Consider the following 57,671-nt stretch of genomic DNA (forward strand, 5'->3'; position numbering starts at 1 on the left):
ATGCGCGGCTGCGGCGCCGGCCGCGCCCACCCCGGCGCCCGCTGCCGCCGCGCCGGCGGCCGAAGCGCCTGCCGCGCCGCAGCCGCGCATCATCTCCGTGGGCCCCGGCGGCTTCCTGCGTCAGGGTCCGGGCGACCAGCAGGCGCCGATCCCCCCAGCCCCGCCGCGCCGCCTGGTCCCCGCAAAGCCCAGCCCGGAAATCGCCGGCAAGACCACGCTGCTCGACCTGACGGAACGCATCTGCAAATGGCCGATGGGCCATCCGGGCGAGCCGGACTTCCATTTCTGCGGCGAAGCGGTGAACCCCGGCTTCCCCTATTGCGTCGAACATTGCGGACGCGCCTATCAGGCGCAGTTGCCGCGCGGCACTCGCCGTCCGCCGCCGCCCCTGCCCTTCGGTGGTCCGCGAGTTCGCTGATCGCCAGAGCAGACCGGGATGGAAAAGGGCCGCTCCATTTGGAAGCGGCCCTTTTTATTGGCTGTGGCGCGTCAGGCGATGGTCAGCCCGACATCGACATTGTTGCGCGTGGCGTTGGAATAGGGGCAAATCTGGTGCGCCGCGGCGACCAGCCTTTCCGCGTCGGCCCGCTCCACGCCAGGCAGGCTGATCTCCAGATCGGCGGTGATGCCGAACCCGCCCGCCGCGCGCGGACCTATGCCGACGGTCGCAGTGACGGCTACATCCTGCGGCACACGGATCTTCAACTGACCGCCTGCAACCTTGAGAGCGCCGATGAAGCAGGCCGAATAGCCCGCGGCGAAAAGCTGCTCGGGATTGCTGCCATCGCCGCCGGGACCGCCCAGTTCCTTCGGGGTCGACAGCTTTACGGCGAAGCGGCCGTCTTCCGAACGGGCTTCCCCATCGCGGCCTCCAGTGGCGGTGGCGCGGGTACGATATTTCACATCGACGGACATGGCCTTTTTCCCTTCATATTTCACGATAATCATTATCGCGATAATGTTTAGATAGATATGGCGCGGCCCTTTGTCCAGCATTTTATTTATCACGATATATATTTTCGTGCTATGGAACCTGCAAAGGAGACCGCCCATGCCCGCCGCCCTGCCGCTCGACGATCAACTCTGCTTCTCGCTCTATGCCGCCAGCATGGCGATCGGCCGCGCCTACAAGCCAATGCTCGACCGACTGGGCATCACCTACCCGCAATATCTGGTGCTGCATGCCCTATGGGAACAGGACGGCCGCACCATCGGCCAGATCGCGGAGCGTCTGTCGCTCGAATCCAGCACGGTGACGCCGCTGGTCAAGCGGCTGGAAGCGGCAGGCTTCCTCACCCGCGCCCGCAGCACGGCCGACGAACGGCGCGTCGACGTGCGCCTGACGGAGCGCGGCGCGGCGATGCGGGAGGAATGCGGCTGCCTGGGCGAAACCCTGCTCGAACGGTCCGGCATGGACGGGATGCAACTGGCCGACCTCAATGAGCGGGTAAAGCAGTTGTGGGCCGCGTTGCGCGATCCGCTGCCCTGAACAACGCGCGCTTGCGCCTGCCATCCGCCGGCTTATAGCTTGTGCCCATGTCCGAAGACCTGTTCGCCGCCAATCCCTCCGCCACCCCGCAATATGACGCCTCCGCCATCGAAGTGCTGGAAGGGCTGGAGCCGGTGCGCCGCCGCCCCGGCATGTATATCGGCGGCACGGACGAGCGCGCGCTGCACCATCTTGCCAGCGAAGTGCTGGACAACAGCATGGATGAGGCGGTGGCGGGCCACGCCACCCGGATCGAGGTGCTGCTGGAGCCAGGCAACAGGCTGACCATCACCGACAATGGCCGGGGCATCCCGGTCGATCCGCACCCCAAATTTCCGGGCAAGTCGGCGCTGGAGGTGATCCTGACCACGCTGCATTCGGGCGGCAAGTTCACCGACAAGGCCTATGCGACGTCGGGCGGTCTGCACGGCGTTGGCATCAGCGTGGTCAATGCGCTGTCGGTCGTCACGGTGATCGAAGTGGCGCGCAACAAGGAACTGTTCCGCCAGAGCTTTGCCCAGGGCCTGCCCACCAGTGGGCTGGAGAAGGTCGGCGCGGCGCCCAATCGGCGCGGCACATCGGTCAGCTTCATTCCCGACACGGAGATTTTCGGGGAGCAGAAGTTCAAGCCATCCCGTCTTTATCGCCTTGCACGGTCCAAGGCCTATCTTTTCGCGGGCGTGGAAATCCGCTGGAAATGCGCGCCGGAACTCATCACCGACGATACGCCGGCCGAGGCGGTGTTCCAGTTCCCCGGCGGACTGGCCGATCATCTGAAGGAACAGGTGGGCGACCGTGAATGCGCGACCAGCGCCTTCTTTTCGGGGAGTCAGGATTTTCCGGACTCGGCCGGGCGCGTGGAATGGGCGGTTGCTTGGCCGCTCTGGTCCGATGGTAGCTACTCCTGGTATTGCAACACCATTCCGACGCCCGATGGCGGCACGCATGAGACCGGCCTGCGCGCCGCGTTGGTGAAGGGCATCCGCGCCTTCGGCGAACTGGTGGGGCAGAAGAAGGCGAAGGACATCACCGCCGACGACATCGTGACTTCTTCGGAGATCATGCTGTCGGTCTTCATCCGCGATCCGCAGTTCCAGAGCCAGACCAAGGACAGGCTCACCAGCCCGGAGGCGGCGCGGCTGGTCGAAAATGCGGTGCGCGACCATTTCGACCATTATCTTTCCGACCATATGGAGCGCGGCAAGGCGCTGCTCGCCTATGTGCTCGACCGGATGGACGAGCGCCTGAAACGCAAGCAGGAGAAGGAGGTCAAGCGCAAAACCGCCACCAGCGCGCGCAAGTTGCGGCTGCCGGGCAAGCTGACCGACTGTTCGAACGATGATCCGGAGGGAGCGGAGATTTTCCTGGTCGAAGGGGACTCGGCAGGCGGTTCGGCCAAGCAGGCGCGTGACCGCAAGACGCAGGCGATCCTGCCCCTGCGCGGCAAGATATTGAACGTCGCCTCCGCCAATACCGCCAAGATCCTCGCCAATCAGGAGATTGCCGACATGATCCTGGCGCTGGGCTGCGGCACGCGCAAGGACTGCAATCCCGACAATCTGCGTTACGAGCGCATCGTCATCATGACCGACGCGGACGTGGACGGGGCGCATATCGCGACGCTGCTGATGACATTCTTCTTTCAGGAGATGCCGGAACTGGTGCGGCGGGGCCATCTCTATCTGGCGCAGCCGCCGCTTTACCGCCTGACAGCAGGGGGCAAGAGCCTCTATGCCAAGGACGACGCCCATCGGGAGCAAATCCTGGCCAAGGAGTTCAAGGGAAAGAAGGTCGACGTCAGCCGCTTCAAGGGCCTGGGCGAGATGAACCCGGCGCAGCTTCGCGAAACGACGATGGACCCCAAGACCCGCAGCCTGATCCGCGTCACCCTGCCCGACGACATAGAGGACCGGCAGCAGGTCCGTGAACTGGTCGACCGGCTGATGGGCACCAATCCGGCTCATCGCTTTGCCTTCATCCAGGAGAATGCGGCAACGGTCGATGAGGAGACAATCGATGCCTGAGAAGCGATTTTCTTCTCGATTGCGGCAAAGCGGATTTTTGCGATTGCCTGAAAACTGCCGGGCAAAAATCTGCCGGCAATTTTTTGCCTACCGCCGCGTTAACCAGCGCGGGGCACCGGATGTTCAATTTTCGGCGGGATACGGGCAAGCATGTCAGGCTTCGTCCCGCCCATTCCCTCATCGGCTCTGCGTCGCTTCGCGCTTCGCGCCAGCGCCACCCTGCTGCTGGCGGCGAGCGGCCATGCTCTGGCGCAGGCGCCGCTGGGGGCTATTCCCGACATCTTCACGCAGAGCCGGCCGGCCTATACGCCCGCCGAACGCGTCGCCGCCAATCTTCTCGCGGGCGGCATGAGCCGTCTGGCAGCGATCAGTGCGCAGCAAGGCGGCACGGCCAGTCCAGCGCCCTGGGTGGGGCAACCGCCTGTCCCGGAAGCGATGATCATCAATGATCGGCGCATCAACGACTTCAGCGGCAAATTGCCCGGTTGGCGGTTGCAAGGGGTCCAGCTTTCCGTACTGAGCTATCGCCAGCCGGTGCTGGTGCCCGGCTTCATGCAGGGATTTTTGCCAGAACCGACGGCTGCCGTAATGCCACGGGCCAGCGCGTTCGTCATGCCGGCCCGCCCGGTTCCGGCGCTTTCGGGCCAGATCATGCCGCGCAATGGGCAACCCGATGTTTTCGGATCGGTCGCCATGCCGATTTCCCGGACGCTGCTCGACAGCAAATGGGCTTCCGTTTCGGCGGCGCTGCCCGGCAAAGGGGTCTGGAGCGGTGTCCTGAACGCGGCTCGCGGATCGACGGCGCAGCAGCAGGTCGAGATGATCAATGGCTGGGTCAATCGCCGGCTGCATTTCGTCGATGACCGGCAGGGCGGCGACAACTGGGCTTCGGCGGCGCGGACGCTACAGAGCGGCGCTGGCGATTGCGAGGATTATGCCATCGCCAAGATGAAGCTGCTGGAGGCGGCGGGTTTCGACCGCCGCGCCATGTTCCTGGTCATCGCCCGCGACCTGGTGCGGCAGGCGGACCATGCCGTGCTGGCGGTGCGGATCAGGGACGAGTTGATGATCCTGGACAACATGACCGACCGGGTGCTGCCTTCGTCCAGCGTCAGCGACTATCGGCCGATCATGAGCTTCAATGCCTTTGGGCGCTGGACTCATGGCTATCGGGTGACGCCGCCGCAGCCGGTGCAGTTTGCGGCGCGGTGATCGCGCCCCCTTGGTGCATCGTCCTTCGCATTGTTGAGGACAGGCTTACCGCTCCCGCAGCGCTTCCGACCGCGCCTTCATGATCGGCTTCAACAGATAGGCCAGCACCGACTTGCGGCCGGTCAGGATTTCCACATCGCACACCATGCCCGGCGTGATCGGCAGCTTGTGCGCGCCTGAACCGAGCCAGGCGCGGTCCGTCTCCACGACCACGGTGAAATAGGCTTCTCGTGTCGCTTCGTCATAGACGCTGTCGGCGGAGACCTGCTGCACCGTGCCCGTCAGCCCGCCATAGATCGAGAAGTCATAGGCCGTCACCTTCACCACGGCCCGGTCGCCGGTCTTGATGAAGGCGATGTCGTTCGGCTTCACCCGCGCCTCGACCAGCAGCTTTTCGCCCACCGGGACGATCTGCATGATCTTCTGACCGGGACTGACATAGCCGCCGATGGTCGTCACCTGCACGTCATTGACCACGCCATCGACGGGCGAGCGGATCTCCGCCCGCTGCGCCCGTCCCTTTGCGCCCCGAAGGGACTCGCTGTTGACGGCGATCTTCGCCTCCAACTGGCTACGCTCATTGAGCGCGTCCTGACGGAACTGGTAATTGGCTTCCGAAAGCTGCGCCTGCGCCTCGCGGATCGCGGCGGACGCACGCGAAGCCTGCTGCTGCGCGGCGTTCAGCCGCCCCTGCGCGTCCACCAGTTCGCGGCGGGCGTCGAGCAATTCGGTCTGGGGAATGATCGATTTCGCCGCGAGCGGTTCCAGCATCGCCACCCGCTGGCGCGCAAGCTGGACGCTGCCGCCCAGGCTGTCGATGGTCGCCTGCGCCTCGCCCAGTTCGCGGCGGCGCTGGTCGACCTGGGCCGCAAGCGCGTCCTGCTTGCTGCGAAGCGCCGACTGGCGGACGGCGGCGAGCGCCTGTTCCTGCTGGCATTCCGGCCCGCCGGTCGTGCAGGCCGCGCCTTCGCCCGTGCCTTCCCGCTCCAGACGCCCGGCGCGCGCGGTCAAGGAGCGGGTCTCCGCCTGCAACTGCCCAAGTTCGGACGCCAGCATCGCATCGTCCAGCCGCACCAGAAGCTGGCCCTTGCTGACCTTCTGACCGGAGCGGACCAGTATTTCCTCGATGGTGGTCGGTTCGGCGGACTGGATGACCTGCGCCTTGCTGGACGGGATCACCCTGCCCTGTCCATGCGTCACCTCGTCCACCGGCGCCAGGCTGGCCCACATCAGGAAGACCAGCATGCCGCCGCCGCTGTAGAGAATGACCTGCTTGTTGCCCGGTTGCCCCCGCAGCCAGCGTACCCAGCGCGAAATCATGGTTGCACCCCTTGGATATGATGGTCGTCCGCCGCCAGAGTGACCGGCGCGGCTTTTTGCTGGCGGACGAGCATCTCGCTCAGCGCGCCGCCGCCTGTCGAAGGATCGGGGATGGAAAGTTTCCAGCCCTTGGTCGGGTCCATCCGGCCGCCGACATCGTTGGCCGCCCGCCGTTCGGGCAGGGCCGCGACGGGCGGATAATCGATGGCCGGTTCGGCCGCTATGGCGAAGCGCGACGGGTCGAAGGCGGGAATATGCTCGCCGCCCGCATAACGGCCGGTGAACGCGGCGGGCAGGCCCCAGCCGCCCGGCCAGCGATAGAAGATATGCGCGCCGATCTGCGCCAGCTTCGCCAGATGCGGCGCCCAGCGGGGGAAGACATAATCGGCGTGATAATGGGTCGCGGTGCCCACTTCCTTCTCGACCCGGCCGGTCAGCGCATCGGCGGCGATCCGCTTCGCCCGGTTCCAGAGGTCGGGCAGCGGACGGCGCGCCAGCGAACCGTCGCAGACGAAGCTGAACTGGCAGACCGAGGCGTCGAAGCGCTGGTAGACGACGCCGCACACCGTCTTGGCGAAGGCGGGGTGGCGGACGCGGTTCAGCACCACCTGCGCGACGGCGCGCTGGCCGCTTTCGGGCTCCCGGGCGGCTTCATAATAGACGGCCTGGGTCAGGCATTGGAGGGCGCGGTCATGGTCCTCGCCCGCCGTGGCGAGGGCACGGAAGGGCTTGGCGGCGCTGATCGTGCCGGAGAAGCCGAGACGCTGGTTTTCCTCGCGGGCCTTATCGCCTTCCACAGTCGGGTCGGTTTGCCCGGTCATCTGAACCAATGCCAGATATTGGCGGGGGATGGCGGGAGCGGCTTCCACGATCTTGGCTTGCATCGTGGGCTGGGGCTGGTCGTGGTGCCACAGCACCGCCACGGCGAAGGCTGCCGTCGTAGCAAGTCCCGCACCAAGGATAAAAGCGCTCCGTGTTGAATGGGCAGGCTGTACCGCGCTCATTGCCCTGCCCCCCGCTGGAGCTGGCCGATGATCTCGTCACGCGGGCCGTCGGCCAGCACCACGCCCTGATCGATGACGATCAGCCGGTCTACGATCCGCAGCAGCGCATGGCGGTGGGTCGACACGATCAGCGTCTGGTCCGGCTCCAGCGCCCTTTCCAGATGGTCGATGAACAGATTCTCGGTCTGGTTGTCCATTGCGCCGGTCGGCTCGTCGAGGAAAAGGAGCTTGGCCGGTTCCACCAAGGCGCGCGCCATGACCAGAAAGCTGCGCTGTCCGCCGGAAAGGCGGCTTCCACGCTCCCCGATATGCAGGTCGAACCCCGCCGCATCGCGTCCGAAGAAACGCGCCGCGCCCGAACGTTCCAGCGCCTCCAGCAGCTTTTCGTCGCTGGCTTCCCGCGCCCCCAGCAGCAGATTTTCCCGCACCGAACCGCTGAACAGTTCGGCATCCTGCCCGACATAGCGGAAGGCGGAGCGCAGCTCATGCGGATGATATTGGCGGCTGTCCACCTCATCGATGGTCAGCAGGCCGCCGATGGGCGGATAAAGGCCACAGATCACCCGGCCCAGCGTCGACTTTCCCGACGCCACGCGGCCGATCAGGCCGATGCGCTCGCCCGGTTCGATGCGCAGGTCGATGCCGCGCAGGCTCGGTTGGCTGGCGCCGGGATAGGCGAACTCCAGACCCTGCGCGACGATGGCGCCCTTGCGGATCTTCGGAATGATGCCGCGGGCCCCGTCCAGCCGTTCGTCGGGCTGATCGATCAGCGTTTGCAGGCTGTCCAGTGTCGTCATGGCCTGACGCCCGCGCACGATGACGAAGGCAAGCTGCCCCACCGGAGCGAGCGAGCGCCCGGCCAGCATGACGATGGCGATGATCGCGCCCATCGAGATGTTGCCCGCCGCGAACATGTAGAAGCCGCCGATGACCAGCGCGATGCTCGTCACCTGCTGGCAGAGGGCGGCCAGCGTGACGCTCTTGGAGGAAAGCCGCCGCAGCTTTTCCTGCGTGGCCGCGCTCATCCGGGCGTAGCGGCGCCAGCGCTCCAGCATCCGTCCTTCGGCGCGGCAGGCCTTCAGCGTCTCTATGCCGCCGATGGCTTCGACCAGCGCCGCGCTTTGCAGGCTGGAGTCCGCCTGGGCATCGCGTGACAGGCGGGCCATCGACCGTTGCAGGACCCAGCCTGCGCTCGCCATGATCCCCATCATGACGACCGGTACGATGGCCAGCCAGCCCCCCAGAAGCGCGATGATGCCGACGAAGAAGAAGAGGAAGGCGATGTCCACCACCAGGACCACGGTGGTCGAGGTGAAGAATTCGCGCACGGATTCAAATTCGGACACGCGCCGCGCCAGCGCCCCGGTGCTGCCCGAACGGCTTGCCAGCGGCGTGTTCAGCACCTTTTCGAACAGGCGTTGCGAAAGGCGCTCATCGATCTCCCGCCCCGCCTCGTCCACCAGTCTCGCGCGGGCAATGCGCAGCGCGAAATCGAGGCTGAAGGCCAGCATGACGCCGACGCCCAGCACCCAGAGGCTGGAAGCCGCCTTGTTCGGGATGATCCGGTCGTAGACGTTCATCGTGAACAGCGGCAGCGCGAAGGCAAGCAGGTTGATGATCGCCGCGGCCAGCATCACATAGCCGAAACCGCTACGGGCGCGCCAGACTTCGCGCCAGAACCAGTGCTGGCGCGCGCGTTCGTCCCAGGGGCGTTCCTCGGCGCGTTCGCGGCCATGGTCGGCCATGACCACCAGCGCCTCGCCGGTGAAATAGCCTTCCAGATCGCTGAGCGGCGCCCAGACTGCTTCGTCCGCATGCGGAAGCTGGACCAGCGCGTCACCGGCCTTGATGTCCAGCAGCAGCAGGAAACGCCCGCCACGCAGCGGCAGAATGGCGGGCAGGTTGCCCGGCCGCCATTTGTCCAGCCGGCCCCGGACATGATCGCTCAAAAGACCGATCTGATCGAGCGCGGATTCCGCCTGATGAAAGGGCAAGCGCCCGGATTCATCGACGGCAAGACCCGCGCGGAGGCTGACGACCCCCGGCGAGCGGTCGAAATGCCGCGCCGCATGGGCGATGCTCTCGACCAGCTCGTCGCTAGGCGTGCCTTGATGGTCCAGCCATTCGGCCAGACTGAGTGTGCTTCGTTCCAACATTGTTTACCCCGCGCCATCCCGGCTTGCGCCGGGATGACCCCCAATAATGAAACTCAGCCCGGATAGCGCCGCCGCTGCAACTCAGCGGGCGGCAGATCGGGGACATTATAGGTCTTCCGCGCATCGGCCTTGGCGTCCGAAGGCGCGGCAAGGCCCAGCGTATCCAGCAGCGTGTTGGTGGCCGCCAGAATCTGATATTGCGCGAAAATCTCCGAGAAGCGGGCCGTTTCCGTCCGCACCTGCGTATTGAAGCGGGTGTTCTGGCTGTCCAGAACGTCCAGCAGCGAACGCCGCCCGACATTGAACTGCTCGCGATAGGACACCAGCAGTCCATCGGACACCGTGCCCTGCCGCGACAGGTCGGTGACGCGCTTCTTTTCCGTATCCCAGCGGTTCCAGGCGGTGCGGACATCCTCCTCCGCCTCGCGCTGTCGCTGGCTGAGGCGGAAGCGCGCCTCGCTCGCCCGGCGGGTCATCTCCTGGACCTTGGCCCGGTTGATGCCGCCATTGAAGAGCTGCCAGCGCAGGACGACGCGGCCCTGAATGTCATTGGTATTGCCCTTGAAGCCGTCGACATCCTGACCGACGCGGCCGGTTCCTTCGACGGAGACCGTCGGCCCCAGTTCCGACTTGGCCTCATCCACCACGGCATGCGCCGCCTGGATGTCGGCTTCCGCCTCGCGGACCAGCGGATTGTGGGTGCGCGCGGCGGCGATTGCTTCGTCCAGCGTCGGCGGCACGGCGCTCGTCACCGGATCGGGCATGGTGACCTGATCGATGGAAAGGCCGGTCAGCGTGCGGAACTGGATAGCCGCATTGGTCATGTCCTGCTCCGCCTCGCTCTTGCGGACGAGGGCGGCTTGCAGCCTTTCCTCCGCCTGCTGCTGATCGGCGATGCTGATCGACCCCTTGGTCACGCCTTCGCCCAAATCGCCCAGCAGCTTGCGGTGGAAGGCGATATTGTCCTCAGCCGCCGCCACGACCCGCTGCTGGAGCATATAGTCGAGATATTGGCGGGTGACGTTCAGCGCCACGAACTGCGAACGCTCCCCAACGCGCAGGGCCGCGCCGTCGGTGCGGGCGGTCTGCCGGCGCTTTTCCGCGCTGCGATAGCCGGAGTCCCAGACGGTTTCCTCGGCCCGCACGCTGGCTTCCAGCGGCCAGAGCGTCTGGTTATCGAGGTTGAGGGCGCGCCGGGTGGCGTTTTCCAGACGGCGGACGCCCGCCGATCCCTCAACGCTGACGCGGGGCAGATAAAGCCCCTGCGCCTGTTCGCGCTCGAATTCGATGGCTTCCTTGTTCTGGATCGCCTGGTTGATTTCCGGATGGCTGTCGATCGCCGCGGCGATCGCGCTCTTGAGATCGGTGGTCTGGGCCCAGCCCGTCGAAACCATGGCCGCCGCACAAAGGGCGATCAGGCTGCCGCATGTCTTGCGCATGATAGTCATGCCTTCCTCCCCTTAATTCGCGCTGGCGGTGATTTCGACCCGACGGTTCATCGGTTCGCGCACACCATCGGCGGTTTCGATCTTGAGCTGGGTCTCGCCCAGGCCATTGACGGTCATGGCGTCCGTCGCGATGCCTCCCTGGCTCAGCAGGCTGGCGACATTCTGCGCGCGGCGCAGCGACAGGCCGTCATTATAGCGGGTCGTGCCCGACGTGTCGGTGTAGCCGGTGACGCCGAAGCGCTTCCAGCCGCACTGCGCCGCCGTCTGCGTCAGCGTGCTGATGGTATTGACGCCTTCGGGAAGCGGCGTGTCCATGTTCCAGTCGAAGAAGATGGACACCGCCGGTGCCGTACAGTCCAGCGCGGGTGGGGCTGAAGCTGCCGACACCGGCGGCGGTGGCGGCGCCGAGAGGCGTGCCACAAAGTCGTCGCACTTGTTGATGCTCTCCGCATCCTTCGTGCCGGATTTAATGAAACCGATGGCGATGCCGCACTGGTTCTTCGCCTCGACCGCGTAGGTCCAGCGACTGTCCTGGGCCGCGCGCACGCTGGCGTCGCCCACGGCCTTGACCGCCGTGTCGTAACGGCTGGTGAGCGCATCCCTCAGTTCGGACTTGCCCAGTTGCAGCAAGGGCGAAGCAGACGCCGCCCAGGCCGCAGTCGTCGTCAGCATGGCGGTTACCAGCCCGACAGCCGCCGCCCTTCCAACTGCATTTCGCATATTCACTCTCCCCAAAATTCCCCGCGAGAAAATCGAATTGTCAGCCATGGGCGACCGCCATCGCTTCATGCGCGGCCATCGCCGCTTCGAAGATGGCGGTGGCCGCGGCCATGTGCCCTGCGTCCGCCACTTCGACGGCAGCCGGGCTCAGCAAGGCCGGCGCCGCCGGATGCTCGCCACCCGGCAGGGCAGCCAGCAGCGCGTCGATATGCGGCGCGTCATGGGTGCCCAGCGCTTCCTTCACGACTTCGGCCGCATTGGCCGCCGAAACCCCTGGCTGCGCCGCCTGCTGCGCCGCCAGAACCGCCGCCACGTTGCCGTCGAAGGCAGGCGGCAGGTCGATCGACTGGGCCAGCAGGCCCTGATGGCCGCTGAGGTCGGGCTGCGGAGCCTGGGCCGTATCGGCTGTCGCCGCATGCGCTTCGCCGCCGCCGGACAGGGTGGCATGCTCCGGCGCAGCCTCCTCGCTGGCATGGCCGGTGGACGTAGTGGGCTGCTCATGCGTCGCCTGATCGTCCGTCGTGGCGAGCGAAGTCGGCTGGCTCTCCTGCGAAGGCGCCGGTTCGGTCGTGGTCGTGGCAGCCGGTGCGGTCTCCGTAACGGGCGGAGCGGTTTCCGCCGGAGCGGGTGCAGGCTGCTGCTCGGCCACATGCTCGGCCGCACCCGCCGCCGCGACCAGGCTGGCGGCTACCAGCGCCTGGTTGAAGCCGCTGGCCGTGCTATCCGTCTTGCTCGTATCGCTTGCCTTGGCGCCGGTCGCGAACATGACGTCCCCGACCGTCCCCTTGGTGCCGTCGGTGCGGACGAAGCTCGCCTCGCCCAGCACGGTGACGTCGCCATTGGCGGCGGTATAGTTCTTGCCGTCCGCGGTCAGATTGATCGCGGCGATGCCCATAGCGGTGAGCGACTTGAACTCGCCCGCGTCGACCACGCCGTTGCCGTTCGCATCCTGCCAGACGCCGAAATCAGCGAAGGCCGCGTCCTTGGCATCGAATACGCCGTCGCCGTTGCTGTCATAGGCAAGGCGCAGGCCCTCCAGATCGCTCGCGGCGCCGGGCGCATCGTCGGCAAAGACGATGTCGTAACCGCCGCCCGTCGCATGGGCGAGCAGCCCATCGTCGGAGGAAACCCAGGCGGTCGCAACCGCGCCATGGCCATAGTCGTGGGTGACGCCCGCCGACAGACCGACAAATTCCAGCCCGTCGCCGTCCAGGTCGATGGCGACCGGTGGCGCCGCAGGCGCGGTGGCGGAGATGGCCAGCGTGCCGCCCGAAGCCGTGTCGCCGTCACCGTCCACGATCGTGACCGGGACAGTGAAGTTGACCGGATTGGTCGACTGAATGGCCGCACCGAAATCACCGATCTTGAAAGTCTGGCCGGAGACATAGTGGAATTCGAGGCTATTATAGCCGGTCGGCGTGAAGGCGGCGATGCGCGTCCCTTCCGCGACACCGCCCACCGTCGCTTGACCGCTGGCGAAAGCCACGGTGAAGCTGTGCCCGCCTACCGAATAAGTGCCATTCGCCGTGATCTGGGTCGTCACGCCATTATAGCTGATCGCGATGCCGTTGATATTGTCCTGATTGCCGTCACCGACATCATTGTCGTTATCGACATCGTCCCTTGCCACCACGCGAACGGTCGAATTGCTGGTCGACGTGAACAGCGCCGACGCGCCATTGGCGGTATAATGCGCCTCGAACGCGTGGGTCTGGTTCGCGAGCACACCATAATCCTGCCCGCTGGCCGGTGATCCGGTGAGGTCGACGACGAAGTCGATCCGGACCGCTTCACCGCTGCCGACGCTATTGCCGCCGCTGACGCCGCCTTCATTGGCATTGGTGTTCATCGTGCCGCCATCGGCGCCGTTGGTCATCGGCGTCAGCAACAGGTCCTTGCTGTTGTCGTTGGCCATCGTATTGAAACCGGCCCAGGCACCGTTGCCGCCGACAAAATTATAGCCGCCATTGTTGAAGTCGATATTGGTGGTCGAGTCGAGCGGCTGGGCCATGGTCACGACATATTTGTCAGCGAAGCCAGCGGGCTGGAGATCGATCGTGAACACCACCGATGCATCGGGCTTGATCGCGGTCAGCGTCAGGCCGTCGGCGGAAATCTGATAGCTGAGCGCCTGCAATCCCGATGTCAGGGCCTGCGATTCCAGAGCCGCGATGGAGGCCGCGGTGAAGATATGCGCGCCGCCATCCGCGCCATAATTATTGTGTGCATTGAGATCAGCGTCGAGGAACGCGCTGCTGGTGGCGCCCGCCTGATTTGTTAGGCTGAGCGACAGCGGCGCGGTGGCGCTGGGCATGTCGTCGTTGAACGAGATGTTGAGCTGCCCGATGGCCGAGGATGTCGGGTTGGTCGTCGCGTTATAGTCGCTGTCCGTCACGAGGAAATTGAGGCTGACCGAGGCGTCATTCTCATTCCCGCCGGCCGCGTGCAGCACATTGTCGAGCAACGTCACCGTATAGGCGCCGGTCGTCGGATTGACGACGACCTGGAACAGCGGCGTGCCGCGACCGCCGACCGTCGTGATGGTCGCGGTCAGCGTGTTGGTCGTGCCGTTCCAGCTATAGGATACGGTGTCCGTACCAACCGTGCCGGTCGTGCCGTTCAGATTGGCGAAGCTCACGCTGCCGCCGCCGTCGGCGCCGAAGGTGAAGGGCAAGGTGCCGCTGAAGCTGGCCTCGCTGGGCCCAGCCGCGCCGGTGTCGCCCACATTGGCGTCGACGTCGCCGGTCGTGCTGGCCGCGTTGCCGCCGGTCAGGCCGTCATCGTCCAGCTTGGCGGCGGTGTTGTCCGCCGTCGGCTTGTTCGCGTCGCCCTGGAAGGTGAACTTCAGCGTCGCGCTGGCCGTGTCATTGTCGGCGTCGCGCATCACATAGGTGAAGCTGTCGAACGATCCCGAAGGCACCGACGCCTTGGGCGTGTAGGTATAGCTGCCGTCGGAGAATAGCTGCAACGTGCCATAGGCGCCGACGATCGTCTGGCTGCCGCCCAGGGCGATGGCGTTGCCGCCGACCGATACGACGGCGCCGGGCGTGTCCGCGCCGACATGGTCGTTGGTGAGGACATTGCCGGTGGAGGCAGCCGCCTTTTCGATGGTCGTCACATTGTCGTCGACGGCGATCGGGCTGTCATCCTCGATCGTGACGGCGATGCTGGTGGCGACCGTGGCGGTGCCGTCGCTGACGTTCACGGGGACCAGGAAGTTCTTCACATCCTCGACATTGATGCCGCTGTGATCGACCGATTGCAGCAGCGTCACCGTATAGGCGCCGCCATTGGTGATAGTGATCGTGATCACCGGCACCGCGCCGACCGAACCGGTCAGCGTCTGCGTGCCGACGCCGCTCCAGGTGACGGGCAGGCCGTCGGCGGTCAGCACCGCGCCCGGATTGCCCAGCGTCATGCTGATGCTGTCGCCGTCGACGTCGCTCGCGGTGATCGTGCCGGTGGCGACCGTCGCGTTGGTGGTGTCGTTCGGCAGGCCGGGCGCGGTGTCGGCATTGGCGCCGGTCAGCCCCTCTTCCGAAACGACCGCGATGCCGCTGCCGACCTGCGGCGCGTCATTGGTGCCCTGGATGGTGATGCGCAGCACGGCAGTCGTGCTGTCGCCGTCGCCATCCGTGATCGTATAGGTGAAGCTGTCCGTCAGCGTCTGGCCGTCGTCCAGATGCTGGACCGCCGCCAGGCCGTTGTTCAGCGTATAGGTATAGCCGCCCGAAGCGTTGAGGACGAGCGTGCCATAGTTGCCGGTCGCGTTGCCGCCGACCGTGCCGCCAGTGACCGCGGTCACCGCGCCGCCCGCCGCCGGACCGTCGGCCCCCAGCGAGTCCGCGCCTGCCGGATTGCCGTCGCTGCCCGCGCCGGTCAGCACATTGCCGCTGGCCGTCAGCGTGACGTCTTCCTTGACGACGTCGGTATCGTCGGCCGCGACCGGCGTGTCGTCGTCGACATTGATCGTCAGCGTGCCGGTGGCCGTATCATTGTCGGCGTCCGTGACCCGATAGGCGATGTCGAAGCTGACATTGTTCTCGTCACTGCCAAGCGGGTGGACGATCGCGGCATTCTGCGCCACCGAATAGGTGCCGGCGACCGGATCGGTCAGCGTCACGGTCAACACGGTCGTGCTGCCCTGCTTCACCAGCAGCACGCTGCCGGTGCTTTCATAGGTGAAGCCGGCGGGCGCGCCGGTGGCGAGCAGAGTGATGCCGCCCGCGCCGTCCGCGCGATAATCATGCCCCAGCGCGCCGGTGGCGTTAAGGCTGTTGGCATCGTCACCCGTGCCGTTCGGATTGCCACCCAGCGCGTCGTCATCCAGTTGCACGACCGGATTGGCGCTGACCACGGGCAGGTCGTCGGACACGGTGACCGAGACGGTGCCGGTGGCGGTGTCGCCATCGGTATCCTGCGCGATCACCTGCACGGAGCCGAGCGCGACCAGATCGTCCACATTGACGCCCGGATGCGTGTCATAATTGTCGTTGAGCGTGGCGGTCACGGTCGCGACATTGCCGGTGACCGACAGGTCCAGCGTCACGACGACGCCGCGCTCGTCCGAACCGGTGATCTTGGTGTCGGACACCCGCAACCAGGTCAGGTCGCCGGTCAGGCCGCCAATGCCACCGAACACGATCGAGGTGATCGCGTCCGAACCGGGCGTGAAGGTGATGGTGCCGCTGGTCGAGTCCGGATTGCCGGAGCTGGTGCCGCCCGCCAGATTCTGGTCGTCCAACCCCAGGGTGATCGGGCCGCTCGCGCCGGGTTCCGCGCCGTCCGTGACGGTGATCTGCTGCACGGCGGTCGACTGGTCCCCGTCGCCATCGGTGATGACATAGGAGAAGCCCGCGCTGACCCCGCTCGCATTGTTGAGGTTGGTCGACGGGTTGAAGGTCCACGCCCCCGCCGCCGTGAAGGTATAGGCGCCGAAGCTGGTGCTGACATTGGTCGTGCCCTCGGCGTTGACCGCCGTCGTGACGCCGCCGATCGTGACCGAGGTCAGGGTGGCGCCATCCGCTCCCTGCGTGTCGTTGGTCAGGACATTGCCGCTGATGTCGGCGCCATCCTCCGCCACGGTGCGGGCAGTGTCGTCCGCCGCCGTCGGAACATCGTCCACCACGTCGATGGTGATGGTGCCGTTGGCGATATTGCCGGAGCCGTCGAGCGCCTGATAAGTGAAGATCTCTGCACCCCCAAAGGTCTGCGGCCCGTCATTGGCGGTCGGGCCATCGACCGGCGAGGTCAGCGTGTAGGTGTAGCTGCCGTCGCTGTTGAGCAGGATCTGGCCATGGCTGCCGGTCGCGGAGCTGGTCAGCGTGTAACTGACTGCGCCCACGACGTTGAGCTGGCCGGTCGCGGTTTCGGTGGGCTCGCCCGGCGTGCTGCCGGTGACGCTGCCCGCCGCGATGTCGTCGCCGGTGATGCCGGTGTCCAGCGCCGCCTCGAAGACCGTCTTCGTCTGGTTGTCCGCCGCCAGCGCGACATTGGCGACGTTGATGGTCAGCGTCGTTGTCGCCAGGTCGCCGTCCCCGTCGCGGATGGTGTAGACGAACACATCCTGCTTGTCGGCGGAGATGGCGTTGGGAGTCGCGTCATAGCGGTAGCTGCCGTCCGCGAAGAGCGTCAGCGTGCCGTAATCGCCCGCGACCGCCGTGCCGACCTGGCCGCTGACGGGGCTGGACGGATCGCTGCCCTTCGCCACGCCGACCACGCCCGGCGCATAGCCGTCCGCGCCCGGCTGGTCATTGTGCAGCACGCCGTCGGCCGTGGCGACGATCAGCGAGTCACCCTCGCTCACCGAACCGCTGTCGGCCGTGGCGGCCGGCGCGTCGTCCAGCACGGTCACGTTGATCGTGTCGGCCGGCGAGACGTCGCCGTCGCTGTCGGTCACGCGCACCGCGAAGGCGTCGCCCGCCTTGGGGTCGGCCGCGCCGCTGATGCCGTCGCCGTCGCTGGTGACATTGTCCGGATGGGCCGGGTCGTTGACCGCCAGCGTGTAGCTGTAGCTGTAATGCCCCGCCCCATCGGAGGTCACGGTCAGCGCACCCGCCGCGCCCGCGACCACCACCGGCGTTCCCGCCGTCGCCGCGGTCACATCGACCCAGGCGCCGTTCTTGTCCTGCACCTCGACCCTGGTCAGCGTGTCGCCGCCGGTCGCGATGGTCATGGCGCCGGTCGCCGTCTCGCTGTTCCCCACCTCCTGCGTGCCGCCGGGCAGGCCGGCTTCGGACACGGTCATGTCGGTCACGCTAACGGTCGGCGTCGAATCCTGGAGCAGGTTGATCGTCACCGTGGCGGTCGACTTGTCGCCGTCGCCGTCGGTGATGGTGTAGGTGAAGCTGTCGCTGCCCTCCGCGCCCGCATTGGGGGTGTAAAGGAACACGCCGTTGCCCTGATAGACCACCGTGCCCTTGGCCGCACCGGTCTCCAGCGCCACGCCGCTGGCGAGGTTGACGCCGTCCGCACCGGCCACGTCATTGGCGAAGACGTCGATCGTGACCGCCGCATCTTCGGTGAGCTGGCCCGCGACGTCGTCCACCGCAGTCGGCACATCGTCGACCACGCGGATGTCCAGGCTGGCGCTGTCGGTCGACCCATCGGTGTCGGTGACGACGACCGAGAAGCTGTCCGTCAGGCTACCGTCATTGGCGCCCGTGTGCAGCAGCGTATTGTCGGTGAGGACATAGCTGTAGCTGACGGTTCCGCCGATCACGTCGCCGTCCGCGCCCACGGTCGGCGTGAAGCCGGTGATGCTGAGCGTGCCATAGGCGTTGGACAAGGTGACGCCGCTGATGAAGCCGTTCGCGCCGAAGATCGGCTGGCCGCCGACCGTGATGGCCGCCACGCCGTCCAGCGCGGACAGGGTGAAGCTGCCCGTCTGGGTCAACGCCGCCGCATCTTCGGAGCTGCCGCCCGGCAGGTCGTTTTCGAAGACGGTTTCTTCCGCGCCCTCGCCGTCAAGGCCGCTGATGGTCACGCCATCGTCGCTGCCCTGGATGGTGATGGTGATGGTCGCGCTGCTGTTATCGCCGTCCCCGTCGGTCAGCGTGTAGGTGAAGGTCTCCGTCAGCGTCTGGTTCTTGTCCAGGCCCTGGACCACGCCATTCTCATTGTTCAGCGTATAGGCATAGCTGCCGTCCGACTGGATCAGGAGCGATCCGTACAGCCCGGCCAGCGGCGCGCCGACGGTGCCGGCAGTCTCGCCAAAGACGATGGCGCTGACATGCGCGCCGTCGGCGCCCTGCACATCGGCATTGCCGTCGGTCGCGTTGGCGTCCGCGCCGCCCGAACCGGCGATGACGTTGCCATCGGCCACCAGCGGGCCATCCTCGCGCACCGAGTCCGCATCGTTTACGGCGGTCGGCACATCATCGATGATGGTGATGGTCAGCGTGTCGGTCGCCTGGTCACCGTCCACATCGGTGACGGTGACGACGAAGCTGTCGGTCACATCGTCGCCAGCCGTGTTGGTGGTCAGCGTATAGCTATAGTCGATGGCGCCTTCGCTGAGGCCGGTGATCGTCAATATGCCCTTGTCGGTGACGATTTCCTGCCCGACGCCGGTGATCGGAATATTGTTGATGATGACGCTCGCCGGGCCGTCCGGCGCGGTATAGGTGATCGTGCCGTCCGTCGTGTCGACGCCGCTGCCCGCATTGGAACCCATCGGATTCGTCAGGCCGGATTCGTCGACGATCGTGCCGTCGCCCACCTTTGGGATCGAAATGATCATGACGTCACTGTTGGCGATGTCGATCCGCAACGTCGCGGTGGAGGTGTCGCCGTCGCCGTCGCGCAGCGTGTAGCTGAAGCTGTCGCTCACCCCGCCCGGCGTGCCAGCCGCGCGGACATAGCTGTAGCTGCCGTCGGCGTTCAGCGTCAGCGTGCCGTAAGTGCCCTCGAACGTGCCGGTGGTCGTCACGACGGCGCCGTCCGCGCCCTTGACGTCGGCGCCCGCCGCGCCGGAGACGGTGCCCGCCCCGGTGATGACATTGCCGGTTTCCGGACCATAGGTGCCGGCGGCGACGCCATCGACATCATTGTTGGCGGTCGGCACGTCGTCGACGATCTGCACGTCGACCGTCGCATTGGCGGTCGACCCGTTGCGGTCGGTGGCGACGACGGCGAAGCTCTGCAGGATGCTGTCCGCGCCCGCCGCGCCATGGCCCAGGCTGTTGTCGGTCAGCACGAAGCTGTAGGTGAAGGTTCCGCCCGTCGGCACCCCGCCCTGCGTGGCGGTCGCGGTGAAGCTGGTGATGGTCAGCGTGCCGACCGGCGTCGTCACCACCTGCCCGGCGACGAAGGCGCCATTGGCCAGCACCGACACGCCGCCGACCGTGACGCCCGACAGCCCGTCAGCGCCGCTGACGCCGAAGGAGCCGGTCTTGGTGAGGCCCGCCGCGTCGGGCGAACTGCCGTCCGCCAGGTCGTTTTCCAGCAGGACGACTTCCGCGCCCTCGATCCCCGGCGCGCCATTGAGGCCGGTGATGGTGATGCCATCGTCCGCGCCGTTGATGGTGATGGTCAGCGTCGCCGTGGAGGTGTCGCCATCGGCATCGGTGATCGTGTAGCTGAAGCTGTCGGTCAGCGTCTGGCCGGGGACCAGGAACTGCACCGCCGCATTGCCGTTGGCCAGCGTATAGCTGTATGCGCCCGACGCATTCAGCGTCAGCGTGCCATATGTGCCCTGGAAGGTGCCGGTGGTCGACACGACCGCCCCATCCGCGCCCTGGATGTCGGCAACGCCATCGGTGGCGTTCGCGTCGCTGCCGCCGCTGCCGGTCAGGACATTGCCGTCCGCGACCAGCGGGCCGTCTTCGGTCACGCTGTCGGCATCGTTGACGGCGGTCGGTGCGTCGTCCGCGATGGAGATGGTCAGCGTCGCGCTCGCCTGGTCGCCGTCGCTGTCGGTTACGACCACGGTGAAGACTTCGGCGGGCGGCGTGCCGACCACATTGTCGGTCAGCACATAGCTGTAGCCGATCGAACCGTCCGCGATGGAGGTGATCGTGAGCACGCCCAGCGAAGTCGTGACCGTCTGCCCGACCGCCGTGATCGCGACGCCGTTGATGGTGACGCCCGCCAGGCCGTCGCTGGCGGTGATCGCGATGGTGCCCGTGGTGCGCTCGCCATCCCCTGCCGCAGCCGAACCGGCCGGCTCGTTGCCGCGCGCGGGAAGCCCAGCCTCGCTCACACCCGCGGTCGCGGCAGTCGCGCCAGCGGGTTGATCGGGGGTGATGATGGTGACTTCCGGCTCCTCATTGGGCGCGATGGGCAGGATCTCGCGCTCCTCGGGCTGGGTAAACAGCAATTCCGTCGGCGGCAGCAGGTCGCCCAGGCCATGCGGATCGCCCACATCGCCGTCGGGGCCGGTGAAATTGCCGCCGGAGCTGCGCGGCGGACCGGCTGCGGGCTGCGGCTCCTCCCCGATCAGCAAGGCCGCCAGGTTGACCGAGGGAATTTCGACATCGCCCACGACCAGGCGCGGCATGACCACCGCGCCGTCCAGGATCACCAGATCGGTGCCGTCCGGCAGGTGGACGATCAGATTGCGTCCGGAAACCTCGATCCCATTGATGTCGGTGCCAGCCGGCAGGACGACGGTGCCGTCGGGATTGGGTTCGACCGTGCGGACAACCTCCGCCCGATGCATCTTGCCGGGATGGACCGCCTTGCCCCTTGCGGCCAGAGCAGCCGCTTCCGGATGAAGGGCCTGCTGATGGTCAGCGGCGTCTTTGCTATCCCAATCGCGCTCGAAATCCATTGTCCATCCCACCTGTCGCCATGGGGCATGGAAGGAGCGCGCAAGAGGCCTGGCCCAGAATGCACAGTGCATACGGAGCTGACATCTTTTCCCGACATTGCGGCAATCAGCGGATCAGCTATTGCCCCTAGTCAACGTTCTCCCGCCGGCAGGACCCTTTTGCCAAGTCGACCGCCGCCCCGGATTAACCTTCTGCATCTGTATTTTTACTGACCCGATGGCCGATCTTATTCTCCGCCTGCAAAATGAGTCACGAAGATTCCAGTTTTGTTAACCATTTAAACGCGATACGGCGGAAAAAATAACTTATGCTCTATTACGAACGATATAGGTGGAATTTCATACTTATATCCTTCAGCCTATGCTGAACTTGGATTTGGTTAACAAACAAGGCTTACGACATATGCGACTCGGGCGAGTCGATCCTGCTCCATTCGTTCAATGGCTGCCGCGACAGGGCTTCCCGACCGCCCCTATCGGATTGGAAGTTGCAAGGAAGGAATGAAAACGGGCGACCGGCTTGTGCAGCCGGCCGCCCGTCCAAAATGCGACCCATAGACTTATCGTGCGGAGCCGTGCGTTCCTTTCCGCGGCTTCGTCCAGTCGGCCTGTGACTGGCGATAAGCTATGGAAAATCAACCCCCCTCCGACAGGAATCAGGAATAGCGGCTATGGCGGTTTTAACAATTAACCCGATGACTTATATCCAAGGATAATTTCTCAAGACACGATGAAGAAAGACAAGGACATTCGTCCTCAAGGACCGGATTCTCTTGTTGCCTCCAACCCCTCGGACGGAGCTTTTTCCACATCATTTTCATGCGTGGCTGCCGGAGACATTGAGGTTACTGGTCCGTCCGTGCCGTTCATCGCACCGTTCGCGACGATCCCGGACGGTTGCGTGGGCGCGGCGGCGGCGATGGGCGGCGCGGGTCTGGGCATGGCGGCCAGTATCTGTTCCATCCGTCGGCTGCGCGCGCTGCCTGATCCGGTCGTCCGCCGAAAGCTGGCCATCGCATAATCGGCCAATGGCTCCGCCGCATCATAGCGTTTGCGCGCGATGTAGAAATCGACGAGATTTTCCACGGCAAGCTGGGTATTGGGATCGTCCTCTCCCCGCGTTCGCAAATAGCTGTCGAACACGCGCCGGTAGAGGCCTTCCGCCTCGCGATAGCGACCGGTCGACTCCAGTTGCAGCGCGAGATCGTTGGCGGAGATAAGCGTGCGCGGATCGTCCGCGCCGAACAACTCATCGGCGAGCGCCAGCCCCCTGCGCGCGGGATCGACGCCGTCGGCCGGATTGCCGGACGCATAGGCCGCCTGGGATGCGGCCACCAGCTTGCGCCACTCCTTTTCGCGCGCCTCGGTAACATCGGGGACATAGGGGGCCTGCGCATGCAGCTGCGGCGCGAGGCAGAGCAGCAAGGCGCCCCGCAATATCCAGCCCCTTTTGCCGCCGGTCATGGCCATCCTCCCCGCGCTAAGCCTTCCCTAGATCAGGCTATGCGCGACAGGATTAAGAAAGTGCAAGCGCGACGTGCAGCCCGCCCGCCTAAGGCGCGAGAAGAAATCTACGCCGAAGCCAGTTCGGCATGACGGATGAGCACTTACCCCGTCAGCGCCTCGACCAAAGCCTTGACCTTCTTCTGCCGCCATTGCGGCAAGGGCGCGATCAGCCAGTAGGCGAGCGGGGACGGCGCAGCGTCGCCCACCTGCCGGATGCGTCCTGCGTCAATATCCGCCTGCGCCAGCAGGAACGGCACGCAGGCATGGCCGAAGCCATGGGCCGCCGCTTCGATCGCCAGCCCCGCATCGGCCACGCGGATCGTCGCGGGCGCGTCCCCCTTCGGGCAGCCGGGCCATTCGATGCGATGGTCAGGGCCGCCTTCCGTCGCTTCCACGGTGACGAAGGCCGCTTCGCCCAGCTTGATGCCTTCATTCTCGCCCGGCCCCTCGGCCAGACGCAAGGCGAGGTCGAGATTGGCTTCGGTGAAGTCCAGCGTCTCGTCCGCCGCGACCAATGCGAATTTGAGGTCCGGCTGGCTTGCGGCATAGCCCGCAAGGCGCGGCTGGAGCCATTTGGCGGTGATGTCGCGCGGGGCGGCGATGGTGAGGGAACTGCTGGACTGGCCAGCCTGCATGGCGCGCACCGCTTCTTCGAACTCCAGGAAACCGGCGCGAAGGGCCGCAAGGCCTGCCTCGGTTTCGGGAGTGAGTTCCAGCCCCTTGGGCGTGCGGCGGAACAGGACGACGCCCAGCAGGTCCTCCAGCGCGCGGATCTGTTGGCCCACGGCCGCAGGCGTCACCGCCAGTTCGTCCGCCGCGCGGGTGAAGGACAGATGCCGCGCCGCCGCATCCAGCACGCGCAAGCCGTTGAGCGGCAAATGGGTACGCTTCATTCAGCCACCGCCGGCGCGATCAGCGCGAAATGCGGGATGGCGATGTCGAACGTCTCGCCGCTCGCGCCGATCATATGATAATGCCCCTTCATCGATCCCGTCGGCGTGTTGAGCGGGCAACCCGACACATAGTCGTAGCTTTTGCCCGGCTGCACCACTGGCTGTTCCCCCACGACGCCGTCTCCATCGACCCGATGCTGCGTGCCCCGTCCATCGGTTATGATCCAGTGACGGGTCAGCAGTTGCACAGGCTGGTCCCCGTCATTCTCTATGCGGATATGATAGGCCCAGAACCAGCGGCCCCGGTCCGGCTCCGACTGTTCGGGCAGGAAGGTGACGGCGACGTGCACGTTGATGTCGCGCGTCGTCGCATGGAAGGGGAAAAGTGCGTTCACGGCTTAAGAAATGCGCCTTTCACCCCTCTTCCGTCAACGCCCTATCGACTTCAGGGCGCGATCCAGATCCTCGATCACATCGTCCGGGTCTTCCAGCCCGACGTTGAGGCGCAGCATATCCTCGGTAATGCCGACCTCCAGCCGCGCCGCTTCCGCCATGCCATAATGGGTGGTGGAGGCCGGATGCGTCATCAGCGAGCGCGAATCCCCGATATTGTTGCTGATGTCGACCAGTTCGAGGCCGTTGAGCAGGCCGTGCGCCTCCGCCCGGCCGCCGCCGACATAGAGCGAGAAGATGGGACCGGCCATCGCCATCTGCTTCATGGCGAGGGCATGCTGCGGATGGCTTTCGAGGCCCGGATAGAGCACCTTCGCCACCCGGCCTTCGAGGAATTCAGCAACCTTCAGCGCATTCTCGCTCTGGCGGCGGATGCGCAGGTCCAGCGTCTCCAGACCCTTCAGCACGACCCAGGCGTTGAACGCGGCCAGCGTCGGCCCGGTGTTGCGGTGGAAGGGCAGCAGCGTGTTGATGATGAAATCCTCCGTGCCGCAGATCGCGCCCGCGAGGACGCGGCCCTGCCCGTCCATCATCTTGGTCGCGCTATAGGCCACCACGTCCGCGCCGAACTCCATCGGCCGCTGGAGCGCGGGCGTGGCGAAGGCATTGTCGACGACGCTGGTGATGCCGTGCGCCTTCGCGATGCCGCAGATCGCGGCAAGGTCCGCCACGTCCATGGTCGGATTGGCCGGGGTTTCGAAGAAGAAGACCTTGGTGTTGGGCCGCACCGCCGCTTCCCACGCCGCATTGTCGGTCGCGTCGACGGTGGTCGTCTCGATCCCGAATTTCGGCAGCAGCGTATCGGTCAGCCAGCGGCAGGAGCCGAACAGCGCCTTGCCCGCGACGACATGGTCGCCCGCCGACAACTGGCACAGCAGCGCCGCCGTCATCGCCGCCATGCCGGTCGCGGTGGCGCGGCAGGCTTCGGCGCCTTCCAGCAGGGCGATGCGCTGTTCCAGCATCTCCACCGTCGGGTTCTGGAGGCGCGAATAGGTCATGCCCTGTTGCTCGCCGGCGAAGCGCGCCGCGGCATCCTCCGCCCGGTCGTAGCTGTAGCCGCTGGTCAGGAACAGCGCCTCGGACGTCTCGCCATATTCGGTACGGGCGCTGCCGCCACGCACCGCCAGAGTGGCCGGACGCCAGTTCCGGGTGATTTCGGGATTCTGCCCGCTCTTGCGCTTCATTTTCTTACCCTCAGACCAAAGCCGCGAGCACGGCATCGCCCATTTCGACCGTGCTCATCGTGCCGCCCAGATCGAAGCTGCGGGCGCCATCGGCCAGCGCCTTGGCCACGGCGGTCTCGATACGGTCGGCCTGTTCCGGCAGGTTCAGCGAGTAGCGCAGCATCATGCCCGCCGACAGGACCGTTGCCAGCGGATTGGCCTTGCCCTGCCCGGCGATGTCCGGCGCGGAGCCGTGGATCGGCTCGTACAGGCCCTGATTGCTGTCGTTGAGCGTGGCCGACGCCAGCATGCCGATCGAACCCACGCACATGCTCGCCTGATCGGACAGGATATCCCCGAACATGTTGCCGGTGACGATGACGTCGAACTGGCCGGGATTGCGCACGAGCTGCATCGCGGCATTGTCGACATACATGTGGCTGAGCGCCACGTCGGGATAGTCCGCCGACACCTCTATCACCACGTCGCGCCAGAGCTGGCTCGTCTCCAGCACATTGGCCTTGTCCACCGAGCAGAGCTTGCCCCGGCGGGCGCGCGCCGCCTGGAATCCCTGATGCGCGATCTTGCGCACCTGCTCCTCATTATAGGACATGATGTCATAGCCTTCGCGCAGGCCCTCGGGCGTCTTGCGCATGCCCTTTTCACCGAAATAGACGTCGCCATTGGTCTCGCGCACGATCAGCAGGTCGATCGCGCTCGCCACCTCCTGCTTGAGCGCGGAGGCGTCGGCCAATTCGGGGAAGACCTTGGCCGGGCGCAGGTTGGAGAAGAGGCCCAGTTCCTTGCGCAGGCCGAGGATTGCCTGTTCCGGGCGCAGATGCCGCTCCAGCGAGTCGCAATCGGGATCGCCCACCGCACCGAACAGGATCGCGTCGGCGCGCTTGGCCAGTTCCAGCGTCTCGGGCGGCAGCGGATGGCCCACCGCCTTGTAGGCCGCGCCGCCGACCAGCCCTTCCTCATAGGTGATGCCGGGGATCGCCAGCGCGTCCAGCACGCGCTTCGCCTGCGCGACGATCTCGGGACCGATACCGTCTCCGGGGAACAGGGCGATCAACATGGGCAACTCCTTCAAACGCGTGGCTGCCCCTTATGAAGCCGCCGCCGCCAGCGCAAGCATTTAGGCGAGGGGAGAAGGAGGCGCGGCGCAGGAACACCGACCGCTAAAATTCAGGCAACCGCTCTTTTCAGCCTGTCCACCAGGCGCTCCCGCGCCGCGAGGACATCGACGCGCCAGTCGACAAGGACGGACCGTTCGAGAAAGAAGCCCGTCAGCCGCAGCCCGTCCAATAAGGCGGGCCAGTCCCCTGCCCCGCCCTCCAGCAGGAAAGCGGGCAAGGGCAACAGCCGGTGCTCATAGCCGACGGCCCCCGCCCGGCTGACTGCTGCCGCGCTGCGAGGGCTGACATAGGCCAGATCCTCATTCCCGCCGGTCGCCGCGCAACGGCTAAGGTCCAGCCCAAAGCCCAATTCCGCCAGCAACAGCAATTCATATCGGATGAGCGCCACCGCCCAGCCCCGCGCAGCCGGCGCCGCCTCCACGGCGCCCAGCACGCCGTCCAGCGCCTGATGGAGCGCGGGATAGGGCGTCCCTTCCGGCAGGGCCACGGCGGTGAGCGCGCAGACCCAATCGATCGCGGCCGCGGGCAACGGCTCCGCCAGAAGCGGGGCGCGGCTGTGCTCCAGTTCGACCGTCAGCCCGGCCAGTTGCTCCTCCGTCCGGGCGCGGAATTCGGCCTTGACGGCATTGCCCGGCAACAGGACGGGGCGCAACTGGCGCGAACGCCCCCCCCGCACATAGCCGGCCAGCAGGCCATGGCCGGGCGTCAGAAGACGCGCGATCGCCCCATGTTCGCCATGGGGCCGCAACGCGCAGACCAGGGCCGGGGTGATCAGCGTCGCCATGCCCCCTCCATATCGGCCAACGGCCCGGGGCGCCATCCATGACCTTTCGCAGCCCAACTGTCCCGAAATCGCGCAAAATCGCCGTACAGGGCCCTTCTGCCTTTTGATATATGTTGCTTTTCGATCAGGTCATGCGCACAATTATCGGCGGGGACTTGTCGGGGGACAAATTTCGCCATGTATCATATGCCCTTGGCGTCATCTTCCGTGATGGACCGCCTGGTGCTTTGGCTGGGACGTTCACCGACGCTGGGTTTCGCCATATCCCGCGTCGCCTTTTCCGCTGCGGCGACGTGGCAGATCGAAGCGATGTTCAGCAACGAGCCGGATTTTGCCCGCACGGCATTGCTGTTGAAGGCAGCCGTGTGGACGTGGACGGCGATCAGCATCGCGCAGAATTCGCTCACGCCGCCTTTGGGCCTGCTGCTGCGGCCCATCTTCCTGATATTCGACCTGATCGCCTTCCTGACGGTCATCGTGCTGTGCGAACCCTTGCAGATCGCGGCGCTGGGCTGCCTGTTCTTCGTCGCCTGGTCCGCATCCGACCGGTTCGGACGCGGCGCGGTCCTCATCCTGGGGATTTGCCTGATCTTCGCCTTCATCGCGCGGGGATATTATGAAAGCTGGGCCTCGGCCCGCCATGTGCCGGCGATGGACCGCGCGATCGACAGCCTGACCATCGTCATCGGCTGCGTCATCGCCGCCTCCATGTTGAGCATGAACATATTGGAGCGGCGGCTGATAAGCTGGTCGGAACGGCTACAGGGCGTCGGCCTTTCCTTCCAGAAGTCGCTGGCGCAATTTCTGGTGGAGCAGGTCTCCCAATTGATGAACTCCCGCTATTGCGCGTTCGTATGGGAGATGATGGACGATACCGCCGTCCATTGCGAACTGTACGATGCCGACGGCGTGCGCCACCTCGCCCTGCCGCAGAAGCAGATCGACGGCCTGTCGCACGTGACGCCGCGGGAGGCGCCCTTCCTCTATTCCACCCAGTCACCGCGGATGCTGCTGCGCAGCCGCCTCGGCATATTGCGGAACGAGCGCGCGCCGGACCTGATCGACAGCATATCGGACGTGTTCGGCCCCGGCCAGGGCGCGAGCATCCATATCCAGGCGGGGGAACTGCGCGGCCGGCTGTTCATCGGGACCAGCCATGGCTGGTCGCCCGCCGTTCTGCTGCGCTGCCTGCGCATACAGGAGGGGATAGACCTTTTCCTCGAACGCCATTTCTTCTTCCTCGCCTGGCGCCAGCGCACCTTTGCAGAGGCGCGTCAGGCGCTGAGCCGCGATCTGCACGACAGCGTGCTGCAGACATTGGCGGCGCTGCGCGTCAGACTCGCGACGACGATCCACGGCCTGTCGGATGCCGCCGTTCCGGACCAGTTGGCGGAACTCAGGTCGATGGAGGAACTGGTGACGGCAGAACAAGCGCATCTGCGCCGGCTGCTCAGCCAGCAAAGTCCGGTGTCGGCCGAAACCGATGTGGACCTTGGCCGCGAAGTCGAACGCTGCTGCCGCTTCATCGCCCTGCAATGGGCGATCGATTGCCGCCTGAACCTGGCCGAACGCTCCATGACCGTGTCGGCCGAAACGGCGGCGGAGGTCGAATATCTGATCCGCGAAGCCGCCGCCAATGCGGTCAAGCACGCCCATGCGCGCCACATCACCGTGTCGATCGCGCAGGTCGACGACGAGATATTGATCGCGCTGAAGGACAATCCCGGACCGCAGGCGGTCGCCCGCGAAAACTATACCGGCGACTTCGAACTCCAGTCGCAATCGATCATGAAGCGGCTGGGCAAGATCGGCGGAACGGCATATTTTCATAATCTGAGCATGAATTCACTGATCTCGATCAGATTACCCTCCTCCTTACCAAGGTCTCCGATATGATGACCCAGATTGCGATAGTCGACGATCATCCGATCTTCCTGGACGGCATGGCGCAGTTCCTGAACTCCCACGGCCATGACATATTATTTTGCGCCCGCTCGGTCGAAGAAGCGCTGGAGCGGATGCAGGCCGGCGAACCGGACCTGCTGATCCTGGACGTCAGCATGAAGAGTGGCGGCGGCCTCGCGATCCTGTCCGCCATCCGCAACAGCGGCAGCACCGTGCCGGTCATCTTCATGACCGTGCATATCCGCCCTGAACAGACGCTGGAAGCGATCAAGCTGGGCGTCGACGGAGTGGTGCTGAAGGACAGCGATCCCAACGACCTGCTAAGCTGCATCCAGCAGGTCATGAGCGGCAACAAGAGCATCGCCCCCTTCGTCATGGAACAGGCGCTGGTGCACAGCATTTCCGCGCCCGCCAGCGAAGCCAATGTGCTTGCGGTGCTGACGGAGCGGGAACTGGAGATCGCCGGCCTGATCCGCGCCGGCCTGCGCAACCGCGAAATAGCGAGCCGGTGCGGCCTCACCGAAGGCACGGTGAAGGTGCACCTGCACAGCATCTTCCAGAAGCTCAACATCAAGTCGCGCTCGGAACTGATCATCATGATGATGTCGATGGACAGTGAAATGCCCGCCGTAGGGATGGAGCATTGAGCGGCTGTTTGGCGGCGAAATAGCGGAAAGCGGATCGTCTGCTTTCCCTTGCGGCGCCCCATGCCTGCATTGGCAGGAACTCAATCCCGCCGCCAGCATGTCATCGCACCGGTTGAACTGAGATTGCACGAGCCACTCGATCAATTCGGGTGCCTGCGCCGGCGCATAATGGCGCCAACCAGCCGAAAGGCGAGCCGGAAACGCCATCATGCCCTGTATCCGGATCACCCGACACCCCTCGGCCTGAGCTTGCCGAATGGCTCAACCCGTACCCGATGCGCGATCCAATTCAACCCACGATGCGCTAACTCAGCCCGTGCACGAAATCCGGCAGATGCGCCACCCCGCTGGGATTGGGTCCGGCCATATAAAGCGCCATGATCGTGCCCAGCGCAATCGCCACGCCATAGGGAATCGGCCCTTTCTTGCCGAACAGCGCAACGGACGAACCTTCCCGCACGCTCTGCGGCACCAGCCGCCGGCCGGCCATCAGCACCAGCGCCAGCACACCGCCCCCGACGGTGACATAGACGATCCAGGGAATCACCCCCGCCCAATCGAACCACAGCGCGCAGGCCGTCATCAGCTTGACGTCGCCACCGCCCATCGCGCGTATGGCGAACAGGCCGCATCCCACCGCGAACATGCCCAGGAAAACGGTGCCGTTCCGCCAGATGTCATTTTCCCACCCCGCCACAGCGACCCAGACCGCATAAAGCCCGACAACCAGCAGGGGGAAGATATTGGATATGCGCAGCCGGGCCATATCCTCCACCGCCGCCGCGATGAGGACGAGCGAAACGGCAAGCAGCACCAGATCCTTCATCACTTCTCCGTGGTCTTCATGGTGTCGAGCGCGGCGGCGGCTTCGGGCACGAAACTGTCGGCTTCGGTCACGGCACGGCTGAGATAGGCCTGCGCCTTCGGCAGATCGCCCATCCGCATCGCCACCTGCCCGGCATTGCTGAGCCGGCGCGCCCACTCATCGGCGGTGTCGGCAGGCCGGCGGCTGATGTCCTGTCCCGCCATCACATAGGCCGTGTCGCCATTCGCGATCACCCGCGCATCGTCCGGTGCGCTTTCGCGCGCCTTGTCGAATATCACCGCCGCCTTCTCGGCCTTGCCCTGCTTGAGCAGCGACAGTCCGTAATTGTTGAGGACCTGGGAAGGCTTGTCGGTGAGTTGGAACGCCCGCTCATAAGCCGCATTGCTCAACGCCCAGGACTGCGCCTGGTCATAGGCCACGCCCAGCGCATTCCACGAGCGCCAGCGACCGTCGCAACCGGTCACAGCCCGGCGCAATGGCTCGAGCGCCTCCTGCGACCGGCCGAGGCGCAGCAGGGCGATCCCCCTCCCCTCATCGACGCGGCAGTTGTTGAGGCCACTTCGTTCCAGCGCGGTGAAACGCGCCAGCGCCTCCTCATCCCGCCGCTTTTCGAGCGCCATGCGCGCATCCGCAATCTCTATCGCTTGCAGGTCGCCCGATTGCGCGCCAGCCCGCCATTGGCTCAGCATCGCATCCGCCTGGATGATCCGCCCGCCATCTATCGCCTCGTCAACCAGCCGGGCATAGTCCAGCGGCGGCGGCACCGCCCCGGCGGATGGCGCAGCAGCCGCCAGCAGCAGCGCCCGGATCATCCCCGAGCGCCTTTCCGGTCGGGCCGCACCATGCTCTTCCACAAGCGCTCGAACAGACCGTCATAAGTGGGCTTCGCTTCTTCGCGCGCAGCCAGATTGGGCAAAGCCGCCGCATCCGGCCTGCCGACGGCGATGATGGGAGCCGTCAGTTCGGGCCGGGCCTGCGTTTCGGCCACGGTGACGATCCGGGTCGTCAGCTGCGGGTTGGTGCGTGCCGCCGGTGCCGCTGCCTCCATCGTCCGCAACCGCACCTCGCCCAAGGAAAGGCGTTCCAATTCGACGCCAGCGACCGGCGCCGGGCGAGCGGCCGGCGCAGCCGAAGCCAGTTGAGCCAGCGTCGGACGAGCAACGACGGCCGCACCCGCCTGCGCCGCGCCGGCCTGGGCAAGCAGCGCATCAGCCTCGCCTTTCAGGCCTTGCGCCGACAGGCTCCGCGCGAAGTTGCGCGCGATGCGGGCATCTTCCGGCGCCCGCGACAGGGCCAGTTCGAAAAATTCCCGCGCCAGATCATGCCGCCCCATGGCCGCATAGCTGATCGCCACCCCGTTCAGGCCATGCGCATCGGTCGGATCGTTGCGCACTGCACGGCGGAAGGCATCCAGCGCCAGCGCATATTCCCCCCGCGAAAACAGCAGGTCTCCCCGCGCCAGCGCATCCTGCGCCGGTCCGGCAGGCTGCTGATTGACGGGCCTTATCGAAAGGACGCCCTTTTGCGGCCCGCTGCACGCCGTCGTCGCCATGATGAGAGCGACTGCCATTATCCCTTTGTTCATGGTCCCCCCTCCCCCTTATCCTAACGAGTCATGACCGGCAGGATGTCGCGCACCACCCGCACCACCGCCGGCAGCATCAGCACGCCGATCATCACCGGCAGCATGCAGGCGACCAGCGGCACCGACAGCAGGACCGGCAGGCGATGCGCCTTCTCCTCGGCGCGCATACGCCGCTTCTCACGCATCTCCGCTGCATAGACGCGCAAGGTCTGACCCACGCTCGAACCCAGTTGATCGGACTGGATCAGCAGCGTCGCGAAGGAGCGAATTTCGTCCACGTCGACATCGTCCGCCATGCGCCGCAAAGCATCCTGCCGGCTGCGCCCCGCGCGCAGTTCCAGAACCACCTTGCCCAGCGCCGCCGATACCAGCGGATGGGACAGGGCCAGTTCGCGGCCCACCCGATCCATCGCCGCCTCCAGGCCCAGGCCCGCCTCGACGCAGACCAGCATCAGGTCCAGCGCATCGGGAAAGCCGTGGACGATTTCTTCCCGCCTGCGCGCTGCCTTGGCCGAAATATAGAGGTTGGGCATGTAAAGCCCCGAGACCGCCAGCAGCGATGCGATCATATAGAGGGTGAGCGGAGCGGGCGGTTCCGGATTGCCGAGCGATGTGATCACGAATATCGCAGGCAGGGCAAAGGTCAGCACAAGACGAAAAAGGGTGAATAGCTTCGGCGCTTCGGGCGACATGTAACCCGCCGCGATCAGGCGCCGGCGCAGGTTCACATTGTTCGTATCGACCAGCGAGATCCCCATCTTCTCGATGCGGTCGACCAGCTTCTTCCACTCGCTGCTGTTGCGTTCACCGCGCAGCGTCTGACTGCCATTCTGGGACGCACCGCCTTCCCCGACCAGGTCGAGCCGGCTGCGCACCCGCGCGTTGCGCATCACGACTTCCGACAGTCCGAAGACCAGCGCAACGATGGCGATGAACAGCAAGCCCAACAGGAAAGGCCGCAACTGGATGAACAGTGCCGAACTCAACATCGCATCACACCTTCAGGTCGACCATGCGGCGTATCGTGACGAAGCCGATCAGGTAGAGGACGATCAAGCCGACAAAGCCGATGATGAACATGCTGTCCTGCGCGACATCGAGATAGAAGGCAGGATTGACCAGGAACAGGCCGACAAAGGCCAGGATCGGCAGGGCGGTCAGCATCACCGCCGTCATGCGTCCTTCGGAACTGAGCGCCCGGACCTTCATGAACAGGCTCGCCCGCTCGCGGATCACGGTCGACAGATTTTCCAGGATCTCCGCAAGATTGCCCCCCGTCTCGCTCTGCACCGACAGGGAGATGACGAACATATGCATCTCGTTCATGTCCCAGCGCTCCGCCATGCGCTGCAACGCATCGCGCAGGTCGGCGCCATAGGTGACTTCATCGACGACGATGCCGAATTCGCTGCCGATCGGATCGCGCATCTCCTTGGTCAGCAGGTCCAGCGCAGCGGCAATCGGATGGCCGGCGCGCAGACCACGGACGAAGGTGTCCAGCGCGACCGGAAACTGCTCCTCCATCTTCTTGCGCCGCCGTTGGGCAAGCCGCGTCAACACCATCATCGGCAGCGCGATGCCCAGCGCGCCCGCAAAGGCCAGCGCCATCACGAACATCCCCGCCGTCAGGGCGTAACCCGCCGCCATACCGCCCACCATCACCAGCAGGAACAGCACGCCCGCGGCGATCAGCATCAGCATCAGCACCGTGCGCGCCGGAAAGGTCAGCCCGGCGCCATGCAGCACCCGCATCACCCCCAGCCCCGCCCGTCCGAACAGGGAGGCGCGGTCGAAGCTCACCGCCTCGTCGCTTCGCCGCAGCTTGGAGAGTACCGTGCTGCGCTCGAAACCGGCCGCGATCATCTTCAACCGCCGGTTCACCACGCGATCGGTCGTCGCACGCGCGCGCAGCCAGCCTGCAATGCCCTCGATCGTCAGGATCACCGCCGCGAACAGCAGGACGAGGACGAAGACGCGGATGTAAAGCGGGTTCATCAGTGGATCACCGCATCGGGCCGGAACAATTCGGCCGGCAGGGCGATGCCCCGGTCGGCCAGTTCGCCCATGAATTTGGGACGGATGCCGGTCGCCTCGAAATGGCCGCGCACCATGTTGTTCTCGTCGCGGCCCGTCATCTTGAAGCGGAAGATTTCCTGCATGGTGATGACTTCCCCTTCCATGCCGGTGATCTCCGACAGGCTGAGCAGACGGCGGCGGCCATCGGCCAGCCGTCCCACCTGCACGATCACATTCAGCGCCGAAGCGATCTGCGCGCGGGCGGAACGCGGCGAGATGTCGATGCCGCTCATGCCGATCATCTGCTCGACCCGGGACAGCGCATCGCGCGGCGTGTTGGCGTGCACGGTCGTCATCGATCCGTCATGGCCGGTGTTCATGGCCTGAAGCATGTCGAAGGCTTCACCGGCGCGGACCTCTCCCACGATGATGCGGTCGGGCCGCATGCGCAGCGCATTCTTCACCAGGTCGCGCTGCGTGACTTCTCCCTTGCCCTCGATATTGGCGGGACGGGTTTCCAGCCGCGCGACATGGCGCTGCTGCAATTGCAGTTCGGCCGAATCCTCGATGGTGACGATGCGTTCATGTTCATCGATGGCGGCTGACATGGCGTTGAGCAGGGTCGTCTTGCCCGAACCGGTGCCGCCGGAAATCAGCACGTTGCGCCGCGCCTCCACCACCGCGGACAGGACCTGCGCCATCGGCGCGGGCACGCTGCCCAATTCGGTGAGGCGCGCCATGCTGATCGGCACCTTCGCGAACTTGCGGATGGAAAGCAGCGACCCATCGATGGCCAGCGGCGGAACCACGGCATTGACGCGGGAGCCATCCGCAAGGCGCGCGTCGACAAAGGGGGAGGATTCGTCGATCCGCCGGCCCACCGCCGCCACGATTTTCTGGATGATGCGCAGAAGATGCTTCTCATCCTTGAACCGGGTCGCGGTTTCGACCAGCCGGCCGTTGCGCTCCACGAAGACGACCTTGTGCCCGTTCACCAATATGTCGGTGATGCTATGGTCCTTGAGCAGCGGCTCAAGCGGTCCCAGTCCCAGCAGCTCATCCAATATGTCCGACACCAGCCGGCGACGCTCTTCCAGATTGAGCGCATGCTTCTGCAGCGCGAGCTGCTCATGGACGATCTCGCCCACTTCGGCTTCCACCTGCGCCCGCGACATGGTTTCCAGCGCGGAAAGATTGATGATGTCGATCAACTTCTGGTGCAGCGCCACCTTGAGTTCGGTATGCCGGTCCTCCTCCAGATGGGCGGCCTCGGTCTCGACCGGTCCCACCTCGTCCCTAGGGTCGCCGCGTTCGCCTTTTCGGATCTGCCACATCAGCCTTTCTCCGCCTGACCTTCGGCCTCAGCAGCCTGGATGCAGCAATCGACGATGTCCTGCATATCCTTGCAGATGCGGCTGCGCGCCTTCAGCTCCTGGATCAATACGCCCTGGTCCAGCGCCGAGCTGACCAGCGGGAAATCGTTGGCGATGCTGAGCTTCACCGGATGATCCAGCGCCGCCGCCGCATCCTCCAGACCGATGGCGCGAAAGAATTTCTTCTCCACGCGGTTGGCGACGACATGGATGCGCGCGGGATCGATGTCCTGATCGCGGAGCAGCGAAATCTGACGGCGCGCCTGCCGCAGGCTGGCGATGGTGAGTTCGCACACCAGAAACACGACCTGCGAACGCGCCACCAGCGACATCGACCAGTTGGTCCAGTTGCCCGGCAGGTCCAGATAGACCGTATCGAAACTGCGCTGCGCCAGTTCGACGATGCGGAAGACCTGATCGGCATTTACCGCCTCGATCGGCATGATGTCCGCCGGCGCGGTCACGACCCTGAGGCCGGTCGAAGTTTCCACGGTGACGGTCCGCAACAGCTCATTGTCGACGCGGCTGCCCGCGTTGAGAAGGTCCGCCAGTGTCAGGGGCGAGGAAATCCCCAGGAAGGTGCCGGCATTGCCGAACTGTATGTCGAAGTCGAACAGGCAGACCTCACCGCTGCCCTGCTTTGTCGAGCGTGCGTGAAGACTGGCCGCCTGCGTCGCTATGGTCGTCGCGCCGACGCCGCCAACGCTCTTGATGATGGACACGAGCTGTCCGGTCTTCACGTCGTCCTGACGGCTGGCTGCGATGCGGCTGCGCAGATCGTCCAATATCGCCGCCAGATCATGGGCGCGCAGCGGCAGTTCGATGACGTCGTTGATCCCGCTGCGCAACAGGGCGCGCACAACCGCGATCTGCGCGCCACGCACGGCCGCCACCAGCATCAGCTTCGGATGAGCCGCGCGAAGGCCGGCGAGCCGCACCATGGAGGCTTCATTGTCTGGCTGAACCTCGATGATGATCGCCTTGGCATCGGCCACCAGTTGCGCCGGCACAGCCTCCCCCGCGCCCAGCATGGACAGGGTGAGCGATTGGCCCGTCAGGCGATCGCCCAATATGTCGGATGCCTGCACCTCCTGCTCCGATAGGATGAGGTGAAGGCCTTCATCCCCGATATTGAGGGTCCAGCTCTCGACGGGTTCCGTTGCGTTCGTCACGATGCCCACGATCTTGTCCCTCAATTTGATGCCGAGCCCTGGCCGTCTTCCATGGTGAGAGCGGCGCTGAAACTGGGTAGGGTTATGGTACCGTTGAAAAATCTGAAAAGCATTGGCGTGAATGTAACTGGATTATCTTGACGCAAGCTCACTCTGACTAGTGGCGATACATCCGAACCGTTAGGATCTCCAGCGTAGCCAAGACCAGAATAGTCATAATCGATTTGCACGTTGGTCGGACCAATTTTTGGAAAAAACAATTTCATGCGCGCAGCTATATTGTTGAAGGCCGTCAACGCATTCGCTTTATCGCTGTTAGTCGTGCCAATCAGATTTGGGGGACAGGTCGCACCTGCCTTGCAAGAACAGCTCACGGCGCCCGCGTTGATGAGGCAGGAAGCGCCACCAAAGGACGATTGGGGAATAACGTCACCTTGAGACAGCCCGCCGCTAACGACGAAGCTATAGGCAGCAAGGCCATTGGGAACCATATCGGTTGCGACGGCATAGCGTACGCCCATCTGCGTCGCTTTTTCAGCACGATTCCAAGTCCACATCAACCGTCCGACATCAATTACACCGAGCAGGAAAATTAGCAGCAACGGCAGCACGATTGCGAACTCTGCCGCCGACGAGGCGTGAGTATCGCGGACAAGGCGGACGAACCTGCACATCATATTCCCTATATTCCCTGCACCGTAGCTTCAGATTCGGACACCAGTTGGGGAGACGATCTGGTAAAGCCCAACACATGGAACAACGATCTGTAAGGAACTGTAGCAGAAACCTTGACTCTGGGCAGGTTCGTCATTCCTTTATATATGCCCGAATAATTACCGCCGGTTATCGTCGTGCAGCTTAGAGTAACGGACACGGTATTTCCATTTGTCCAACCGGCCAGCCGTGCCGTGCCTCCAGTAGAAACCTGCCCCGTACGCGTCACATTCTGTATACTGGTCACAACTCCGCCATTGACACTGTTCGGACAAGAAAAATTGGTAAATGACTGCCTAGACGCATAGCGGGCTCCATCGCGCACGGCCTTGGCGACGACATGTTCGCTTAGGAAATAATTGCCCATTTCGAAGGAACCGAACATCAGGACAATCAGAAGTGGTGTAACCAACGCCATTTCCGCAGCGGCGGCGGCCCGGTCGCAGGTGAATAAGCGAGAAAGGAAATTTCGTGCCATCGCCATCACTCAATCAGATAGGGGACGGAACGTTGAATGACCTGAGGATTGCTAGCTCCGTTAGTGCCGGTTCCGGTCTCCCCTATGACCTCGACATATACTTCCTTCTTATCAGTATATGCCTTATTGCCCTTGCCCCGGGCAATGGACGGCTCGACCAGAAACACGTCCAACCATTTGGGTGGCTTTATGCCGGTCGTCTTGCCGTGCAGCTTCAGCGCATAGCAATTTAGAACTGCGACCGAAATACGCCGGCGGTCTATACCAGCCGAGCTCGGCGTGATGCCCGCAATCCCGTTGGCCGGCGATCCGAACCCCGTGGACTTGCCGTTCAAAGCCTGCGGAACCCCTATACCATAAGCTTTGGAACCAACCACTACACTTGGGTGCGCAACCTCCCAATTATAGACTTCATAGCGCGTGGCAGTTGCGCTCAGCCCAGTTCCAATAGTCCAGTCATATTGACCGGCCCATCCATAGTTGACCTTGAAATATGCGTCTCTATCCCATGTCCCATTCCCCTTGACGCCACAGGTTTGCTCGCTTTGCTGCACGGCGTGACACAGGTCCCGAGGGTATCCCATGATGTCCGGATAGGTATCTCCATCCTTCAGCACAGCAACGCTGTCAGGTCGATAGGGATTGCTCGAAACTCCGAAGCTGTTACTGTTCTTGCAAGTTATCGCGTTGTCGGAATCGCATACCAGGTCCTTTCGAGTATTTCTCGACGGCGAACATGTTCCACCGAATTGCGACGGGCATGTATTACCATTGGCATAGACGTCAAAGCGCGTATTGAGCGCATCCAGCACGGAAGTATCCATGCCTGTCTTGGTCGCGACTCCATCCGTACTTTCGCAATCAGCTTGAACAGTATCGTAACCCAGTGCTGCAGCGAGACCATTGGCGCCATTTTTGAAGGTTGCTTCAAGCCAGCCGAAATTGCCTGCCGCATCGGCGTTACCGGTGATCAACTTCAATCCCACGCCTCGCGCCGGATTGAAGTCAAGATCTTCGTTACTATTACTAGTCGGCTCATCCGGATTACAGATCATCACCGGTGGAACCTTACAAATTGCTGAACCCACACCAGCAAAGGCCTGTGCCGAAATCAATCCGGAAGACAATGCTCTCACTACTGGCGTCAGAGCAAAAAAAGAAGTACGGGAGTCAACCGTCACTAGAACGAAATTTGCATTCGCATCACTAGTTGCTGCGTTGGATTTTGCTTTATCCTGATAGAATATTATTGTACCACTACTATTACATCCGGCCAAATTCGTTCCAGCAACTTTAACCGCTTTACCACAGCCGTCGTTGGCAAATCGCGCATCATTCTGAATAAGATTATTGACCGCGTCTCTCGCGCGTTGCCTGGCGTTACTCTCCCCATCCAGTTGCGTGGCCGCTGCCAGTGCCGCTTCATCCGCTGCGCTTTGCAATTCGGTGTCCAGCCCAGCCATACGCGCATAGTCGAAAGCAATTCCCCCCGCCGCGATCAGCGCGAAAAGCGACAGTGCGACCGTGGGCGCTACCGCGCCGCTGGTCGACTGCAACAATCCATTACGCCGGGCAGACATGGGATCACTTCTCCTTCCGCGCTCAGTTACCGCCCCCAGTACCGCTGGTCGTGCGGATCGACTGGGGCTTCTTCACCTTGTCGGTGCGATAGCGTTCCACGGCCGCGGCAGAGGTCTGTCCATTGCCACCCTCGACCAACGTACCTTCATAATGCGGGTCGGGATCGATCACCTGCATCGCATAATTGCTGCGCACCGCGCCGCCGAAGGTCGGGTCGTTCGCCGTGCAGCCTGCCAGCAGGGGCAGAAACAGAGCCGGGGCAAGATAAAGTGCACGCATCGTCAACCTCCTGCTCACAGCTCATATCCGCTGGGCGCCTTGCCTGTCGCGGGCGCTTCCTTGGCAGGCGCAGGCGCGTTCTTGGGCGCTTCGGGCGGCATCGCATTGGGATCGAGCGGATTGATCCCCACCGCCTTGTCCGTCCGCCCCATCAGGAACAGGTCGAGTTCGTGCGGGGGCGCGACCCGGTCGGTCGGCAGGCGCACATCCTCTGCCCGCATCGGCTTCACAAGGCGCGGCGTCACGATGATGACAAGCTCGCTCTCGCTCTTCTGGAAACCGCTGGAACGAAACAGTGCGCCGATGATCGGGATGGAACCCAGGATCGGAAACTGCCGCACCGTGTCCTGGAAATCCTTGCGCAGCAGCCCTGCCAGGGCGAAGGACTGCCCGTCGCGCAATTCCAGCGTGGTGCTGGCGCGCCGCGTCTGCAGGCCCGGGATGGTGAGGCCGTTGATCGTCACCGAAGCGGACGGATCGATGGAACTCACCTCCGGCTCCACCACCAGATTGATGATGCCATCCTCCAGCACTGTCGGCGTGAAACCCAGGCTGACACCGAAGGGCTTGAATTCGATGGTGATGGAATTGCCGCCGTTATTGCCGCTGCCGCCGCTATTGCCGCCCTGCGATACCGGTATCGGGAACTCGCCGCCCGCTAGGAAAGACGCCGTTTCGCCAGACAGCGCGACCAGTGTCGGCTCGGCCAGCGTGGTCACGACGCCCTTGCGCTCCAGCGCGTCCAGTGCAGTGGTGAGGTTGAGGCTGCCCACTGAATAATTCGCCGCCCCGATGCCGAAGCTGTCCAGAATCTTGCTCAGATCCACAATCGGCCGACCATTGGTGTCGGACAGGATGGCGGAAGACTGCGCCGCATTGCCGATGCCGCCCACCACCTTGCCGCTATCGGACAGGAAAGCGGTGTTGATGCCGAACTGCTTCGCCGCGCTGCGGGTCATTTCGGAAAAGCGCACTTCCAGCATCACCTGCTGAGCGGCGCCTACCGACATCATGTTGACGACCTTGTCACCGGCATAGGTCTTAGCGATCTGCACTGCGCGATCGACCGCCGCCGCGCTCGACACGGTGCCGGTCAGTACCACAGCGTCATTGGAAATGCGGGCGCCGATAGGCTGACCGGGCAACAGTTCCGACAATTGCCGCTTCAACGTCACGACATCAGGGCCCACGGCCACATCGACCACCGCAATCATCATGTTGCGGCTGTCGTAGAGTGTCAGGCTGGTGGTGCCCATCTTCTTGCCCAGCACATAGACCGAACGGTTGGTCATGGGCAGGACGTCGGCGATTTCCGCATTGCCGACCAACGCCTTGGAAAAAGGCCGGTCGACGGTCAGCACCTGGCTCTTGTTGAGGGGCACGTCGAGTTGGCCGGCATGGTTGGCGTTATTGACGTTGAGCGAGGCGACCTGCGCCTGCGCCTGCGTGGGCAGCAGCGACGCACCGGCGCCCAGCGCCAGGGACAATGCCAGCATCGGCAAGGACTTAGCGGGAACCATAGCGCTTCACCTCATAGCTGGTGCCGGTCGTGCCGCGCACGATCTCGACCGATGCGGTCGACGGCAGAGCGTTCGTGCTCTTCGGAATCGCGCGGCGTGCGGGACGGAACGCGGAGGCCGGACGCGGCGGCAGATAGGCAAGGTCGGCAACGCGGGCGCGCGGGCCGGCAAAACCGCCCACATAGGCGCCGTCGCGCAAATCCTCTATGCCGACGGTCTGCACGGCGGGATTGGGCTTGTCGGTGATATTGCGCAGGACCAGCGTGAGTTGCCCGACCTGCTGCGCCAGAACCAGCTTCTGCGCGTCGACCTGGTTGACCTCCAGCGTCGCGGTCTTGCCGACGGCCGGGTCCTTGGACGTGTCATTGGCGTTCTGGTCGATGGCGATCACCCGCGTGCCTTGAAGCAGGACGTCGGTGATCTGCTGGCTGCCGCCGCCTGCCGGGTCCTGAAGGGTGCGAGTGACGAAGACATCGACGGTGTCGCCGGGAAGCACGAAGCCGCCCGCGGCGGCTACATCGCTCACGCGTACGGCGACGGCCCTCATTTCTGGAGCCAGGACCGCCGACATCGTGGCCCGCCCGCCTTCACCGGAGAGCTTGGAGGCCAGTATCGGTTCGCCGGGCTCGATTTGCCGGAGGACGACGCGGCCTTTGCCGAGGGAGGTCAATTGGATGGGGTCGCGGAAAGCGCCGGGCGGTACGGAATTGGCTGGCCAGTCGACCACGCGGATCTTTTCGGCGGTGACCGCCGATCCGAAAGGCAGCGAGACGGTCGCCACTACGACCTTAGTCGTTCCGCCTTCCGGTGGCGGCGCCTTTTCGGCGCGGCTCAGATAGGCGTTGGCGACGAAAACGGCCGCAAGGCCCAACAATATTGCGAGGCCTAGGACTATAAGTGATCTGCGCTGCCCCACGACAACTCCCCCCGGAATTGAAGGTATAGGAAGGCCAGTGATGTGACCGGCCTTCCTATTTCATCATTAGCAGTTCGCTGACGGAGAATTACCCGTGCCGACAGTCGAAATGCAATTGGTGGCATAGTTCATCGAGTTCTTGATCGCGCCACCAAGGTTCCAGGCAGCCAATGCAATGCCGGTACCGACAATAGCGAGAATCAAAGCATATTCAGCCGCCGATGCGCCGCTTTGATCAGCATAAAGATTTTTGAAAAAAGTCATGTCCCTCACCCCTATTTACAGTTTAGCAGCTGGGCTGCGTGTTCGTACCGACCGTCTTGATGCAGTTGGTCGCCGCATTCATCGAGTTCTTGATCGCGCCACCAAGATTCCAGGCCGCCAGCGCGATACCCGTCCCCACGATCGCCAGGATCAAAGCATATTCGGCCGCCGACGCACCACTTTGGTCGGCCCACAGGCTTTTCAAAAAGGTCATATCTTTTACCCCTACTCGCTGGGAGCAATTCCCAGTTGCTCTTGCTCAGCTCCACGGTAGGGGCCTGTCCACCTCGCGACCCCGGCGCCGGTATGCTCCGATCACCAGGTAGTTGGCAGTTCCCGTAGAACTTGCTTTCAAATTGGACCAAAGCTGATGCAAGTCAACATGGTAAAAAATATGTATATTTTTCAAAATCTTAAAGCAATTTTTTGTTAACCTTTTCCGTCAACCAGATTCATTACTTTAAGTAAACAATGGTATTTTTCTAATATATCTTTGGATATATGCTTTTAGAAAATTAGAGATTTTCTTTTATATTATTGGGATTTTTATTTTTCTCTATTTCAAAATATCATAGTCAAACTGAAATTCAAGGAATATTATCCGAATTTCATTTCGAATAAAATAACAGTTATCAGGAACTCAAGCCTGTCTTATTTGAGAGGAATAGTTGGCCGTCCGCCGCTGAATTACCCAGGCGACTAATACCTTCGTTCTAGGCTATTCGGGGCAGACAGGATCGATAACTTGACCAGAGCAGCCGCCGCCACTCGCACCGATCATCGCGAATCAGCTGCGACTCGTCGCACAAAGGCCCGGAAATAAAGCGGTTTGCACCTGTCCCATTCAGGAACAAATGTTGCCGCTTTCCTTACCTTGCGCTTACCCGATGACGGAAGGTGAGGTTCACCCGATCCGACAACAGCAGATAGGGCAGCCAGATCGCGGCGCTGATCAGGACCTTCTTCACATTGCCTGTCAGCATGTCCAGCAAAGCGGCGTCGACGCCATGCGGCACATTGTCGATCCCCGCCACCAGATGGGCGATGCCCAACTGCGCCAGCAGGTCGACACCCCAGACCATTACGAGAAAGCGAGGGAAGAGCGGCACGAGGCGCAGGGCCATGGCAAAGGCGAACATGTAAAGGCTGGACAATATCACCACATCCGCCAGCATCACGCCGTAGAGACCGACGAACCAGGGCGGCGAATAGCTGCCCAACGCGGGAATGGAGCTGAGAAATTCCAGCGTGCGCACCGGCACGTTCACCGCAATTCCCACCAGCAGAGACGCCATCACGCCATAGAGGCCGAATTGCGACATCTCCCGCGCTCTCAGGCAGTCGACCTTGCGCCAGCGGCCCACCTGCGCCAGTCGAAAGGCGGGCTGGGCATGGATGCGTCCCGCCGGAAACAGCTTCAATCCCAGCAGCAGCGATCCAACAGGCGCGCCAACCACCAGCATATAGGGCAGCAGGCCCGCCCCGCTTCCCCAGGGCGTTCCGCTGTAGGGCGTCGCCGGAAAGGCCAGCCGCAGGCCGCAGGCGAAGGCGGCAGCCATGATCCAGATGACGACGATGCGCTCCAGATTGACCTGCATCGACAGCACGACGGCCACGCTCTTGCGGTAGAGACGGTCCCTGACCATTCGCACCATGGAACCGGACTCCTTCGCACGCCGAACCTTGCCGCGACTATCCGCGATGTTGGTAAACGCCCGGTAAATGCGCAATCGCGGGAAAGGTTCTACGCGGCCGTCCAGATATGGTGAGCCATTGGAAAAGATAAAGCCCGGCGGCCCGTTACTTGCGCGGAACGGTGATGCGGATCGTCGTTCGCCCACCGATATTCTGCAGGAACACCTCCCCGCCCAGCATCTGTATCCGCCGCATCAGCGACCGCGAAGGCACCGCCCCGCTCGATCCCAGCCGCGCCATATTGGGCACGCCATCGTCGCTTACCTGAAGGGCGATGCGGTTGCCGTCCGGCTCCAGCGCGAAGTTCACCATGGTCGCCCGCGCATGGCGTACCGCATTGGCGACGATCTCCCGCACGGCGAAGCTCAGTTCCCGGCCGATCATCGCGCTGGTCGCGCAATTGCCGTCCTCCACCTTCAACTCGCAGCCTATGCCCCATTGCTCGCCCAGGGAGCGCACCACCATCGCCAGCGTCTCCGGCAGATAGGCGAAATCCTCCTCATCCACGTCCGGATTGATGATCCAGCGGATCGTGGCGATCTGGTCCTTCGCGATGCGGTCGACATTCTCGATCACGGCGAGCGGCTCGACCTGCCGTCCGGCCAGCAGCGGCGCGATCTGGAAACGGATGCTGGCCAGCGCCTGCAGAACGCTGTCGTGCAATTCCCGCTGCAGCCGTTCCCGCTCCCGCGCACCGGCGATCACATGCGCGAGGTCCAGGCTGTTGCGGACAGTCAGTTCCTCACATGCGCTTTCGAAGACCCGCTGCGCGATGGCGGCCCGATCCTCATGACAGGGATCGTCCAGACAGGCCGCGCCCACCGCCTCGAAGGTGCCGATGGTCACCCTTACCGTCAGGAGCGTTTCTGCGTCCAGCAGCGCCGTCCATGCCTGACCGCCCGGCGACAACGGTCCCAGCACGGCTATTCCATCCGCCGACAACGAGATCGACGCATGTCTCGACCGGTCATGCCAACCGGTCTCGGCCGTCAGCAAATTGCCGAAACCCACCGCAGGCATTTCGCGCGCCGCGCTGCTGGCGAAGCGCAGGGGCTCATGGCTGGCAAGGCGGAACAGCACGGCAACCCCATGTCCGCGGGTCGCAAGCCGCAGGGCATGGAGCAGGAACGGGCCATGATCGCTCCCGGCGGGCGGCAGCTCCCCTTCCAGCAACCGCCTGTCCCGCTCGAACTGCAACAGCGTTTCCCGGCGCGGCCCGAGCAGCACGCCGGTCACCAGGATCGCCACCGCCAGATAGCAGGCACGCAGCACGACCCGCTCCGCTTCCGGCTCCGACGGCAGGGAAGCGATCTCGTCAAGCCATGTGACGCCGACCGCAGCCGTGCCCGCCGCCAGGGCAACGAGCAGATGGAACCGCCGCCGCACGATCAGCGCCACTTCCACCGCCACGAAGAAGCTGCCGGAAAAATAAGGACTGTTGGACGGGTTGGTGACGACCAGCAGGGCCAGGAACAGCAATGTGTCCAGATAGATGACCGGTCGCCTGATCCGCATGTCCGTCACCCAGGAGCGGGACGAGAGCAACACCGCCGAAAACGCCAGCAGCAGCATGAGCAGGATCAGCACATGCTCCGCGCTTTCCGCCCAGTGGCGCGCGCTGGAGAAGCCGAAGCTGACGACGGCATAGATGACGGCCAGCAACAGTCGGGTGAAATCCAGCGTCTGCCACGGACGCAATGCCGACAGCGCCCGCATGTCCCACCAGCTCAAGCGCATCGCGATTTCGCCCGGCCCATTCATCGCGTGACGCATATCCCCCATCCGGCCCGATGCATCATGTCTGTCGAGCCGCTTCTTATGGAAAGGAAATCATGCCCCGGTCAAATGGCGATGGTCAAATGGCGATCCATTCGTCGCAGAGATAATCCGACGTTCCGGGCAATATGGCGGCGGCAATCCAGACCGCCCCTGCCGTCGCTCAGCCGTGGAAATAATCATAGACCTGCTGCGCCACCGCCTTGGATACGCCCGGCGCCTTCAGCAGGTCCTCCAGCGCCGCGCTCTTCACGGCCTTGGCGGTTCCGAAATGCATCAGCAGCGCCTTCTTGCGCGAAGGGCCGATGCCCGGCACTTCGTCGAGCGAACTGACGGTGATCGCCTTGCTGCGCTTCTGCCGGTGCGCGCCGATGGCGAAGCGGTGCGCCTCGTCCCGCAGCCGCTGAAGGTAGAAGAGCACGGGATGGTTGAGCGGGAAAGTGATCTCCCGCCCGTCCGGCATGTGGAAGACCTCCCGCCCCTCACGGCCATGATGCGGCCCCTTGGCGATGCCGATCATGCAGACATCCTCTATGCCCATATCCTCCAATATCGTCCGGGCGGCGGACAATTGCCCCTTGCCGCCGTCGATCAGCACCAGGTCCGGCCATTCGCCGCTGTCGCGATCCGGGTCCTCGCGCGCCGCGCGGCCGAAGCGCCGCTCGAACATCTCCCGCATCATCGCGAAATCGTCGTTCGAGGTTTCCGGGTTCTTCATGTTGAACTTGCGGTAGGCGTTCTTGCGGAAGCCCTCCGGACCCGCGACGACCATCGCCCCCAGAGCATGAGCGCCCTGGATGTGACTGTTGTCGTAGATTTCGATGCGGTCGGGCACCCCGTCCAGCCCGAACGTCTCGACCATCTCCTCCAGCACCTTCGCCTGCGTCGTGGTTTCCGCCAGCCGCCGGTCGAGCGCCTCCACCGCGTTGCGCTGCGCCTGTTTGATGAGGCGGGTGCGGTCGCCCCGCTGTGGCACTTCGATCCGCACCCTGGACCCGATGCGCTCGGTCAGCGCCTGCGCCATCAGCTCGCATTCGGCGGGCGCCCGGTCGGCAAGGATCAGCTTGGGCGGCGGCACTTCCTCGTAAAATTGCGCCATGAAGCTGGCCAGCACCTCGTCCTCCGCCACTTCGGCGGTATGGACGGGGAAGAAGCTGCGATGGCCCCAATTCTGCCCACCGCGGATGAAGAAGGCCTGGATGCACATCGCCCCGCCCTTGGTCGCCAGGGCGAAGATGTCGGCGTCGCCCAGCCCCTCGGCATTGATCGCCTGGCTGCCCTGGATGAAGGTCAGCGCCTTCAGCCGGTCGCGCAGCACCGCCGCCTGCTCGAAGTCCATGGCGTCGGAAGCCGCCTGCATCGCCTCGCCCAGCTTCTTCTGCACGGCGGTCGATTTGCCGCCGAGGAAATCCTGCGCGTCCTTGACCAGCTCGCCATAGGCGGCATCGTCGATCCGGCCCACGCAAGGGGCGGAACAGCGGCGGATCTGATACAGGAGGCAGGGCCGCGAACGATTGGCAAAGAAGCTGTCGGTGCAGCTTCTGAGCAGGAACAGCTTCTGGAGCGCATTGATGGTTCGCGTCACCGATCCGGCGCTGGCAAAGGGGCCATAATAGCGCCCCTTATATTTGCGCGCGCCGCGATGCTTCTGGACACGGGGAAAGTCATGATCCTCGCGCAGCAGGATGAAGGGGAAGCTTTTGTCATCGCGCAGCAGGACATTATAGGGTGGCCGGAAACGCTTGATGAGCTGCGCCTCCAGCAGCAGGGCCTCCGCCTCGCTGTTGGTGGTGACGATCGTCATCGAGCGGGTCTGGGCGACCATGCGCTGGAGCCGCTTGGGCAGGCGGTCGACCTGGGTATAGTTGGTGACCCGGTTGCGCAGCGCGCGCGCCTTGCCGACATAAAGCACATCGCCGCGCGCATCCTGCATGCGATAGACGCCCGGGCGGGTCGGCAGGGTTTTGAGCGTCGTGCGGATCGCCTCCACGCCGGCCTCTATGTCGGGCTGGCTGCCGGTGACGGTGAAGGTGGCCTTGTCTTCATGAAAGCGATCGGGGGATTGGGGACGCGACATGAGGGAGAAATAGCGGGATGGTCCCGGATCGCAATGGCATGGGACTAAATTTCGGCCCGTCCTCGTTGATCCTTGGCTGGCCCTTCCTATCTTTCTGCGGCTGCCGGAACTGGTAGCGCTATCCTCCATAATGCGGTCCCTTCAGGGAGGCCGCTCCTCCTTGAAGGAAGAGCCGATCATGATCGTGAAAGCCTATGGCGCCCATGCCGCCGATAAGCCCTTGGAACCCACCGACATCGAACGCCGCGCGGCCGGCGAACATGACGTGCAGATCGCCATCGCCTATTGCGGCGTCTGCCATTCCGATCTTCACCAGGTCCGCTCCGAATGGAGCGGCACGCTTTACCCCTGCGTTCCCGGCCATGAGATCGTCGGCCATGTCACCGCCGTCGGCAACGGCGTCACCCGGTTCAAGGTCGGCGACACGGTCGGCGTCGGCTGCATGGTCGATAGCTGCCAGCATTGTTCGGCCTGCGACGAAGGGCTGGAGCAATATTGCGAGAACGGCTTTGTCGGCACCTATAACGGTCCGACGCCGGATGCGCCCGGTCATACGTTCGGCGGCTATTCGCAAAGCATCACCGTCAGCGAGAAGTTCGTCCTGAAGATCAACCATCCGGCGGATCGACTGGCGGCTGTGGCGCCGCTGCTCTGTGCAGGCATCACCACCTATTCGCCGCTGCGCCACTGGAATGTCGGACCCGGCAAGAAGGTCGGTATCGTCGGGATCGGTGGGCTCGGCCATATGGGGGTGAAGCTCGCCCATGCCATGGGCGCCCATGTCGTCGCCTTCACGACTTCGGAAAGCAAGCGGCAGGATGCGCTGGACCTTGGCGCCGATGAAGTCATCATCTCGCGCGATCCGGACCAGATGGCCGCCCATGGTGGAAGTTTCGACTTCATCCTGAACACGGTGGCCGCCAGCCATGATCTCGATGCCTTCACCACCTTGCTGAAGCGCGACGGCACGATGTGCCTGGTGGGCGTACCGGAACATCCGCACCCTTCGCCCAGCGTCGGCGTGCTGATCTTCGGGCGCAAGTCGATTGCCGGCTCATTGATCGGCGGCATTGCCGAAACGCAGGAGATGCTCGATTTCTGCGCGGAAAAGGGCATCACGGCGGACATCGAGATGATCGCGATGCAGGACATCGAAACCGCCTATGACCGGATGCAGAAGAGCGACGTCAAATATCGCTTCGTCATCGATAGCGCGTCGCTGGCGGCAGCCTGATCGGCAGATCAATGGCCGGCCCCATCACCGGCCATTGATCGACCCCGCGCCTGCCCTCCCCGAATGCAGATATGGGTTCCTGCGAAGGTGGAAACTCCGTTCCGCCCTCGTCTGCTAAGGATGGTCTGCCCGAAAACTCCAACGCAGAGCGGATTGATCCTGTCGTATCCGTTCGGCTTCCCCACCCTTTATTCGCCGCCTTTGACGAGCCAGCAGGTGATCCCACAGGCTTGAACGGCGCTCCAGAGCGCGCTGCGTTAAATCGGGCGCAGGTTGCGCGCTCCAGGTTTCTGTAGTCGCATCCTTTTAAGCAGGAACCGGTCGCCATCCTTCGACAGGCTAGGACTGGCTTTTCTGCACGATGCTCTGAAACCACTTCACCGCCCAAAGAAAAAGGCCAGCGCGAACCGCACTGGCCTTTCTATTCAACCCTCGGCAGTGTCTGTCAGACGCTCGGGCCAAGCCCCCTGATCGCGTCATCGACCAGAAGCTTATCGGCCTGCGCATCATGGCCCTGAGCGATCAGCGCCGCCGCGGCGCCGGTCGCGGCGTTCACCGCCTTGGACCGAATGCCCGCGACCGCCGCACGCTCAGCCGCGCCGATCTTGTCCTCCGCCATCTTCTGACGACGCGCGACCAGCGCGACGGCATTGGCCCTGGCGTCCTCCAGCAGCGTTGCCGCTTCATGCTCGGCCGACTTGCGCATCGCCTCCGCCTCGCCGGCGGCAGCCGCCAGCCTGGCTTCATATTCGGCCTTGAGCGCTTCGGCTTCGGCGCGAAGCTTGGAGGCTTCCTCCAACTGCGCCTTAATCTGCGCGATCCGGCCATCCAGCGCGCCGCCGATCAGACCGGGCACCTTCTTGATCAACAGGATCAGGATGAACACCGCCATCGCCAGACTGACCCAGGCCGTGGCATCCATGCCGACGGCCTTCGGGTCGGTGTGCGGGGCCACGCCTTCGTGAGCGACGGTGCCGACCGGCTCCATCCCCTCCGAATGGATCGCCTCATTCAGGTGCGGGGCTTCCGTCTCGCTATGCTGTGCTGCTGCCTCAGCCATGGGCCAGTGCCGCCTTTACTGCGTTGCGGGCTGCATCTTCCGACGCGTTGACGCCGGAAATGCGAGCCACCATGTCGCGCGCTGCATCAGCGGCAACGGTTTCAATCTCTGCCATGGCTGCGTCGGTGGCAGCCTTGATACGGGCTTCGGCCGCATTGATCTGGCCTGCAATGTCCGCATCGGCGGCGGCCAGCTTGGCTTCCGAAGCCTTGGCTGCCTCCACCTTCGCCTTGGCCAGGCTGGCCTGGACGGCAGCACGGCTTTCGGCGTCGCGGGCGCGATAGTCGGCCTCCGCCTCATCGGCGCGGGCGAAAGCCGCCTTGGCGGCATCCAGATCGCCGGTGATCTTCGCGTCGCGCGCATCGGCCGTCGCCTGAACCTTTGGCACCATGCCGAGGCCGATGACGAAGAAAACGAAACCGAATGTCAGCAGCAGCCAGAAGATCTGCGATGAATAGGTTTCGGCAATTTGCGCGATTTGAGGCATTTTTTCGGGTCCGTCCGATCAGGGCGCGGTCAATCAGAGGACGGGCATGGCGGCCGACTGGCCATCCCTGCCCGCCCCAAAGCGGCTGTTCAGGCCACGAACACCAGGATCATGGCGATAACGAACGCCAGCAGACCCAGAAGTTCCGCGGCGGCGAAGCCGATGAACAGGCGGCCCTGCTGGCCGTCGGCAGCGCCGGGGTTGCGCAGCGCGCCTTCGAGGAACGAGCTGAAGACGTTGCCCACACCGAGGGCGGCGATGCCCGCACCGATGGCGGCCAGGCCAGCACCGAGCAGCTTTGCGGCTTCTGCGTCCATGTTATAAACTCCTTTTCTAAACTCTATTCGAACGTTGAGGTAATGGCGGAAAATCAGTGCAGGTTCTCGGCATCGTTGATGTAGACCGAGGTCAGCAGCGCGAACACATAGGCCTGGATCACCGCCACCAGCACTTCCAGGGCGCTGATGCCGATCATCAGGATGAAGCTGGCGGCGCCGACGGTCAGGCCAAGCGCAGGGCTGGCATTGGCGCTGTTGATGACGAAACCTGCGAGCACCTTCAAAAGCACGTGCCCGGCGGTCATCGCGACGAACAGTCGCAGGCCAAGGCTGAACGGACGCACCATGAAGGAAACGAGTTCGATGAAGAAGAGCGGCACCACCATCAGCGCCGGGGTGCCGTGCGGCACGAACAGCGAGAAGAAGTGCAGGCCATGCTTGTAGAAGCCCACCGCCAGCACGATCGAGAAGCTCATGATCGCGAGCACGCCGGTCGCGGTGAAATGGCTGGTGAAGGTGAAGGGATGCAGGCCGACCAGACCCAGCGGCAGCAGGCCCAGCAGGTTCGCCAGCAGGATGAACATGAACAGCGAGAAGACGTAGGGAATGTACTTCTTGCCGCCCTCGCCCACATTGGCGATCAGCAGGCTCTTGATGAAGCCGGTCATATATTCGACCGCCATCTGCCAGCGGCCGGGAACCAGTTCGCGCTTCATGCCGCCGACGACGAAGATCCAAAGCACCACGGCGGCCGCCACCATATAGAGCGCGCTGTTGGTGAAAGCGATGTTGAAGCCGCCGATCGACAGATGATCCGTACCGAACAGCGGTTCGATCGCAAACTGGTGCATCGGATCGATTTTGCCGGATTCTGCCACGCTGGACCCCTGTAACGTCTTTGCCTTCGGACTAAGATAAAAGCGTCCCTATCGGTCGGGACGCTTCGTCGTCGTCAATCTGATGATGTTCCTGAAAGCCGCCACGATCCCGAGACCGAGGAATGCCAGCAGGAGCCATGGGGATGTCCGCAGAAAGTAGTCCAGAGTCCCACCAACCACGGCACCGCCAGCAAGACCGCCGATCAGCTCCGCGAGAACCCTGTTGCCGAGACGCGACCCATCGTCCGCCTGCTGCACCTGTGTCCCCTGTCTGACCTTTTCGGCATGTTCGGCCTGCGCGATCCGCTCCTCCAAAGAAGCGATGCGCGCATCTTCCCCCGCCGGGTCCTGCCCCGGTGCATCCGCCGCCATCCAGCCATCCTTTCCGTCAAGGCTTTAAAAGCCAACGTCAGGCGGCATGGCGCTTGCGGCTGCACCCGTCAAGGCGCGGCCCGTTTAGAAAGGGCTTTCAGGAGTGTCAACCGTCGTTGGGCCAGAGAATTTCCTGTCCGAACGAAGCTGGGTCCAAAGTCCACTAGCCCGGCAAGTCCGGCCTGAGGTAAATCACCCCGCCGTGGCGCAATAGGCCGGCAGCGCGATGGGGCCCGCGCCCTTGGTCTGCCACGCGCCCGCGCCGATCCGATAGACCTGTCCGGGCTTCACCCTGCTGCTGAGCGTCTGGCATCCCGTCGCCGCCGCCACATCCTGCACGGTTACGCCGCGCTTGCCGGCAAGGTCGGTATAGGCGGCCCTGCGCTTGATGTTGATCGATTCGACTTCCTGCCGCACCGCGTCGCTCACCGAACCGGCAATGCCGAGATAGCCGTCGGCCTGCTCGCCCACCGCCCCCGCGCTCATCGCGGCGGCGACCGCGCCCGACTGCGCCCGCGCCGGAGAGGTCATGGCCAGGCCGGTCGCCAGCACCACCGCGGCAGAGGCGGCGATCATCAAAAATTTGCGTGTCATTGCGGGAACAACTCCGGGTTATTCTGGATCAAATCTTGCGCATCGCGCTGCAGGCGAACAACGACCTCCTGCTGCACCTTCACGTTGAGGTTGATCTCTATCGGCTTATCGGGCGCCTTCACCTGGATGCAGCCTCCCAAGGCCAGACCGGCGAAGCCCGCCGCGATGATCGTTCGCTTCTTCATTTCTGCTCCCCATTTCGCATAGTTTCGCTTTCGGCAGGCTGAACTGCAACCCCCTCCTGGCCGATCGTGGCCCGCATCTTCTCCTGCATCTGGTCGCCTATGCTGTTTTGTATGAGCGTTGACGGATCAATGAAGGACTGCGCGGTTCCCAGAAGGCCCCGGAAGGGAGCGGCGATCCGCACGTTGAAGATGAAGGGCAGGCCCGTGAAATTCCGCGCCAGACCCGCCGGCGCCCCACCGATCTGCCCGCGATTGACGCCGTTGAAGACGACGTTCGTCACCATCTCTCCATCCAGCGCGCCGTCCATCAATATGGTGAGGCATTTATACTGGAGATTCTTGAGCGCATCGAAGGCCAGCCGCCCCATCGCGCCCAATTGCTCGTTCGATACCGGCCCCACATAGGAAAGGGTCCCCGACTGGCGCGTCGGATCGCAGGGGATGGTGGGCAGCACGCCTTCCGGCATCATCAGCGGCGGCATGCCTTGCTGCCGCGCGGTCAGCACGCCCCCCGCCACGCGCCCGCCCTGCGCGTTGAAGATCAGAGGCATGATGCCGTCGAACGTACCCGTGGCGGAAATATTCTTGAGGTCCATCGCCTGGATGAAGGCGCCCGCATCCAGACCGATGACGCGGAAGGTCAGATAACGGTCCACATCCGCGCTGAAATCCATCGTTGTCGGCAGCAGGACCAGCTCCCCGCCGGAAAAGGGCCAGCCGCCCCCTTCGATCCGCACCTTCTGCCCCGCCTCCAGCCGATAGCGCACAAGGCCGTCGCGAACCTCTACACCCGGATTGACCGACCTGATTCGCACTTCCTGCCCCGGCGCGCTGACGAGACCGAGCAGATCGATGAAACGCAGTTCGCCGGACAACCCCTCCACCGGACCGAAAGCCGCCGCCAGGCTGGCATTGTCGGTCCGGAACAGACCATCGCTGGTCACATGCGTCCCGTTCCAGCGGATATGCCCTTCCCCGCTGACCTGCGCCGTCACATTGGCCACTACGCCAAGGGCGAGGCGGGTCACATCCTCCGGCTGGAGACCAGGACCAAAGGACAGTGCCGGAACCGCCAGATCCGCCTTGCCTCGCCCACTGCTCAGGTCATGCGCGATGACTGCCCGGGCGACCAGCGCATCATTGCGCGGCACCCGCAACGATCCTGTCGCTGCGATCTTCGAATCCTTCAACGTCAGCGCGAAGTCGGGAACATTCAGCGGTTCGAACCGGCCCGGCGCCTGCGCATCGCGCACCGTCATCCCGGCCGCCAGCTTCAGCGCGCCCCCGGCGAAGCTCCAGTCGCCCGCGCCATTTTCGACGATCAGCGGCACGGACCCGATCCGGCCGCCTGCCCCCGTCAACCTGCCGCCCAAGCCCTTGGCCGTGGCGTTGCCGGTCAGCGTCGCCGCGCTCAACCGAACAGGCGAATCCTGCGGACCGATCGCCAGATCGGCATTGGCAAGTGCAAAACCCTGCTGTCCCAGGGCGAAACGAGCGCTATCGGCGGAAAGGCGCATTGGGCTGTCGCCGCTTTTGCCCGCCAATGCGAGTTTGCGGATTTCAGCGCCGCCACTCACACCGCCCGGCCCAACGGCAAGCAGCGCCTGCCCGACGGGGCACAGCGTCTGCCGGGTCCGCCCCAGCGAAAAATTGCCATAGCGCGCCTCGATCAGCGAGATGGGCACGCAATGCGGGTTGATCGCCAATATACCCTTGGCGTTCATCCGTCCTTCGACGGGCGCCACCAGCCCGCGCAGCCTTCCACCGGGAAGCGGCCCGTCGAGCCGCACCTGCGTCGAGAAGCGCGTATCGCCCTTCGGCCCCGCAACGAACCGCACCGGCTCCAGACTCAACCTGGCATCGCCCGCCGCATAGGGCTCAAGGAACAATTGTCCGCCAAAGCCGCCGCCCGGCCTCCGCCCCAGCCGCAGCGCCGCCCTCGGCAATCCGCCGCCCTCCGTCGTGATCGCTCCGTCGAGCGCCCAGTCGATCGCCTGCCCGGCCCTGCCAGGCCAGCCGATGGTCACGCGACCTTCCCCGGCTATGGCGATCCGCGCACCGCTGCGCGCCGAAAAGCGGGTGTCGGTCAAGGCCAGGCTGCCCGCCTTCCCTTGCTGAGCGAAGGCCAGGGTGGTTTGCAGGACATTGTCCGCGCCGGCGCGGCGCGCGGCATCGGCCAGGCGCGCGACCAGCGGCCCAACGGGCGTCCCGGCCGTAGATTCGCGCGCAGCCGCCAGGGGATCGCGGCCGGCGAACCGCAACTGCCGAACGGACAGCCGCCCCTCAAGACCCATATCGCCCTTGCCGACATGCCAGGCGCCCCGAAAGTCGGCGGGTCCGGCCAATGCGGCGCCGGCCGACAGAGCCGTCGCCCCGATTCGCGCTCGCCCGGCGGTCTTGGCAGCCGTTCCGTCGAAATCGATCCGGCCTGAGGGGCGCGCCAGAACCATGCCGCCGGACTTGAGCGCTTCCCCCGTCAGGTCGACGCGGCCGGTCCAGCGATCCAACGCCTTGCCGAGCCAGACATCCACATCCGCAGCCGGTTTCGCCATGGCGATGCCGGCATCGCGACAGGCCAGCGCTGCGCCGCGCAACGGGCCGGAGAGATGCGGGCGTCCGTCCTGCATGGCAACATCCAGCATCGCCCGCAGGTCGGCCAGCCCGCATCCCTCGCCGCCCCCATTCGGCATCGCCGCCGCCAGCCTGCCCCGGAAGCCCGATCGCAGATTCCCCTTCCCCTCTATCTGCATGCCGATCGGGCCGGCATCGGTGTCCAGCCGCAGTCGCGCATCGCTGAGCGCCAGCAGAATGTCCGGCAGGCTGAAGGGCGCCGTGGATTTCGGGTCGCGGAATTTGTCGACCTCTCCCAGCTTCAGCACGCCATTGTGCAACGACCCCCGCATCCTAACGCCGCCGGCCCGCACCGCCGCCACTTGCGGGGTCAGCCCTGTGAATGCGATGTCGACCTCCACCCAGCGCGCCGTCAAATCGGGACGAGCAGGATCGCCCAGCACGATATTCTCGATCCGCTGGGTGCGAAGGCCTATGTCCGTCAGATCATAGCTGCCCTGCACGCCACGCCGGTTGAGTTCGCGGCTGATGAAATTTTCTGCGATGGGCGCGCGCTGCGTCCACAGCGCGGCAAGGATCAGCGCCAGCGACCCCGTGCCCACTCCAAGCCAGCGGAGCCAGCCCCGGCGAATCTCCTTTTCGCCGTCTTCATCTTCCATGCTTCTGGTCAAACCCGCGTGCTCAAGTCCGTAACGCCTGCATAACGTCCGATCACTCCTAAATATCCTTGCCCGATAAATCCGCAATGAATAGCGTCCCCCTTCGCATGCGGGGGACAGGTAAGACTTTGCCGGATCAGGATTTGAAGGCTACGCACGACGGCGTCGGGCATCGCGCCCGGCTGCGCCGGAAACTGGCGGAGAGCGGCGGCGAAGCGTTGCATGATCATGAACTGATCGAATATCTGCTGGCGCTGGCCATACCCCGTCGCGACACGAAACCACTGGCAAAGGCGCTGCTGCGCGAATTCGATGGCATCGGTGGGCTGATGGCGGCTGACTGGCAGGCGATTGCCCGCATTCCCGGCATGGGCGACACCAGCATCGCCGCGATCAAGATCGTCCAGGCGACGATGCTGCGGATGCTACGCAACGAGGTGGCGGAGAAGCCGGTGCTGGCCAGCTGGCAGGCGCTGCTCGACTATCTGCGCGCCGACATGGCCTTTCTGACGGTGGAGCGGGTGCGGGTGTTGCACCTCAACAGCCGGAACATGCTGATCCGCGACGAGCATATGGGCGACGGTTCGATCGACCAGGCGGCGATTTATACCCGGGAGGTTATTCGACGGGCGATCGACCTTGGCTCGGCAGCGTTGATCCTTGTGCACAATCATCCCAGCGGATCGCCGGAACCAAGCCGTCAGGATATAGAAATCACCCGGCAGATCGCGGAAGCGGGCAAGCGGCTCAACATCGCCGTGCATGACCATATCATCATAGGGACACAGGGGCACAGCAGCCTGCGTGCGAAAGGGCTGATCTAGGGACCGTGCATCGAAGCGGCCGGGAGGGATGTCTCAGGAGGGCCGAAAACAGGCGACGCCTGGCCCGCAACGGCAACTAAGCGCCAAACCCCACCGAAAGAAACTCCGGAACCGGTCCGTTCCAGCCTTCGTCCGGACCATCGTCCACCGGTTCCGGCCGCCGCGGCCGGGCGCCATTGCCTTCCGGCCGCGCCGCACGCGGTTCTTCACGGCGGCGGTCGTCGCGGCGCTTGTCGGACTTGCGGTCGTCCTTCCGATCCCTGCCCGAGCGGCGCGGTTCCTCCTTCGCCTTTTCGGCGGGAGCAGCAGCGACCGGCGCGTCGATGGTCTCGATCTTCTGCTTGATCAGCTTCTGGATATTGTCGATCGCCTCGGCATCGTCAGACGTCACGAAGGTATAGGCTACGCCCTTCGCCCCTGCGCGGCCCGTGCGGCCGATGCGATGGACATAATCGTCGGGATGCCAGGGCGCGTCGAAATTGAACACATGGCTCACGCCCTTGATGTCCAGTCCGCGCGCCGCAACGTCGGACGCCACCAATATGTTCACCGTCCCCGCCCGGAACCGCTCCAGTTCCGCGATGCGCGCGGACTGGTCGATGTCGCCGTGAATCTCGCCCGA

48 protein-coding genes (1 of these 48 running past the window's edge) are annotated in these 57,671 nt (G+C 64.2%); 8 read left to right on the forward strand and 40 right to left on the reverse strand.

Annotated elements, in window-relative coordinates:
* Nucleotides 1-418, forward strand: a 418-nt coding sequence (locus A0J57_RS19085; RefSeq protein WP_235600909.1) for a GcrA family cell cycle regulator, incomplete at its 5' end; no start/stop codon positions are given.
* A gap of 71 nt (nucleotides 419-489) precedes the next feature.
* On the opposite strand, the gene A0J57_RS19090 is transcribed toward A0J57_RS19085, so the two are convergent.
* A complete protein-coding gene (locus A0J57_RS19090) occupies nucleotides 490-915 on the reverse strand; it encodes an organic hydroperoxide resistance protein (protein ID WP_025546570.1) in 426 nt (141 codons plus the stop codon).
* A 136-nt stretch (nucleotides 916-1,051) separates the two neighbouring features.
* Between A0J57_RS19090 and A0J57_RS19095 the strand changes: the two genes are divergently transcribed.
* From A0J57_RS19095 to A0J57_RS19105, 3 genes are all read left to right on the forward strand, one after another.
* On the forward strand, nucleotides 1,052-1,489 hold the full coding sequence (locus A0J57_RS19095; RefSeq protein WP_044661970.1) for a MarR family winged helix-turn-helix transcriptional regulator: 438 nt from the start codon (nucleotides 1,052-1,054) through the stop codon (nucleotides 1,487-1,489).
* Between the two features lie 47 nt (nucleotides 1,490-1,536).
* Entirely contained in the window at nucleotides 1,537-3,513 is a 1,977-nt protein-coding gene (gene parE / locus A0J57_RS19100; protein ID WP_044661969.1) for a DNA topoisomerase IV subunit B, read from the forward strand.
* A 150-nt stretch (nucleotides 3,514-3,663) separates the two neighbouring features.
* The gene (locus A0J57_RS19105) at nucleotides 3,664-4,725 is read left to right on the forward strand and encodes a transglutaminase-like cysteine peptidase (RefSeq protein WP_061938686.1); all 1,062 of its coding nucleotides are present in this window, start codon (nucleotides 3,664-3,666) and stop codon (nucleotides 4,723-4,725) included.
* A gap of 45 nt (nucleotides 4,726-4,770) precedes the next feature.
* Here the strand turns inward: A0J57_RS19105 and A0J57_RS19110 are convergent, their stop codons facing one another.
* The 12 genes from A0J57_RS19110 to recO form a co-directional block, all read right to left on the reverse strand.
* Complete coding sequence (locus A0J57_RS19110) at nucleotides 4,771-6,045, reverse strand: HlyD family type I secretion periplasmic adaptor subunit (protein WP_061938689.1); 1,275 nt, start codon at nucleotides 6,043-6,045, stop codon at nucleotides 4,771-4,773.
* Entirely contained in the window at nucleotides 6,042-7,049 is a 1,008-nt protein-coding gene (locus tag A0J57_RS19115) for a cell wall hydrolase (RefSeq protein ID WP_101756475.1), read from the reverse strand. Before A0J57_RS19115 ends, A0J57_RS19110 begins: the two co-directional genes overlap by 4 nt.
* Nucleotides 7,046-9,205 (reverse strand): type I secretion system permease/ATPase, encoded by a 2,160-nt coding sequence (locus A0J57_RS19120; protein WP_061938692.1) that lies wholly within the window; start codon nucleotides 9,203-9,205, stop codon nucleotides 7,046-7,048. Before A0J57_RS19120 ends, A0J57_RS19115 begins: the two co-directional genes overlap by 4 nt.
* Nucleotides 9,206-9,258: 53 nt before the next feature.
* Nucleotides 9,259-10,653, reverse strand: a complete 1,395-nt coding sequence (locus A0J57_RS19125; protein ID WP_061938695.1) for a TolC family protein — start codon at nucleotides 10,651-10,653, stop codon at nucleotides 9,259-9,261.
* A 12-nt stretch (nucleotides 10,654-10,665) separates the two neighbouring features.
* Nucleotides 10,666-11,373, reverse strand: a complete 708-nt coding sequence (locus A0J57_RS19130; protein ID WP_173664359.1) for an OmpA family protein — start codon at nucleotides 11,371-11,373, stop codon at nucleotides 10,666-10,668.
* Nucleotides 11,374-11,413: 40 nt separating this feature from the next.
* Entirely contained in the window at nucleotides 11,414-21,145 is a 9,732-nt protein-coding gene (locus A0J57_RS25435) for an S-layer family protein (RefSeq protein ID WP_061938698.1), read from the reverse strand.
* A 756-nt stretch (nucleotides 21,146-21,901) separates the two neighbouring features.
* On the reverse strand, nucleotides 21,902-22,609 hold the full coding sequence (locus tag A0J57_RS19140) for a tetratricopeptide repeat protein (RefSeq protein ID WP_061938781.1): 708 nt from the start codon (nucleotides 22,607-22,609) through the stop codon (nucleotides 21,902-21,904).
* Nucleotides 22,610-22,752: 143 nt separating this feature from the next.
* Nucleotides 22,753-23,544: a LysR family transcriptional regulator gene (locus A0J57_RS19145; protein WP_044661964.1), complete on the reverse strand. Its 792-nt coding sequence runs from the start codon at nucleotides 23,542-23,544 to the stop codon at nucleotides 22,753-22,755.
* Nucleotides 23,541-23,939: a Co2+/Mg2+ efflux protein ApaG gene (gene apaG / locus A0J57_RS19150; RefSeq protein ID WP_025546552.1), complete on the reverse strand. Its 399-nt coding sequence runs from the start codon at nucleotides 23,937-23,939 to the stop codon at nucleotides 23,541-23,543. Before apaG ends, A0J57_RS19145 begins: the two co-directional genes overlap by 4 nt.
* A 33-nt stretch (nucleotides 23,940-23,972) precedes the next feature.
* Nucleotides 23,973-25,181, reverse strand: coding sequence for an O-succinylhomoserine sulfhydrylase (gene metZ, locus A0J57_RS19155; protein ID WP_061938701.1), 1,209 nt, complete (start codon nucleotides 25,179-25,181; stop codon nucleotides 23,973-23,975).
* Nucleotides 25,182-25,191: 10 nt separating this feature from the next.
* Nucleotides 25,192-26,238 (reverse strand): 3-isopropylmalate dehydrogenase, encoded by a 1,047-nt coding sequence (gene leuB, locus A0J57_RS19160; RefSeq protein ID WP_061938704.1) that lies wholly within the window; start codon nucleotides 26,236-26,238, stop codon nucleotides 25,192-25,194.
* A gap of 110 nt (nucleotides 26,239-26,348) precedes the next feature.
* On the reverse strand, nucleotides 26,349-27,083 hold the full coding sequence (gene recO / locus A0J57_RS19165; RefSeq protein ID WP_061938707.1) for a DNA repair protein RecO: 735 nt from the start codon (nucleotides 27,081-27,083) through the stop codon (nucleotides 26,349-26,351).
* A gap of 210 nt (nucleotides 27,084-27,293) precedes the next feature.
* Between recO and A0J57_RS19170 the strand changes: the two genes are divergently transcribed.
* Nucleotides 27,294-28,979 carry a sensor histidine kinase gene (locus A0J57_RS19170; RefSeq protein WP_235600914.1) on the forward strand — a complete coding sequence of 562 codons (1,686 nt, stop codon included), beginning with the start codon at nucleotides 27,294-27,296 and terminating at the stop codon, nucleotides 28,977-28,979.
* Nucleotides 28,976-29,635, forward strand: coding sequence for a response regulator transcription factor (locus A0J57_RS19175; RefSeq protein ID WP_044661959.1), 660 nt, complete (start codon nucleotides 28,976-28,978; stop codon nucleotides 29,633-29,635). The genes A0J57_RS19170 and A0J57_RS19175 overlap by 4 nt, the downstream gene beginning before the upstream one ends.
* Before the next feature lie 304 nt (nucleotides 29,636-29,939).
* On the opposite strand, the gene A0J57_RS19180 is transcribed toward A0J57_RS19175, so the two are convergent.
* The 18 genes from A0J57_RS19180 to uvrC form a co-directional block, all read right to left on the reverse strand.
* A complete protein-coding gene (locus A0J57_RS19180; RefSeq protein ID WP_235600910.1) occupies nucleotides 29,940-30,461 on the reverse strand; it encodes a prepilin peptidase in 522 nt (173 codons plus the stop codon).
* A complete protein-coding gene (locus tag A0J57_RS19185) occupies nucleotides 30,461-31,273 on the reverse strand; it encodes a tetratricopeptide repeat protein (protein ID WP_061938716.1) in 813 nt (270 codons plus the stop codon). The genes A0J57_RS19180 and A0J57_RS19185 overlap by 1 nt, the downstream gene beginning before the upstream one ends.
* The gene (locus A0J57_RS19190) at nucleotides 31,270-32,031 is read right to left on the reverse strand and encodes a tetratricopeptide repeat protein (protein WP_235600911.1); all 762 of its coding nucleotides are present in this window, start codon (nucleotides 32,029-32,031) and stop codon (nucleotides 31,270-31,272) included. The genes A0J57_RS19185 and A0J57_RS19190 overlap by 4 nt, the downstream gene beginning before the upstream one ends.
* A 35-nt stretch (nucleotides 32,032-32,066) precedes the next feature.
* Complete coding sequence (locus A0J57_RS19195; protein WP_061938721.1) at nucleotides 32,067-33,035, reverse strand: type II secretion system F family protein; 969 nt, start codon at nucleotides 33,033-33,035, stop codon at nucleotides 32,067-32,069.
* Nucleotides 33,036-33,039: 4 nt separating this feature from the next.
* Nucleotides 33,040-34,041, reverse strand: coding sequence for a type II secretion system F family protein (locus A0J57_RS19200; protein WP_061938724.1), 1,002 nt, complete (start codon nucleotides 34,039-34,041; stop codon nucleotides 33,040-33,042).
* Nucleotides 34,041-35,396 carry a CpaF family protein gene (locus tag A0J57_RS19205; RefSeq protein WP_044661955.1) on the reverse strand — a complete coding sequence of 452 codons (1,356 nt, stop codon included), beginning with the start codon at nucleotides 35,394-35,396 and terminating at the stop codon, nucleotides 34,041-34,043. The genes A0J57_RS19200 and A0J57_RS19205 overlap by 1 nt, the downstream gene beginning before the upstream one ends.
* Nucleotides 35,396-36,631 (reverse strand): pilus assembly protein CpaE, encoded by a 1,236-nt coding sequence (locus tag A0J57_RS19210; protein ID WP_061938727.1) that lies wholly within the window; start codon nucleotides 36,629-36,631, stop codon nucleotides 35,396-35,398. The genes A0J57_RS19205 and A0J57_RS19210 overlap by 1 nt, the downstream gene beginning before the upstream one ends.
* The gene (locus A0J57_RS25440; protein ID WP_101756474.1) at nucleotides 36,628-37,284 is read right to left on the reverse strand and encodes a TadE/TadG family type IV pilus assembly protein; all 657 of its coding nucleotides are present in this window, start codon (nucleotides 37,282-37,284) and stop codon (nucleotides 36,628-36,630) included. Before A0J57_RS25440 ends, A0J57_RS19210 begins: the two co-directional genes overlap by 4 nt.
* A 5-nt stretch (nucleotides 37,285-37,289) precedes the next feature.
* Nucleotides 37,290-37,799, reverse strand: coding sequence for a TadE/TadG family type IV pilus assembly protein (locus tag A0J57_RS25445; protein ID WP_076605757.1), 510 nt, complete (start codon nucleotides 37,797-37,799; stop codon nucleotides 37,290-37,292).
* Between the two features lie 5 nt (nucleotides 37,800-37,804).
* Nucleotides 37,805-39,379, reverse strand: coding sequence for a pilus assembly protein TadG-related protein (locus A0J57_RS25070; protein ID WP_064232671.1), 1,575 nt, complete (start codon nucleotides 39,377-39,379; stop codon nucleotides 37,805-37,807).
* Nucleotides 39,380-39,401: 22 nt separating this feature from the next.
* Complete coding sequence (locus tag A0J57_RS19220) at nucleotides 39,402-39,659, reverse strand: hypothetical protein (protein ID WP_061938733.1); 258 nt, start codon at nucleotides 39,657-39,659, stop codon at nucleotides 39,402-39,404.
* Between the two features lie 14 nt (nucleotides 39,660-39,673).
* Nucleotides 39,674-41,179, reverse strand: coding sequence for a type II and III secretion system protein family protein (locus A0J57_RS19225; RefSeq protein WP_235600912.1), 1,506 nt, complete (start codon nucleotides 41,177-41,179; stop codon nucleotides 39,674-39,676).
* Nucleotides 41,166-42,095 carry a Flp pilus assembly protein CpaB gene (gene cpaB / locus A0J57_RS19230; RefSeq protein ID WP_173664358.1) on the reverse strand — a complete coding sequence of 310 codons (930 nt, stop codon included), beginning with the start codon at nucleotides 42,093-42,095 and terminating at the stop codon, nucleotides 41,166-41,168. Before cpaB ends, A0J57_RS19225 begins: the two co-directional genes overlap by 14 nt.
* Before the next feature lie 66 nt (nucleotides 42,096-42,161).
* On the reverse strand, nucleotides 42,162-42,359 hold the full coding sequence (locus A0J57_RS25450) for a Flp family type IVb pilin (protein WP_025546518.1): 198 nt from the start codon (nucleotides 42,357-42,359) through the stop codon (nucleotides 42,162-42,164).
* 22 nt (nucleotides 42,360-42,381) lie between these two features.
* Complete coding sequence (locus tag A0J57_RS19235) at nucleotides 42,382-42,573, reverse strand: Flp family type IVb pilin (protein ID WP_061938743.1); 192 nt, start codon at nucleotides 42,571-42,573, stop codon at nucleotides 42,382-42,384.
* Nucleotides 42,574-43,228: 655 nt separating this feature from the next.
* Nucleotides 43,229-44,014 carry a hypothetical protein gene (locus tag A0J57_RS19240; RefSeq protein WP_061938746.1) on the reverse strand — a complete coding sequence of 262 codons (786 nt, stop codon included), beginning with the start codon at nucleotides 44,012-44,014 and terminating at the stop codon, nucleotides 43,229-43,231.
* Between the two features lie 145 nt (nucleotides 44,015-44,159).
* Entirely contained in the window at nucleotides 44,160-45,827 is a 1,668-nt protein-coding gene (locus A0J57_RS19245) for a histidine kinase (RefSeq protein WP_235600913.1), read from the reverse strand.
* A gap of 166 nt (nucleotides 45,828-45,993) precedes the next feature.
* Nucleotides 45,994-47,907: an excinuclease ABC subunit UvrC gene (gene uvrC, locus A0J57_RS19250; protein ID WP_025546512.1), complete on the reverse strand. Its 1,914-nt coding sequence runs from the start codon at nucleotides 47,905-47,907 to the stop codon at nucleotides 45,994-45,996.
* Nucleotides 47,908-48,085: 178 nt separating this feature from the next.
* Here uvrC and A0J57_RS19255 point away from each other — a divergent pair, with 178 nt between their 5' ends.
* Nucleotides 48,086-49,141 (forward strand): NAD(P)-dependent alcohol dehydrogenase, encoded by a 1,056-nt coding sequence (locus A0J57_RS19255; protein WP_061938752.1) that lies wholly within the window; start codon nucleotides 48,086-48,088, stop codon nucleotides 49,139-49,141.
* A 445-nt stretch (nucleotides 49,142-49,586) separates the two neighbouring features.
* On the opposite strand, the gene A0J57_RS19260 is transcribed toward A0J57_RS19255, so the two are convergent.
* From A0J57_RS19260 to A0J57_RS19295, 8 genes are all read right to left on the reverse strand, one after another.
* Nucleotides 49,587-50,201, reverse strand: coding sequence for an ATP synthase subunit B (locus A0J57_RS19260; protein ID WP_061938755.1), 615 nt, complete (start codon nucleotides 50,199-50,201; stop codon nucleotides 49,587-49,589).
* Nucleotides 50,194-50,688, reverse strand: a complete 495-nt coding sequence (locus tag A0J57_RS19265; RefSeq protein WP_061938759.1) for an ATPase — start codon at nucleotides 50,686-50,688, stop codon at nucleotides 50,194-50,196. Before A0J57_RS19265 ends, A0J57_RS19260 begins: the two co-directional genes overlap by 8 nt.
* An 89-nt stretch (nucleotides 50,689-50,777) precedes the next feature.
* Nucleotides 50,778-51,005, reverse strand: coding sequence for a F0F1 ATP synthase subunit C (locus tag A0J57_RS19270; protein ID WP_004207392.1), 228 nt, complete (start codon nucleotides 51,003-51,005; stop codon nucleotides 50,778-50,780).
* Between the two features lie 53 nt (nucleotides 51,006-51,058).
* Entirely contained in the window at nucleotides 51,059-51,844 is a 786-nt protein-coding gene (locus A0J57_RS19275; protein ID WP_025546508.1) for a F0F1 ATP synthase subunit A, read from the reverse strand.
* A 48-nt stretch (nucleotides 51,845-51,892) separates the two neighbouring features.
* Nucleotides 51,893-52,216: an AtpZ/AtpI family protein gene (locus A0J57_RS19280; RefSeq protein ID WP_025546506.1), complete on the reverse strand. Its 324-nt coding sequence runs from the start codon at nucleotides 52,214-52,216 to the stop codon at nucleotides 51,893-51,895.
* A 192-nt stretch (nucleotides 52,217-52,408) separates the two neighbouring features.
* Entirely contained in the window at nucleotides 52,409-52,810 is a 402-nt protein-coding gene (locus A0J57_RS19285; protein ID WP_061938762.1) for a YdbL family protein, read from the reverse strand.
* Entirely contained in the window at nucleotides 52,807-52,995 is a 189-nt protein-coding gene (locus tag A0J57_RS19290) for a YnbE family lipoprotein (RefSeq protein ID WP_007685342.1), read from the reverse strand. The genes A0J57_RS19285 and A0J57_RS19290 overlap by 4 nt, the downstream gene beginning before the upstream one ends.
* On the reverse strand, nucleotides 52,992-56,225 hold the full coding sequence (locus tag A0J57_RS19295) for a YdbH domain-containing protein (RefSeq protein WP_061938764.1): 3,234 nt from the start codon (nucleotides 56,223-56,225) through the stop codon (nucleotides 52,992-52,994). Before A0J57_RS19295 ends, A0J57_RS19290 begins: the two co-directional genes overlap by 4 nt.
* A 128-nt stretch (nucleotides 56,226-56,353) precedes the next feature.
* Here A0J57_RS19295 and radC point away from each other — a divergent pair, with 128 nt between their 5' ends.
* Nucleotides 56,354-57,049: a DNA repair protein RadC gene (gene radC, locus A0J57_RS19300; RefSeq protein ID WP_061938767.1), complete on the forward strand. Its 696-nt coding sequence runs from the start codon at nucleotides 56,354-56,356 to the stop codon at nucleotides 57,047-57,049.
* Nucleotides 57,050-57,125: 76 nt separating this feature from the next.
* On the opposite strand, the gene A0J57_RS19305 is transcribed toward radC, so the two are convergent.
* Nucleotides 57,126-57,671: the end of a DEAD/DEAH box helicase gene (locus A0J57_RS19305; protein WP_044661939.1), read on the reverse strand. It continues 804 nt past the right edge of the window; only the last 546 of its 1,350 coding nucleotides appear in the window; its start codon lies beyond the right edge, outside the window; its stop codon occupies nucleotides 57,126-57,128.

Source organism: Sphingobium sp. 22B, from assembly GCF_001580035.1.
GTDB lineage: Bacteria > Pseudomonadota > Alphaproteobacteria > Sphingomonadales > Sphingomonadaceae > Sphingobium > Sphingobium fuliginis.

Coding starts and splice junctions, on each gene's coding strand:
- A0J57_RS19090 (WP_025546570.1), bottom strand. CDS start 915: ATGTCCGTCGATGTGAAATATCGTACCCGCGCCACCGCCACTGGAGGC.
- A0J57_RS19095 (WP_044661970.1), top strand. CDS start 1,052: ATGCCCGCCGCCCTGCCGCTCGACGATCAACTCTGCTTCTCGCTCTAT.
- parE (WP_044661969.1), top strand. CDS start 1,537: ATGTCCGAAGACCTGTTCGCCGCCAATCCCTCCGCCACCCCGCAATAT.
- A0J57_RS19105 (WP_061938686.1), top strand. CDS start 3,664: ATGTCAGGCTTCGTCCCGCCCATTCCCTCATCGGCTCTGCGTCGCTTC.
- A0J57_RS19110 (WP_061938689.1), bottom strand. CDS start 6,045: ATGATTTCGCGCTGGGTACGCTGGCTGCGGGGGCAACCGGGCAACAAG.
- A0J57_RS19115 (WP_101756475.1), bottom strand. CDS start 7,049: ATGAGCGCGGTACAGCCTGCCCATTCAACACGGAGCGCTTTTATCCTT.
- A0J57_RS19120 (WP_061938692.1), bottom strand. CDS start 9,205: ATGTTGGAACGAAGCACACTCAGTCTGGCCGAATGGCTGGACCATCAA.
- A0J57_RS19125 (WP_061938695.1), bottom strand. CDS start 10,653: ATGACTATCATGCGCAAGACATGCGGCAGCCTGATCGCCCTTTGTGCG.
- A0J57_RS19130 (WP_173664359.1), bottom strand. CDS start 11,373: ATGCGAAATGCAGTTGGAAGGGCGGCGGCTGTCGGGCTGGTAACCGCC.
- A0J57_RS25435 (WP_061938698.1), bottom strand. CDS start 21,145: ATGGATTTCGAGCGCGATTGGGATAGCAAAGACGCCGCTGACCATCAG.
- A0J57_RS19140 (WP_061938781.1), bottom strand. CDS start 22,609: ATGACCGGCGGCAAAAGGGGCTGGATATTGCGGGGCGCCTTGCTGCTC.
- A0J57_RS19145 (WP_044661964.1), bottom strand. CDS start 23,544: ATGAAGCGTACCCATTTGCCGCTCAACGGCTTGCGCGTGCTGGATGCG.
- metZ (WP_061938701.1), bottom strand. CDS start 25,181: ATGAAGCGCAAGAGCGGGCAGAATCCCGAAATCACCCGGAACTGGCGT.
- leuB (WP_061938704.1), bottom strand. CDS start 26,238: ATGTTGATCGCCCTGTTCCCCGGAGACGGTATCGGTCCCGAGATCGTC.
- recO (WP_061938707.1), bottom strand. CDS start 27,083: ATGGCGACGCTGATCACCCCGGCCCTGGTCTGCGCGTTGCGGCCCCAT.
- A0J57_RS19170 (WP_235600914.1), top strand. CDS start 27,294: ATGGACCGCCTGGTGCTTTGGCTGGGACGTTCACCGACGCTGGGTTTC.
- A0J57_RS19175 (WP_044661959.1), top strand. CDS start 28,976: ATGATGACCCAGATTGCGATAGTCGACGATCATCCGATCTTCCTGGAC.
- A0J57_RS19180 (WP_235600910.1), bottom strand. CDS start 30,461: ATGAAGGATCTGGTGCTGCTTGCCGTTTCGCTCGTCCTCATCGCGGCG.
- A0J57_RS19185 (WP_061938716.1), bottom strand. CDS start 31,273: ATGATCCGGGCGCTGCTGCTGGCGGCTGCTGCGCCATCCGCCGGGGCG.
- A0J57_RS19190 (WP_235600911.1), bottom strand. CDS start 32,031: ATGGCAGTCGCTCTCATCATGGCGACGACGGCGTGCAGCGGGCCGCAA.
- A0J57_RS19195 (WP_061938721.1), bottom strand. CDS start 33,035: ATGTTGAGTTCGGCACTGTTCATCCAGTTGCGGCCTTTCCTGTTGGGC.
- A0J57_RS19200 (WP_061938724.1), bottom strand. CDS start 34,041: ATGAACCCGCTTTACATCCGCGTCTTCGTCCTCGTCCTGCTGTTCGCG.
- A0J57_RS19205 (WP_044661955.1), bottom strand. CDS start 35,396: ATGTGGCAGATCCGAAAAGGCGAACGCGGCGACCCTAGGGACGAGGTG.
- A0J57_RS25440 (WP_101756474.1), bottom strand. CDS start 37,284: ATGATGTGCAGGTTCGTCCGCCTTGTCCGCGATACTCACGCCTCGTCG.
- A0J57_RS25445 (WP_076605757.1), bottom strand. CDS start 37,799: ATGGCACGAAATTTCCTTTCTCGCTTATTCACCTGCGACCGGGCCGCC.
- A0J57_RS25070 (WP_064232671.1), bottom strand. CDS start 39,379: ATGTCTGCCCGGCGTAATGGATTGTTGCAGTCGACCAGCGGCGCGGTA.
- A0J57_RS19220 (WP_061938733.1), bottom strand. CDS start 39,659: ATGCGTGCACTTTATCTTGCCCCGGCTCTGTTTCTGCCCCTGCTGGCA.
- A0J57_RS19225 (WP_235600912.1), bottom strand. CDS start 41,179: ATGGTTCCCGCTAAGTCCTTGCCGATGCTGGCATTGTCCCTGGCGCTG.
- A0J57_RS25450 (WP_025546518.1), bottom strand. CDS start 42,359: ATGACTTTTTTCAAAAATCTTTATGCTGATCAAAGCGGCGCATCGGCG.
- A0J57_RS19235 (WP_061938743.1), bottom strand. CDS start 42,573: ATGACCTTTTTGAAAAGCCTGTGGGCCGACCAAAGTGGTGCGTCGGCG.
- A0J57_RS19240 (WP_061938746.1), bottom strand. CDS start 44,014: ATGGTGCGAATGGTCAGGGACCGTCTCTACCGCAAGAGCGTGGCCGTC.
- A0J57_RS19245 (WP_235600913.1), bottom strand. CDS start 45,827: ATGCGTCACGCGATGAATGGGCCGGGCGAAATCGCGATGCGCTTGAGC.
- uvrC (WP_025546512.1), bottom strand. CDS start 47,907: ATGTCGCGTCCCCAATCCCCCGATCGCTTTCATGAAGACAAGGCCACC.
- A0J57_RS19255 (WP_061938752.1), top strand. CDS start 48,086: ATGATCGTGAAAGCCTATGGCGCCCATGCCGCCGATAAGCCCTTGGAA.
- A0J57_RS19260 (WP_061938755.1), bottom strand. CDS start 50,201: ATGGCTGAGGCAGCAGCACAGCATAGCGAGACGGAAGCCCCGCACCTG.
- A0J57_RS19265 (WP_061938759.1), bottom strand. CDS start 50,688: ATGCCTCAAATCGCGCAAATTGCCGAAACCTATTCATCGCAGATCTTC.
- A0J57_RS19270 (WP_004207392.1), bottom strand. CDS start 51,005: ATGGACGCAGAAGCCGCAAAGCTGCTCGGTGCTGGCCTGGCCGCCATC.
- A0J57_RS19280 (WP_025546506.1), bottom strand. CDS start 52,216: ATGGCGGCGGATGCACCGGGGCAGGACCCGGCGGGGGAAGATGCGCGC.
- A0J57_RS19285 (WP_061938762.1), bottom strand. CDS start 52,810: ATGACACGCAAATTTTTGATGATCGCCGCCTCTGCCGCGGTGGTGCTG.
- A0J57_RS19290 (WP_007685342.1), bottom strand. CDS start 52,995: ATGAAGAAGCGAACGATCATCGCGGCGGGCTTCGCCGGTCTGGCCTTG.
- A0J57_RS19295 (WP_061938764.1), bottom strand. CDS start 56,225: ATGGAAGATGAAGACGGCGAAAAGGAGATTCGCCGGGGCTGGCTCCGC.